49 protein-coding genes (2 of these 49 only partly in view) are annotated in these 57,671 nt (G+C 50.9%); 8 read left to right on the top strand and 41 right to left on the bottom strand.

Going from position 1 to position 57,671, the window contains the following annotated elements:
* Positions 1-6, top strand: the end of a protein-coding gene (locus tag AC0YN4_RS02605) for a VOC family protein (protein WP_475835045.1). 396 nt of this gene lie to the left of the window's left edge; the window shows 6 of its 402 coding nt (coding positions 397-402); its start codon lies beyond the left edge, outside the window; the stop codon is at positions 4-6.
* 46 nt (positions 7-52) lie between these two features.
* Here the strand turns inward: AC0YN4_RS02605 and AC0YN4_RS02600 are convergent, their stop codons facing one another.
* The 4 genes from AC0YN4_RS02600 to AC0YN4_RS02585 form a co-directional block, all read right to left on the bottom strand.
* Positions 53-3,058: an Ig-like domain-containing protein gene (locus tag AC0YN4_RS02600; RefSeq protein WP_475835044.1), complete on the bottom strand. Its 3,006-nt coding sequence runs from the start codon at positions 3,056-3,058 to the stop codon at positions 53-55.
* A gap of 435 nt (positions 3,059-3,493) precedes the next feature.
* Positions 3,494-4,795, bottom strand: a complete 1,302-nt coding sequence (locus AC0YN4_RS02595) for a stalk domain-containing protein (RefSeq protein ID WP_475835043.1) — start codon at positions 4,793-4,795, stop codon at positions 3,494-3,496.
* Between the two features lie 249 nt (positions 4,796-5,044).
* Positions 5,045-6,289 carry a serine hydrolase domain-containing protein gene (locus AC0YN4_RS02590; RefSeq protein WP_475780900.1) on the bottom strand — a complete coding sequence of 415 codons (1,245 nt, stop codon included), beginning with the start codon at positions 6,287-6,289 and terminating at the stop codon, positions 5,045-5,047.
* Between the two features lie 299 nt (positions 6,290-6,588).
* Positions 6,589-7,611, bottom strand: a complete 1,023-nt coding sequence (locus tag AC0YN4_RS02585; RefSeq protein WP_475835042.1) for a zinc-dependent alcohol dehydrogenase — start codon at positions 7,609-7,611, stop codon at positions 6,589-6,591.
* Between the two features lie 314 nt (positions 7,612-7,925).
* Between AC0YN4_RS02585 and AC0YN4_RS02580 the strand changes: the two genes are divergently transcribed.
* The 4 genes from AC0YN4_RS02580 to AC0YN4_RS02565 are packed head-to-tail and all read left to right on the top strand — an operon-like array spanning position 7,926 to position 10,206.
* Positions 7,926-8,588 carry a type 1 glutamine amidotransferase domain-containing protein gene (locus AC0YN4_RS02580; RefSeq protein WP_475780898.1) on the top strand — a complete coding sequence of 221 codons (663 nt, stop codon included), beginning with the start codon at positions 7,926-7,928 and terminating at the stop codon, positions 8,586-8,588.
* Between the two features lie 18 nt (positions 8,589-8,606).
* Positions 8,607-8,900, top strand: coding sequence for a putative quinol monooxygenase (locus tag AC0YN4_RS02575; RefSeq protein WP_475780897.1), 294 nt, complete (start codon positions 8,607-8,609; stop codon positions 8,898-8,900).
* Between the two features lie 19 nt (positions 8,901-8,919).
* Complete coding sequence (locus tag AC0YN4_RS02570; protein WP_475835041.1) at positions 8,920-9,405, top strand: DinB family protein; 486 nt, start codon at positions 8,920-8,922, stop codon at positions 9,403-9,405.
* Between the two features lie 60 nt (positions 9,406-9,465).
* Positions 9,466-10,206: an SDR family oxidoreductase gene (locus tag AC0YN4_RS02565; protein ID WP_475835040.1), complete on the top strand. Its 741-nt coding sequence runs from the start codon at positions 9,466-9,468 to the stop codon at positions 10,204-10,206.
* Positions 10,207-10,278: 72 nt separating this feature from the next.
* On the opposite strand, the gene AC0YN4_RS02560 is transcribed toward AC0YN4_RS02565, so the two are convergent.
* The 15 genes from AC0YN4_RS02560 to AC0YN4_RS02490 form a co-directional block, all read right to left on the bottom strand.
* Entirely contained in the window at positions 10,279-10,824 is a 546-nt protein-coding gene (locus tag AC0YN4_RS02560; protein ID WP_475780894.1) for a hypothetical protein, read from the bottom strand.
* A 104-nt stretch (positions 10,825-10,928) separates the two neighbouring features.
* Positions 10,929-11,690 (bottom strand): glycerophosphodiester phosphodiesterase, encoded by a 762-nt coding sequence (locus AC0YN4_RS02555; protein ID WP_475835039.1) that lies wholly within the window; start codon positions 11,688-11,690, stop codon positions 10,929-10,931.
* Positions 11,691-11,736: 46 nt separating this feature from the next.
* Positions 11,737-12,579: an ABC transporter permease gene (locus tag AC0YN4_RS02550; protein WP_475781017.1), complete on the bottom strand. Its 843-nt coding sequence runs from the start codon at positions 12,577-12,579 to the stop codon at positions 11,737-11,739.
* Positions 12,579-13,781 (bottom strand): extracellular solute-binding protein, encoded by a 1,203-nt coding sequence (locus tag AC0YN4_RS02545; RefSeq protein ID WP_475835038.1) that lies wholly within the window; start codon positions 13,779-13,781, stop codon positions 12,579-12,581. Before AC0YN4_RS02545 ends, AC0YN4_RS02550 begins: the two co-directional genes overlap by 1 nt.
* 67 nt (positions 13,782-13,848) lie before the next feature.
* The gene (locus AC0YN4_RS02540) at positions 13,849-14,928 is read right to left on the bottom strand and encodes an ABC transporter ATP-binding protein (protein ID WP_475835037.1); all 1,080 of its coding nucleotides are present in this window, start codon (positions 14,926-14,928) and stop codon (positions 13,849-13,851) included.
* Between the two features lie 33 nt (positions 14,929-14,961).
* Complete coding sequence (locus AC0YN4_RS02535) at positions 14,962-15,786, bottom strand: ABC transporter permease (protein WP_090975376.1); 825 nt, start codon at positions 15,784-15,786, stop codon at positions 14,962-14,964.
* Positions 15,787-15,821: 35 nt separating this feature from the next.
* Entirely contained in the window at positions 15,822-16,832 is a 1,011-nt protein-coding gene (locus AC0YN4_RS02530; protein WP_475835036.1) for a LacI family DNA-binding transcriptional regulator, read from the bottom strand.
* A gap of 222 nt (positions 16,833-17,054) precedes the next feature.
* Positions 17,055-18,251 carry a glycosyltransferase family 2 protein gene (locus AC0YN4_RS02525; RefSeq protein ID WP_475835035.1) on the bottom strand — a complete coding sequence of 399 codons (1,197 nt, stop codon included), beginning with the start codon at positions 18,249-18,251 and terminating at the stop codon, positions 17,055-17,057.
* Between the two features lie 143 nt (positions 18,252-18,394).
* Entirely contained in the window at positions 18,395-19,066 is a 672-nt protein-coding gene (locus tag AC0YN4_RS02520; protein WP_475780885.1) for a PspA/IM30 family protein, read from the bottom strand.
* A gap of 1 nt (position 19,067) precedes the next feature.
* On the bottom strand, positions 19,068-19,547 hold the full coding sequence (locus AC0YN4_RS02515; protein WP_475780884.1) for a hypothetical protein: 480 nt from the start codon (positions 19,545-19,547) through the stop codon (positions 19,068-19,070).
* A 137-nt stretch (positions 19,548-19,684) separates the two neighbouring features.
* Positions 19,685-20,995, bottom strand: a complete 1,311-nt coding sequence (locus AC0YN4_RS02510) for a sensor histidine kinase (RefSeq protein WP_475780883.1) — start codon at positions 20,993-20,995, stop codon at positions 19,685-19,687.
* Positions 20,979-21,659 (bottom strand): response regulator transcription factor, encoded by a 681-nt coding sequence (locus AC0YN4_RS02505; RefSeq protein WP_475780882.1) that lies wholly within the window; start codon positions 21,657-21,659, stop codon positions 20,979-20,981. The genes AC0YN4_RS02510 and AC0YN4_RS02505 overlap by 17 nt, the downstream gene beginning before the upstream one ends.
* 112 nt (positions 21,660-21,771) lie before the next feature.
* A complete protein-coding gene (locus tag AC0YN4_RS02500) occupies positions 21,772-22,764 on the bottom strand; it encodes a mannonate dehydratase (protein WP_475780881.1) in 993 nt (330 codons plus the stop codon).
* 135 nt (positions 22,765-22,899) lie between these two features.
* A complete protein-coding gene (locus AC0YN4_RS02495; RefSeq protein ID WP_475781016.1) occupies positions 22,900-23,328 on the bottom strand; it encodes an NUDIX hydrolase in 429 nt (142 codons plus the stop codon).
* A gap of 67 nt (positions 23,329-23,395) precedes the next feature.
* Positions 23,396-24,223, bottom strand: a complete 828-nt coding sequence (locus tag AC0YN4_RS02490) for a GNAT family N-acetyltransferase (RefSeq protein ID WP_475835034.1) — start codon at positions 24,221-24,223, stop codon at positions 23,396-23,398.
* Between the two features lie 223 nt (positions 24,224-24,446).
* Here AC0YN4_RS02490 and AC0YN4_RS02485 point away from each other — a divergent pair, with 223 nt between their 5' ends.
* Positions 24,447-24,641 (top strand): hypothetical protein, encoded by a 195-nt coding sequence (locus tag AC0YN4_RS02485; protein WP_475835033.1) that lies wholly within the window; start codon positions 24,447-24,449, stop codon positions 24,639-24,641.
* Positions 24,642-24,788: 147 nt separating this feature from the next.
* Here the strand turns inward: AC0YN4_RS02485 and AC0YN4_RS02480 are convergent, their stop codons facing one another.
* From AC0YN4_RS02480 to AC0YN4_RS02420, 13 genes are all read right to left on the bottom strand, one after another.
* The gene (locus AC0YN4_RS02480) at positions 24,789-26,681 is read right to left on the bottom strand and encodes a heparinase II/III domain-containing protein (protein WP_475780878.1); all 1,893 of its coding nucleotides are present in this window, start codon (positions 26,679-26,681) and stop codon (positions 24,789-24,791) included.
* 82 nt (positions 26,682-26,763) lie between these two features.
* On the bottom strand, positions 26,764-27,651 hold the full coding sequence (locus tag AC0YN4_RS02475) for a carbohydrate ABC transporter permease (RefSeq protein WP_475780877.1): 888 nt from the start codon (positions 27,649-27,651) through the stop codon (positions 26,764-26,766).
* 21 nt (positions 27,652-27,672) lie between these two features.
* Positions 27,673-28,572 carry an ABC transporter permease gene (locus tag AC0YN4_RS02470; RefSeq protein ID WP_475835032.1) on the bottom strand — a complete coding sequence of 300 codons (900 nt, stop codon included), beginning with the start codon at positions 28,570-28,572 and terminating at the stop codon, positions 27,673-27,675.
* Positions 28,573-28,644: 72 nt separating this feature from the next.
* Positions 28,645-30,423: a type 2 periplasmic-binding domain-containing protein gene (locus tag AC0YN4_RS02465; RefSeq protein WP_475835031.1), complete on the bottom strand. Its 1,779-nt coding sequence runs from the start codon at positions 30,421-30,423 to the stop codon at positions 28,645-28,647.
* Between the two features lie 111 nt (positions 30,424-30,534).
* The gene (locus AC0YN4_RS02460) at positions 30,535-32,211 is read right to left on the bottom strand and encodes a response regulator (protein ID WP_475835030.1); all 1,677 of its coding nucleotides are present in this window, start codon (positions 32,209-32,211) and stop codon (positions 30,535-30,537) included.
* A 4-nt stretch (positions 32,212-32,215) separates the two neighbouring features.
* Positions 32,216-33,988 carry a sensor histidine kinase gene (locus AC0YN4_RS02455; RefSeq protein WP_475835029.1) on the bottom strand — a complete coding sequence of 591 codons (1,773 nt, stop codon included), beginning with the start codon at positions 33,986-33,988 and terminating at the stop codon, positions 32,216-32,218.
* Between the two features lie 26 nt (positions 33,989-34,014).
* Positions 34,015-34,146: a hypothetical protein gene (locus AC0YN4_RS02450; RefSeq protein WP_475835028.1), complete on the bottom strand. Its 132-nt coding sequence runs from the start codon at positions 34,144-34,146 to the stop codon at positions 34,015-34,017.
* 116 nt (positions 34,147-34,262) lie between these two features.
* On the bottom strand, positions 34,263-36,425 hold the full coding sequence (locus tag AC0YN4_RS02445) for a hypothetical protein (protein WP_475835027.1): 2,163 nt from the start codon (positions 36,423-36,425) through the stop codon (positions 34,263-34,265).
* Positions 36,426-36,515: 90 nt separating this feature from the next.
* Positions 36,516-38,990, bottom strand: coding sequence for a glycoside hydrolase family 2 TIM barrel-domain containing protein (locus tag AC0YN4_RS02440; RefSeq protein WP_475835026.1), 2,475 nt, complete (start codon positions 38,988-38,990; stop codon positions 36,516-36,518).
* Between the two features lie 33 nt (positions 38,991-39,023).
* Entirely contained in the window at positions 39,024-40,163 is a 1,140-nt protein-coding gene (locus AC0YN4_RS02435; RefSeq protein ID WP_475835025.1) for a right-handed parallel beta-helix repeat-containing protein, read from the bottom strand.
* 67 nt (positions 40,164-40,230) lie between these two features.
* On the bottom strand, positions 40,231-41,418 hold the full coding sequence (locus AC0YN4_RS02430; RefSeq protein WP_475835024.1) for a glycoside hydrolase family 88 protein: 1,188 nt from the start codon (positions 41,416-41,418) through the stop codon (positions 40,231-40,233).
* Positions 41,419-41,753: 335 nt separating this feature from the next.
* Complete coding sequence (locus AC0YN4_RS02425) at positions 41,754-47,939, bottom strand: InlB B-repeat-containing protein (RefSeq protein WP_475835023.1); 6,186 nt, start codon at positions 47,937-47,939, stop codon at positions 41,754-41,756.
* Positions 47,940-48,861: 922 nt separating this feature from the next.
* Positions 48,862-49,857 carry a Gfo/Idh/MocA family protein gene (locus tag AC0YN4_RS02420; RefSeq protein WP_475835022.1) on the bottom strand — a complete coding sequence of 332 codons (996 nt, stop codon included), beginning with the start codon at positions 49,855-49,857 and terminating at the stop codon, positions 48,862-48,864.
* Between the two features lie 193 nt (positions 49,858-50,050).
* On the opposite strand from AC0YN4_RS02420, the gene AC0YN4_RS02415 reads away from it, so the two are divergent.
* Positions 50,051-50,707 (top strand): DUF1345 domain-containing protein, encoded by a 657-nt coding sequence (locus AC0YN4_RS02415; RefSeq protein WP_475780865.1) that lies wholly within the window; start codon positions 50,051-50,053, stop codon positions 50,705-50,707.
* Between the two features lie 178 nt (positions 50,708-50,885).
* Here AC0YN4_RS02415 and AC0YN4_RS02410 read toward each other — a convergent pair whose 3' ends face one another.
* From AC0YN4_RS02410 to AC0YN4_RS02370, 9 genes are all read right to left on the bottom strand, one after another.
* Positions 50,886-51,737 (bottom strand): alpha/beta fold hydrolase, encoded by an 852-nt coding sequence (locus AC0YN4_RS02410; RefSeq protein ID WP_475835021.1) that lies wholly within the window; start codon positions 51,735-51,737, stop codon positions 50,886-50,888.
* 152 nt (positions 51,738-51,889) lie between these two features.
* Positions 51,890-52,333, bottom strand: a complete 444-nt coding sequence (locus AC0YN4_RS02405) for a cell wall hydrolase (RefSeq protein WP_475780863.1) — start codon at positions 52,331-52,333, stop codon at positions 51,890-51,892.
* A gap of 151 nt (positions 52,334-52,484) precedes the next feature.
* The gene (locus AC0YN4_RS02400) at positions 52,485-52,799 is read right to left on the bottom strand and encodes a hypothetical protein (RefSeq protein ID WP_090975354.1); all 315 of its coding nucleotides are present in this window, start codon (positions 52,797-52,799) and stop codon (positions 52,485-52,487) included.
* Positions 52,796-53,161, bottom strand: coding sequence for a DUF6864 domain-containing function (locus AC0YN4_RS02395; protein ID WP_475780862.1), 366 nt, complete (start codon positions 53,159-53,161; stop codon positions 52,796-52,798). Before AC0YN4_RS02395 ends, AC0YN4_RS02400 begins: the two co-directional genes overlap by 4 nt.
* 150 nt (positions 53,162-53,311) lie before the next feature.
* Complete coding sequence (locus AC0YN4_RS02390; protein WP_475835020.1) at positions 53,312-53,950, bottom strand: HD domain-containing protein; 639 nt, start codon at positions 53,948-53,950, stop codon at positions 53,312-53,314.
* A 6-nt stretch (positions 53,951-53,956) separates the two neighbouring features.
* Positions 53,957-54,475: a VanZ family protein gene (locus AC0YN4_RS02385; protein ID WP_475835019.1), complete on the bottom strand. Its 519-nt coding sequence runs from the start codon at positions 54,473-54,475 to the stop codon at positions 53,957-53,959.
* Between the two features lie 87 nt (positions 54,476-54,562).
* The gene (locus tag AC0YN4_RS02380) at positions 54,563-55,132 is read right to left on the bottom strand and encodes an SF0329 family protein (protein ID WP_475780859.1); all 570 of its coding nucleotides are present in this window, start codon (positions 55,130-55,132) and stop codon (positions 54,563-54,565) included.
* A gap of 153 nt (positions 55,133-55,285) precedes the next feature.
* On the bottom strand, positions 55,286-55,867 hold the full coding sequence (locus tag AC0YN4_RS02375) for a YjgB family protein (protein ID WP_475780858.1): 582 nt from the start codon (positions 55,865-55,867) through the stop codon (positions 55,286-55,288).
* Positions 55,868-56,024: 157 nt separating this feature from the next.
* The gene (locus tag AC0YN4_RS02370) at positions 56,025-56,477 is read right to left on the bottom strand and encodes a hypothetical protein (RefSeq protein WP_475780857.1); all 453 of its coding nucleotides are present in this window, start codon (positions 56,475-56,477) and stop codon (positions 56,025-56,027) included.
* Positions 56,478-56,648: 171 nt separating this feature from the next.
* Between AC0YN4_RS02370 and spoIIP the strand changes: the two genes are divergently transcribed.
* Positions 56,649-57,671 carry the 5' portion of a stage II sporulation protein P gene (gene spoIIP, locus AC0YN4_RS02365; protein WP_475835018.1) on the top strand. The gene runs 462 nt beyond the window's last position, so only the first 1,023 of its 1,485 coding nucleotides appear in the window; it begins with the start codon at positions 56,649-56,651; the stop codon falls past the right edge of the window.

Genomic DNA, 57,671 nt, shown 5'->3' with positions numbered 1-57,671 from the left:
CGCTAAGGAATAGAACGGGCCAAGGAGATTAACTCCTTGGCCCGTTTATTATTTACTGGTACGTAATCGACAGCTTCGGCCGGTTTGCCGTTGTTGCGTCTTCTGCGGAGTATATATCCAGCGCAATGTTAGTTGGATTATCTATATACAGCAGAACGCCCTGATTGGTGGACGGTGTGGTCAGCCAGCCCTGTACGATTGTCGGATCGAGGGTAATATCGATCACCTGATCGCCGGTTGCGGTGAAGCTGGATATCGTAAATGATTTGCCGGATACATAATCGGTCCCGCTGCCTTTTGCTCCTGCCGTCGCCCATTGCGCTCCAGACTTGCGGTTCTGCCATCCGATGAGCGAATAGGTCGGATCGTAATCCGTCTGCATGTAACGACCTTCCATCGTAAAGCCGGTCGCCCATGTGTTCATCTTGAGTGTCAGCTTTGCCGATGCGACCGTTTTACCGGCCGGAATCGAGATATTATCAAAGCGCAGCAGCGAATCGATCTCATACGGCATTGTCTGGCTGGTTTGATCGAATACTTTCAACGTGCCGCTGATAATATTGCCGCCGTTGCCGCTGTATTGCGATGTGAGCGACACATCCTTCGCGCCGGTGTAACTGTTCACTCCTTGCTGGAAAGTGACCGTTCCCGTGGCGCTATTCGATATGGTAACAGGCACCGCGGACGATATCGTCGTATTACCTGCAGCATCGCGCGCTACCGCCGTAATCGAATGGGAACCGTTTGTAAGCGATGTCGTGTTGTACGAAATCGAATACGGCGAAGTCGTGTCTTCCGTGCCCACATTGGTGCCATCGACTTTAAACTGGACGCCTGCGACGCCAACATTATCCGAGGCATTTGCCGAAACCGTAATCGTGCCGGATACCGTTTGGCCGCTTGTTGGCGCTGTAATCGACACCGTAGGCGCCGTCGTATCGGCAGGCGCGCTTATCGTCACAGACACTGCGGACGATGTCGTCGTATTGCCCGCAGCATCACGTGCTGCCGCCGTAATGGAATGCGATCCAGCCGCTAAGCCCGACGTGCTGTACGAGATCGAATATGGCGAAGACGTGTCTTCCGTGCCGACATTAGTGCCATCGACCTTGAATTGCACGCCTGCCACGCCAACATTATCCGAGGCGTTTGCCGACAACGTAATCGTGCCGGATACCGTTTGACCGCTTGTCGGCGCCGTGATCGACACTGTTGGCGCCGTCGTATCGCCGGGTGCGGAACCGGACAGCAGTTGAGACGCCAGCCACGTGAAGCTGCCGGTTGTGCGGAACTCCCAGCCCCATTTGCGGTTTGGCGTAATCCGGTAAGCGGTTTTCCCCGCTGAAGGACCGGTCGGACGAATCCAGAAGTTAACGCCGATATCGTAGCCGTTGTATAGATCGGATACAGCCGATTCCCAAGTCGTATTCGGCGAACCGCCGAGCAACTGACCGAAGTAGTCGGCCCACATTATCGCGTTCCCCACCTCGAGATCATGTTCGATCGTTGTACCTCCGGTCGGATCGCTTGAGCTTCCGCGTCCGCCGTCCAGCGCATCCGTAGTCCCGTCGTATTTCACCATATAATCTGGATAACGAAGTGCGCCGACATAAGTATCGAAGCTATGGTAAGCATCCGAACGCGAAGCGTTATTCAGAAAAGTACCCATACGCTTCACAAAATTAGCGATATTCGTATCTTCCGTAAACGCATAAGCGCGGACCATGGCATCTTGTGTCAGCACGCTCATCCAGGTCGAACCGATCAAATCGCCGGGCACGCCGTCGCCATGCTGGCTGCCATAATGATAGAGTCCGCCGTCGACTCGGGTTGCCGGAATTAGCCCGCCTGCACCGTTCTGATGCCAGATGAAATCAGCCGTTTGATTGAGCACATTCGTCTTATAAGTCGTGTTGCCCGTTACTTCGTAAGCAATCAGGTTGGCTAGCAACCGGAAAGCCGTATGCCGTTCGGTCCAAGTCCCGAGGCTCGGATCCCACCGTGTCGGCTCGTCATTCGTTTCATGCGCCTGAACGATCAGCGGAATGTAGGTCAGCATATCGTTGTCACCGGTCAGCCAGTACGTATAGGCCATCGACTCGTCGTAGCTGTACATCGCGCCGTTTCCGCCTGGCCAACCGTTCGGATCAGGATTTTTGATTGTGAAAAGTCCGACGGCTCTGGAAGGCGTCGTTGTCGCCGGGTAAATTTTCGTTTTGTAATAGTCGGTATGCCGCACTGCCTCTCGCAGCGATTTCAGCGAGCCGCTCCGCATGTATAGCGTGTACATCGTTGCCGCGCGGTCATAGAGCCATGGATCGTAATTGGTTTTGTAGTCGCTCCTGTATCCGGAGCCGGAATCGCCGGTTATAACGGCAGGATCATCCTCGTTCACGAGCATGTAGAAGTTGTTCTTGAACGCATGCTCCATCTCCGTGTATCCCGGCCAATGCTCGGTTGCATCCATCGTGGTCGGATTATCTCTTGTCTCGGTTATGCTGCTGTCGAACGTGTTCATCCGCGTTCCTTTCAGCACACCTTTGGCAAGAAAGTCTTTCGGCAGCACCGCATAAACGTCAGGTTCGTATACGTTGTCTGACGCTGCGAACGTGCCCGTCGTTACTTGATGCCATGCCGACCTCGGATTCGTAAGTGTCGAAATGTTCTGGACCCGGTTGTTAAGGCCCCATTCCACCGTAATCGTCTCCGAATTCGGATAAACGGAAGTAAACGTGTTCTGAATCTGGATGCGCGCAATTCGAACGGAAGCCCCATCCAGAGAAGAATTTGTTATGCTGCGCCATGGCGTTTGCATTTCAACGAAGGCGGGAATTTCAGTACCGCCCTTCAACACGCGAATTTTCGATACATTCGCAGGCGTTATGGAGCCTCTTGGGAATGGCACGCCGAACGTAACAAGCTTCGTTTGACCTGAGGTGACATTTTCCATCGGATACAGTTTGACGGAGATGCTGCCGGATGTTTCAGATGGAGCAAAGAACGATTGGGTCGCGCCGAACGAGACGGCAGGAAATAAACCAGTAAGTAGAGCGATCAAACACATGATGGAAACTAATTTAGTAGAAAACCTTCGCATAAATCCACACCTTTCAATAGGAGTTAGTTGGATCTTCGAGTAGCAGCACGCTGTTGTCTCGGATGGGAAAGCGAGCTAATACACCATGAAAAAGTCTCTTTTAACTCCTCCTCCTCATCGATCGTTCTGTGCTCCACGATCCGATTCTTCTCAAATTATTCCAGTTGATGAAGAGTATGAGGGATGTCTTCCGTCTTTGATATATCGATTTTTTTAAAAAGTACCGATTTTTTTGAGAAGTAGTAAATAAGTGAAGAAGTGAAAAAAGAGGCAAGACACCTGACTAATTCCCAGCTGGCAACGCAAAAAAACCATCGCAAAATGTTTGCAATGGTCTTGCTTCAACTCGATTGACATTCAGCATTTACGTAGCATTTATAACCGTCAATATCATCTTCACGAATTGATCTCCTTTAACGTTATTGATAATTTAAGATCTTTCTTACTCCACGAAACATCTGCGCCTAGTTGCTCGCTGATAAATCTCAGAGGTATGTAGGACGTTCCATTCAGCAGGAAGGCTTTTGTTTGTGAACCAATCGACTTTTCATTTAAGAGGATCGCTCCGGATTTCCAATAAATTGATAAGCGTATTGGAGGGGAAGTTCCTTCTTTACTTTCAATAACGATCTTGCTTTTACTTTCATAACTGATGTTTGCATTAAGCATTACGAGTAGAGTTCGAAGCGGGATAAAGGATTGGTTGTTCCGCATGATAACCCCACTGGTCAATAATACGTCCTCACCGTTAACCTCTAACGATATTGGAACACCAACAGGTACCGGCGTTATTGCAACAGAACGATTATCACCTGCTCCAAGTTCAGCATTGGTATTTGTTCCCCATCCCCATAAGCTACCGTCATTCTTTTGCATGATGATATGACTTCCAGCTGCTTTCATATTCAGTACGTTAGTTGATAGTCGTTTAAATGTAGGAGCTTTCGACATTTTGCTTTGGGTAATAGGAGTTTCGTATAAATCTCCGCTGTGTGTCAAAACAATTAAAGAGTCACTAATGGTTACAGCGTCCTTCACTTCACCAATGGATGTAATCATTACTGGTGTTTGCTGTTTTGTAAGTTCCTCATTGGAGCTATTTATATAAGATCCACCGTACCAAAGTCTTGATTGATCGTCGAGAAACATGCTGGAGAAGAAATCCGGTAAAATTGACTTGATTTTGACTAAACCTTGTACTTGTGTAGCAGATTCATTAGGTTCACCAGTCCAATACCAAACAGTTCCGTCACTCTTTAACGCATGATTACGGTAAATATCTATAATGTCATCCAATCCTTTAACAGCAGAAACTGGGCGTGGCATAAAACCACTATACGCCCACACAGTTCCATTATCCTTCAGAAATACCCAATCCCTTCCAGGCATATAGGGTGCGCTCTTATCAAAACTCGTAAGATCCGTAATATGATCGACGTCTATCTTCTTTACAATCCGAAAATCGTAGCCAAAAATGTCGTTATCAACCCATGGAATAAAGAAGACACTACCTTGTAAATCACGAATGGCCATTCCACCAGAACCCTCTAATTGTGCATAACCGCCGTCCAATTCTTTAACTTGAACTAAATCAGCACTATTATAATTCATTGTTGGTTGTTTCCAATACCAAACGGTATAATCATTCTTCACAAAAAAATTGCCATAGCTATATTTAACGTCAGTAATGCCTTGCACATGAGTTGGAACTAGTTGGTCCCTGCCCCAAATCCAGTATGAACCGTCACTCTTAATGAATGAATTAGTATCATAATATTGAATATTTGTGGAATTAGACTCGGCCATAACCGTTGGCACACAAGAAAATGATAGAAGGAATACTAGAGATAATAGCATTAGTCGTGTTCGCAAATGAATAAACTCCCTTTCGGCTTCTAGCCGCGATTTATGCGGCTTTCAATACTTCGCCAATCCATAGGACACGTCTCAGTCTTCGATTGCCTGATAGACTGTGGTCCAGAAGTCGTGAATAAGGCGCGATGAATCCGGAGTGGACGCCCCGACCTGAGTGAGCAGGATTCCGATGAGCTGATTGTCCGGGTCGGCGTACGTCGCAGTGCCGCTTCCGCCATCCCAGCCGAACTGGCCAATTGGCGCATAGTCTCCTTGGTAGGTGCGCACCGCCATCCCGAAGCCCCAGCTGCCATGCTGCCCTTGGCCGAATGATATATGGACATTGTTTCTGGCCATGGCATCTCTGGCGGCTTGTTGATCTGAAGTCAGGCGGTTGGTCGTCATCAGCTGGACGGCGGGCCGAGACAGGATCCGTTCAGTTCCGTGCATCCCTTGATGCAGCAGCATCTGGAAGTAAACGTGGTAGTCATCGGCGGTCGAGGTAAGTCCGCCGCCGCCGCCCTGGAACACCGGTGGCTGGCTGTAGCGTCCTTCCTTGGCCTCGTCCCACACGAGGAATTCACCGGTCTGCGGGTTTGGTGCATAGAGGGTTGGCAGTCGGTCGATCTTGCCCGCGGGTACGTGAAAACCAGTGTCTTTCATGCCCAGGGGATCTAAGATACGTTCGCGCAGAAAAGTCTCAAACGACTGGCCCGTGACTCTGGAGACAAGCACGCCGAGTAGATCGTTGCTGATGTGGTACTGCCAGCGCTCTCCGGGCTGGTGCATCAGCGGAAGCGTGCCAAGACGGCGCATCCACTCATCCGGCTCGGGCATTGGCACTGGTAGATTAGGCGTAAGCCCCAGCTCGAAAATCGCGTTCATGATCGGTGTCCCCATCGTCGTCAGATCCATGCCAAGCCCGAACGTGGAGGTTAGGAGGTCTCTTACGGTGATCGGCCGCCGCGCCGGCACAGTTTCGTCGAGCGGACTGTCGATCCGCTTTAGCACTTGCCGATCGGCGAGTTCCGGCAGCCACTGCTCTACCAAGTCATCCAGCCGCAGCCTGCACTCATCGATCAGGACCATCGTTGCCGCAATCGTAACCGGCTTAGACGTCGAGGCCATTCGGAAGATCGTGTCCCTGCGCATCGGCGCGCCACCGTCATGGCGCATCGTCCCAATCGCTTCGACATGTGTCTCACCATACCGGCTGACCAGTGCAACGAGTCCAGGAATCTTCCCGGACTCCACATGCCGCTCCAGCACGTCGCGCATTCTGCGCAGCCCCGTTTCGGAGAAGCCGCTGTTACTTTGTCCTGTTACACTCTTTTTCATTTGATTTGATTTCCCTCTCTTTACTTTAATATCAGTCCGATTGTTCTACCACTCTCAGCGGCAATAATGATTATGCTAGTATGTTGGTTTTCTGTATTTGGTTAATTTACCACAATCAAACAAATGAAGTAACCTGAATGATGTCGGATCTGTTAAAGTTCTATTAAAGAAAAAGCGATTAGATAGACCAAAAGAATTAATGCTATTAAATAAAAAAATCCGCAAAATTTCGCGGATTTAATGAAACATTATTCTAGTAATTTCATTTTATCATGAACAAGCTCCTGCTAGGCGTCCCGCTATTCGTTGACCAAGACCATCTTGATCGCGGACCCGCGATCATCATGCAGCAGCTTCATCGCGTCCGGAAATTCGTCCAACGAGAACGTATGTGTAATCAAAGCATCGCCATCGATGACGCCTGACTTCAGCAGCTCGATGCATTGCGGGAAGAATAGCGCCGGCGTCGCATGTGACGCCCTCAACTGCAATTTCTTGAAATGAAACTCATTCGCATCAAAACTGATGTTTGCGCCTTCGCCGTATTCGATGCCTATGTAACCGATCACGCCGCCGGTCCTTGCCACTTTGATTGCCGATGGAATCGTCGACGGCGGCGCCGAAACGAGCACCTTGTCCACCCCGCCGCGTTCGAAGGCGAATGTCTCTAGCGGTGTCTTGTCCGTATAAATGATTTCGTCGGCTCCGAATGCGAGCGCCGTCTCGATACGTTTAACAGAATGAGATCGTGCCGCAGCATAGATTTTTCGCGCACCTCGAAGTTTCGCAAGACGAAGCGCCATCAGGCCGATTGGACCGAGACCTAATACCAGTACGTCATCACCCATGCGGATATCGATCGTCTCAATGAGATCCATTGCTACACCTAACGGTTCCACGAGCGACGCGACAGCGAAGGATATTCCCTCGAACGGTACGACAACCTCCTTGGGAGCGACGATATAATCAGCGAACCCCATTGAGAAATTCCGTCCCCAGAAACTTGGCCCCTTATTGCACAGATCATAGCGGCCATTCCGACACCATTCACACATCCGGCAAAACGTACTTGTCTCGAGCGTCACCGAAGCCCCTTCCTCAAGATGGCTGACATGCGCGCCTTTGCTAACGATGACACCCGCGATTTCATGACCGATAGCTTCCCAATCGGCCGCGGCCGATTTCACGCTAGTCATGTCCGTCCCGCATATGCCGCAGGCTTTGACTCGAATCAGGACATCGTTCTCGCCGATCTCCCCCAACTCGCCCTCGCGCAGCTCAAATTGAAATGGTGCTTTTGCGTACCACGCCTTTGTTCTCATCCCACTTATCCTCCCACCAGGTCAATCCGTATTTTTACCATTCGTCAGAACTATTATAAGACTTCACGCGAAAACGCTGCAAAGGATTATTAATAAATTTTTTTATAATGAATTCATGATTTTATTATGAGTGATAAGTGAAATCAAAGTTAACAATATGTTTTAGGCATGCAGTACTTGCTACTTACTCTCCTCATAATGTTTGGTTATTGCCTTCTAACGAAGTGGAAGTACAATCCTCAGCGGAGGAATGTTAAAGTTTAACCCACGGCCGATATGAATACATGAGTTCATGAGGAGGTAAGGTTATTTTAATGACAAAACAAATTTTAATGGTTCTTACCAATGCGGAGAAATTAAGTGAAGATGAACGAACCGGCATGTGGCTGTCAGAGTTCGGTGAGCCTTATGCTGCTTTCTCTAAACGTAACTATAAGATCACAATTGCAAGCCCGCTCGGAGGTAAAGCACCAATCGATCATCGAAGCTTGGTCGACGCTCCTCAAGAAATGCTGGACATGATCCCGCTCGTTGACAACACGCTCCCTCTTGATCAAGTAAAGGATATTGCGTCCTATGATGCGATCTTTCTTCCCGGCGGCCACGGAACGATGTTCGACCTGCCTGACAACCAATTGCTTCAGTCGATGATTATTGCTTTATATGAAGCAGGCAAACCGGTTGTTGCCGTCTGCCACGGTCCTGCAGGACTCGTTAAGGTGAAGCTGCCGGATGGCACTTCCCTGATAGCCGGAAAAACGGTAGCTGTATTCACCGATGCAGAAGAAAGAGAAACGCAGTTAGACAAATACATGCCTTTCCTCTTAGAATCTAAGTTTCGCGAATTAGGAGCTAATGTGATAGCAACACCTAATTGGACCGATAACGTCCAGATCGATGGCAATCTTATTACAGGGCAAAATCCACAATCGGCCGAAAGCGCGGCTAAGGCACTCATTGAGGTATTTGAGCGTTAGTAAGGAAGGAGTGTCACCATGAGCACCATTGCCATTGTTGCAATTCTGAAAGCTCGACAAGGCTATGAACAACAACTTCGTGAGGTTCTGCTCGCGGTTGTCCCCCCTTCTCGTGCTGAAGATGGCTGCTTAAGCTATGTATTGCATGAAAGTCCCGATAATCCCAGTCAGTATGCATTTTATGAGATATGGAAAGATGAAGCGGCCATTCAAGACCATCTGGCATCTTCTCATTATATGAATTACCGTTTGTCGGCTGAAGCATTGTTAGAGCAACGAGTATTGTATCGCCTTCATCCATTAGCTATCTAAACTTTAGGAGGAATTTATAATGACAACAATAACTACAACTTCTGCATCCCAAAAAATCATGAAAGGCTGGAAAATGCATCATAACAGCCTGGTTGAACTAGTCGCACAACTTCCCGATTCCAGCGGCAGCTGGACTCCTTGGCAAGGCGGATGGACAACGCTTGAGCTTATCCATCATCTTGCTTGGACGCCGGAGTTCTTCTTCGCTCAAATCGATAAACGCGACATGAATATTCCACCTGTTCCTGCGACAATTGTGGAAGCGCGCGAGCTCGTTAAACAATTGACTGAGGTGACAGCGCACAAACTAGCCTCCTATACCGAAGAGGATCTTCAACAAATCGCCACGATCAACATTAACGGAGTAGATATTACGGAGCCGGTCGAAGAAATGTTCCATCGCCTGGTCGCACACGAGGCTCATCATAAAGGCCAACTATTCATCTATGCCCGCGAGCTCGGCGTGACCAATGTGCCGTTCTATGTTGACCTCAGCGTGAAGTAATAACAAGTCTAAGCAAATTCCCAGGGCATGGCCCTAATACATTCATAGAGGAGAATTATGATGAGCGAAGGTATTGAGAACAAGGTAGTACTAATCACAGGTGGAGGCACGGGTCTGGGAGCGGAAACTGCACGACTTCTTGCATCCAAAGGAGCGATCGTGGCCGTGGCAGCGCGCCGGAAAGACAAGCTCGACGAGGTCGTTGCACAGATTACGGAGGCTGACGGGAAAGCCGGCGCCTATCCGCTCGATGTGACCGACAAGGTGCAGTTCAAGGCTGTTGTCGATGCGGTCATCGCTGATTACGGCAAATTGGACGTGCTTGTCAACAACGCCGGCCTTATGCCGATTCGTCCTATGGCCGAAGTGAACACCGATGAGTGGGATGCGATGATTGACATCAACCTCAAGGGGGTTTTGTACGGCATCGCCTCTACTCTCCCGGGATTCCTTGCCCAGAATGACGGTCACATCATTAATATCAGCTCAGTTGCTGGGATTAAGGTCTTCTCGCCGGGCGGCACCGTCTACTCGGGTACGAAATTCGCGGTACGTGCGATATCCGAAGGGCTGCGTCACGAAGTCGGAGATAAGGTCCGAGTGACGTCCATCGAACCGGGGGCGGTAGACAGCGACCTGAAGTTTAACACCACAGGCACGGCACAATCCACTGTATTGGATTTCTACAAAACCGCGATTCCGGCAAGCGCCGTGGCGCGGGCCATCGCCTTTGCCATCGAACAGCCGAAGGAAGTCGATATCAACGAGATCGTTCTGCGTCCTACCTCCCAGGACTTCTGATACCTCCAAACTCATATGGAAACGCCGGTCACCTGCTTAAGGTCACCGGCGTTTTTTCTCACATACGAGAATTTATTTCGCATCTCTTACAAACACGATTTCGTTCGTCAGGTATTCATAAGGTGCTACCCACTCGTTCGAGATTAAGATTTCACTTAACGACACGTCGCTTATGAACCCATTCCGATTCATGTTAATTAATTGGTGCAAAGCTAACTTATCCCATCCGATACAATCCCTTGTCACGATACCAATCCGGTTGCACCGAATCTTCTTCATTTCCTCTTCTTCGGGAGCGTTTGTCGCATGGACGTCTTGGTGACTGAGAAAATGCATGAATAACTCATCCAGGAGATCCATGCTGCTCTCGCTTAAGGGTCGATCCTTCAATTCTAGGATTTTAGCCGATATATCCAAAACAGCCTTATCGTGTTCGCTTAACCTGCTGGGGATAAAAGGTTTTACCGAGGAAGCGGGAATCCCCCACCTGCTTCTTCTTCCCTTGGTCCTGCGCTTTCCTTGCAAAGTGCCCGTTGCCAACCACTGGTAAATGATGCGATTATCTTTATTTAGCATAATAGCGACTTCTTCCACCGTAAACACAGGCTCATGGGTCACTTCAACCGCCTCCTAATACTACGAAACTACCAATTGTTTCATAGATATGTTTCCATAGTCGAATGTATGACTACTAGGTAGGAAGGGTCGTTGAACTTGAGTGGTTAGACAGACGGCTGTTCAAGCTGGAATACCTGCTTCACACGTACTAACGCCGCAACATTGCGTGTCGTGATGGAATGTACGCCCCACTCCGCGTATTGTCGCATTTGCATTTCATCCTCCACGGTCCACGCATATACGGGCAATCCAAGACCTGAGGCATATTCCACGAATTCTTGCCTCAGGAGTCCATGATAAATATTCACGCCAAAGCATGCGGCTTCACGGGCATCCGCACATGTTTGAATCATTGCCTCCCGATAAGGCAAGGTCTTGAACAGCTCGACGTTGGTGTTAAGGAGTTTATGCATTTCCGGCTGTAGAATCTTCGCCATCAGTGCCCGTTGGAACTCGCAGCCCGAGAAGAAAGCATGCTGTGACAGGTCGAATTTGCGGACCAGCGCCGCTGCAGGCTCAATTGCCGCATCAACCTTCAAGTCCAAATTCACGATTTTGCCGGAAGCTTTCACGAGCGGCAAAATCTCTTCCAGCTTAAGGAGCCTTGGTGCACTTCCATGCTCAGACTCTAATTGCATTTCGTTTAATTCCGCATAAGTCATTCCCGCTATATTCACATTCAACCGTTGGCCGGTAAGCCATTCATCGTCATGTGCCAGCACAGGAATTCCGTCCTTGGTCACCCGAATATCCTCTTCCACCACATCGGCACCAAGCTCGAGTCCGGTTTGAACCGAATGAAGTGTATGTGCCTCTGTATTCATACTGCCTGCGTGAGCCGTAATCAGCGGAAAGTTACGTTTCATTCTTGTCACACTCCTCACTACCGTCTTGAAATCATCCTAACATTCATCACGAACGCGCTGCCTCTTCTTTTACCATGCTGCGAATGTAGAAGTAGCCCATGAACGAGCATAACAAGAAGGTGAAGAATGCGAGCGCAGAAGCCTTCTCCTTCTCTTGAAAGACACCGAATATTTGCTCCATCGAGACGCCAAGCATTTGCGGTGCATTCGGACCAAGCAGGAACGGCGCGGTGAACGAGCCGATAACGCCCATGAAGACGAAGGTGACCGCCACAAGCAGCGTTTTGTAGGTGAGTGGTACGATAAAGCGAGTGAACAGACGTAGTCTCCCCGCTCCTACATCCTTTGCGCTTTCCATCACCGAATCCGGGATACCTGCCAAGGCTGAACCAAGCAGCATGGTAGTAAATGGAATGTTGAACCATAGATTCGCGATAATAATGCCTTTCATATCGAAAATAATACGTGGAAAACCGCTGCCGCCAAGCAGAAGCACAAAGCGCGATACCCAGCCATGGTTACCTAACAGCTGAATCAAACCGTACGTCGCGATGACCGTAGGAATAAACATCGGGATCATATACATATTCCGAATCCACCCGACTAATTTGCCTTTGTTGAATCGCATATAAGCAGCCAGCGCATAACTGACGATCAGTACGATCACAACCGATATAACCGTCACTTCCAGCGAAAAAATAATATTGGAGCGCATCAGCTTGTCGGTGAACAAAAACTTGTAATTCGACAGGTCGATGCCGCCCTCCTTATTGGTCAGGCTCTCCTTAAACGAAACCGCGATTGGGATGACGACCGTGACGAACAGCAACAGAAAAGAGGGGATGACCAGAAGCAATCCCAGTATCCCCATTTTCACTTGTTTCTTCATCATTGCGCCGCTACATCGCTTTGCCAGCGTTTGTTGATTTCACTGCCCAGATCGCCGATGTTGAATGTACGGAAGCCTTCAGCCACGCCTTTGAAGGAATCTTGGATATCCTGGGGCATGTTCGACAGCTGGATACCCGGGAAACCGTGCATGGTGGTCACGACAACCGCTTGCGCTTCCGGCGACAGCACGAAGTTCAGGAATTCATTAACCGCATCCTTCTTCTCGGACAGCTTCGGCACCATTAGGTACGTCGGACCGCCGTTGAAGCCCGGAGTGATTTGCGAAATTTTGGTTGTAGCCGGCAGTTGACCGTTACCGATTTGTTCGAGCGCCATGTCCGACCAAGCCGGGATCATGTCCACCTCGCCGCTGATGAGCAGATCCAGCGTGCCTTGGTTTTTCTTCGGATAAATGCCTTTACCGTACACAAATTTGCCGAGATCCTTCAGCGTATCGAAACCAGTGTTCCACTGCGTCTGAATGGCCGGATCGGAGTTATGAATGGCATCTTCAGGGAGCTTGTCGTACAACGTCGTTGTGACAAACGAGCTGCCGGCACCACCCGTAGACGGGTCATTGTAAGCAAAACGTTCCGGATTCGCTTTAATCCATGTGAACAGCTCATCCAGTGATTTCGGAGGCGTCTGCACCTTCTCGCTGTTGTAAGCAAGTACGACGGCGGATGAACGATACGGCACTGCCAGGTTGGATACGTCCGTCATCGTACTGGCGTCAACGGAAGCGAGGTTGCCGATTTTGGCCGAATCAAGCGTTTCCCACAGATCGTCCTTCTGCCCTTGCGTTACGTTGCTCAGCCCATCCTCATACAGATCGATGTCGCCGGAGCCTTTGCCTGCTTGCTTCGCTGCCAGAATGCGGTCGTAAGTAGGCTGTGCGCCGGTACCGGACGGAATATAGACCTCTTTAACCTTAATATCCGGATGGTCTTTCTCAAACATAGGCACAAGCGTGTCCCAAAGATTCTTAACGTTCTCGGAGCCCGTGAAGTAGAAGCTGAATTCAACGGGTTCAGCCGAAGTATCCGTCGAAGCAGAAGTACTGTTCGCATTCGTCGGCTTCGTATTTGCTGCACCTGCGTTGGCATTCTCCGAGTTATTCGTATTTCCACATCCGGCGAGAAGACCTGCGGTAACGGTTGTTAAAGTCAGTAAAGCAAGGGCGGATTTCTTGTTTAACATGATTATTTGCCTCCTTGGCATTGGGTTTTTGGGGTCTAGCTTGAGACTCGCTTGAAACTCGATTCGATTAGACTTCCGGATACGTAATGACTTTCTTGAAGCCGACGGAAATCCAGTCACCGGAATGTAGCTCCTTCACGGCATCCCGCGGTTGAAAGGCCCGAATAACACCATATTCCTGTAATTGAATCGATACTTCGGCATAGTGGCCTAGAACCATAATCTGTTTAACGATGCCGGGTAAACCCTCTTGTTCTTGACTCGACATGATGACATCTTCAGGCCGGATTGCCAGCCATCCCCCGCCGGACAACGATTTCGAATTTGGAAATCTCAACTTCCCTACCATGACTTGGCCTTCCGAAATCACCCCTTTCAAAAAGTTCATCTTGCCGATAAATTGGGCGACATACAGCGAGCTAGGCTGATCGTATATCTCTTGCGGGGAAGCGATTTGTTCGATCTTGCCGTGATTCATGACGACGATGCGGTCGGATATCGACAACGCTTCTTCCTGGTCATGCGTGACGAATACCATCGTGAGGCCGGTCTCTGCCTGAATCTCACGCAGTTCCTCCCGCATCTCATGCCGAAGCTTAGCATCCAGCGCAGAGAACGGCTCATCTAGTAGAAGAACGGCTGGCTTCAAGAGCAAGGACCTGGCAAGCGCGATTCGCTGCTGCTGTCCCCCCGATAGCTGACCGGGATATTTGTTCTCGGCGTCCGGCAAGCGAACAAGGTTCAGAACGTCTTGGACCGCCTTACGGATGTCGGCCTTCTTCATCTTGCGTATTTTAAGACCGAATGCCAGGTTATCGAACACCGTCATATGCGGCCATAGATTGTAGCTCTGAAACACCATCGAAGTCGGACGTTTCTCCGGCGGGGACTTGAGCACGCTCACGCCTTCGATGAGAATATCGCCGGAGTCCGGTTCGAGAAACCCTCCGATGCTGCGCAGCACCGTTGTTTTACCGCAGCCGGAAGGACCAAGCAGCGTTACGAGCTCCCCCTTACGCACATCAAGCGAGATTGAAGTTACACCTTCTCCGGTGCGGTAACGTTTCGACAACTGTTGAACGGAGAGCTGGATTTCTCGGTTTTCCGGAGCTTGCTTAACGTCTTGAATGCTCTGAACCATACTCATAACGGCCTCCTAAGTCACGCGATACTTGATTTGTTATTTCAACGTAAACCCGCTGGACATGACGTCCGCGCTTACGAATCGTTTGGCGGCGAGCAGCAGAATAATCGTCGGTGCGGTCAGTATGATGGAAAACACCGCGCCGGCGTATGCCGGATAATCGCTGATAATGGAATACATGACAATCGGCATCGTTTTGTAATTCGGAATACCAACCAGGAACGTTCCCTGTGCTTCATCGAGCGAGTTTAGGAATGTGAAGATCGAGGCGACGATGATGCCGGGCAATGCCATTGGCAAGGTGATTTTGACAAATACCCGAATCGGTCCGGCTCCCACGTCTCTCGCTGATTCTTCCTGCGCTTGATGTACATTCCGGAAGGCGGCGGTCGGAATCCAAGTCATGAACATGAGCACGTTAATCATATGGATCAGGACAACGCCAAGCAGCGTATTCATCAAGCCGAGCTTGTAGAAAAGCACCGCGATTGAGACGTACAGCCCCATCTTCGGAAATGCATGGGTCAGCAGAAACGAGAATAAGAAGAACCGACTGAACGGGAACCGAATGCGTGCGAATGCATAAGCTGCCGGGATACATAGCACGATGGACAGTCCGGTTACAATTGACGCGATCAGGAAGGATAAGCCGATGGATTGCGGGATGTCCTCTTGTTTGAAGACGAAAGCCCACCATTTCATGGACCATTGATGCGGAATAACGTCCGGATAGTTCCATTTTCCGGTGAAGGCGAGAATTGCCAAGTTCAGCAGCGGTCCAAGAAAGAAGATAACGAAGATGACAAGCACAATGAATTCAATGATTTTTCGTGTTCCAAGTGCCTTGAAATACCAACGCATGAAGGGTTATCGCTCCTTTCAGAATGGATAGCTGGTTATTTGGTTGACTGTCTGATAATCAGCCGCGGGGTCAACTGCTTGGGTTGTTCAATGTGTAGTTCTTGCCGAATCAGTTGGTCTAAGAGCCGGACAGCCTGGGTGCCCATCTCCCCCGTATCTACCTTGACTGTCGTCAAGGATGGCGAGAACATTGTCGCGAAATCCACGTCATCGAACCCAATCACAGACACTTGCTCCGGAATTCGCACTGACTGCTCCAGCAGAAATTTCATCGCGCCCATAGCGAGCATGTCATTAGTGGCGAAGAGCGCCGTATATCCGTCTTCCCGAAATTGACCCCATTGTCGGCTCATGATCTCGTATCCTTCTCCGAATGTCGAAGTTGCCGCGGATTGAATCGCCGCATCTGTTTCTTGAATACCGGACTGCCTAATAGAAGTCATGAACCCCTTCAAGCGTAAATGATGACTTCGATGACTCTGAGGACCGGCAATTACGAATATTCGTTCATGACCGGTTTGCGTCAAGTGCTCGGCGACCATCCTGCCGCCTTCTTCGTCTTGATTCACGATATGGATGACACCATCAACATCTGTCGAGCCGTTCACCATGACAAATGGGATGCCGAAGTTCGTGATATGATCAATGACATTCTGCTGCAGCCGGCTTATCAGAATGAGCCCATCCACCCGTTTCTCGATCATGAAGTCGGCCGAACGATACGACATATCGTGGTCCGTTGTAACGAAGATCGAATAGTTCAACCGTGCTGATTCCAATAAGACGGCATCGACGATTTTGCCATAGAAGGGATGCGAAGCAATCGGATGATCTCGTCTATACAAGAGTAACCCAATGTTATGCGTCCTTTGCGACACCATAGCCCGTGCGACTGCATTCGGTTTATATTGCAATTCCTCGATCAGCCCAAGCACCTTATCTCGCGCTTCCGGACTGGAATATCCCTTCCCGGAAATAATCCTCGAAACGGTAGATTTGGACACCCCGGCTCGCCGGGCGATTTCTTTGATGGTCGGATTATCCACGATGCACTCCCCTTCACAGCTGTGAGACCGTTCCCACATGGGAACGTTCCCATGTGTATAGATTAATGAGCAGATGTTTCTACTGCGTTAAATCAAGCCTAAGGATTTGTAAACCTACGGCTATAAATGTCTAAGAAAATGTAAAAACCACCGAAATCTATCCTGATTTCGGTGGTTTTGTGTAAAATGTAAATTTACTGACTACTAATTTCTGCACTCCTCTTATAACGATGCTTGTATAAACGCCTGCATCCTCGAACGAACGGTCATCGTCTGATACAAATACGTAATCGTTCTCGATGAAGTGATATCCCCGTTATAGTTGATGACGGATGACGTCAATTGCGCATCCATAAGCTTAGATTCTTTCAGAGTACGAATAAATGTAACATCTGCCGGTGCATGCTCGCTGTCGAAAATAATGCACCACTCCGCCTTTGCTTTCCCAAGTGCCTTGTGCAAGGCGTAGTTAATCGAATGATTGACATAATAAAAGATTCGAATGCGAGAATCATCAAACAACTCTATGATTTCTTCAATTTCTCTTTGTGTCGTTAGACTGACGATGATCAGCTCGAAGTTAGTTTCGTACTGGTCGATGATGTTTCCAAGCGCCGAATGCGCACGAGCTACTTCGCCAGGTTTCACTATGAACAATGCGCTAAACAATAGCGGTTTGCTTCGTCTCTGGCGCGTTTCATAATGGGCCTTGTGAACCTCGTTCCAGCATAAGCGGTGCTTTGAAATATCGTTTGCGATGTGGGTAGACAAGCTGAACGGAGAATTAATCCGATAATCCATCAGCTCTATAGGTACGTACTTAATCTCGCAGTAATCAGTCATTCGCAGCCAATAATCGTAGTCTTGAATATATTTAAACCGATATCCGTCTACGAGTCGGCAATACTCCGCACGGTGAATAAACGAAGGCCCGATAATACAGCCATCGAGCAGTGCCTCCTTGGGACGATTCTGCCAGCTGCGCAGCGTACGGAGAAAATCCGGGGTATGAGCGGGGTCGCCGTTTTCGAAAATTTGATTGAAGCTGCTGTACACGATGCCCACATTGGGATCCGCCCGATCTAATTCGTTTACTAATGTACCTAAGAATTGCCGGTAATAGATGTTATCCGTCGATACCCAAGTCAAGTAATCGTAACCTTGGTCCATTAAGATTTCAAAGCCGTAATTCAGTGCAAATGCGACGCCTTGATTGAACGGATAGGAAACGATTGTTACCCGGGGATCCCCCACGGTGCATTCTTGAATAAGCGGCAGCAGCTCTGGCGCCCCATCGATAACAATCAGGAAGGTAAAGCTTCGGTATTGTTGATTACGTATGGTTTGAATCGCCTTTCGGATGTGAGCTTCGTTCTGATAATAAACCGGCATCACAACGCCGACTTTCGGCATGCTCATGCACCTCTTCCCTTTATAGTAATCTATGAAAGAATCACCATGTCCGAGATAGTCAGAGCGCACATTTATTCGAAAAACCTTCTAAGCTTAAATCGAGATACAAAGAAAAAGCAATGAACCGCGGCTCACTGCTTCCTTAAACGCTATTGTTCTGCTGCCGGTTGTTGCTTCAACTCGGCTAGTGATGATTCGATCTCCGCCGTTAACGTCGGATCGAGATACTGAGGCGCGGACCGTTTAGCCGGCGTGTTGAAATGATTCATGGCCGCAAGCTCCGCCTCGATCATCAGCACCTTCTCCTCCGCCCGGGCGAATCCTCTGCCAATGCCGTCCGTCTGAAACGATACAACACTTTGGTTCAGCTCCTTCAGGGAGCTTGCCACATTAACCCGGGATTCGAGCAGTAGGCGGCGATGATTGTACTCCTCCGATTGCACCAGCAGCTGGGCAATACGCTCTTCCAGCACTTTGGTCTGATCCTGGATCGTTGCGTACTGCTCGCGGTAGACGGCCAGCTTCTTCTCCTGCAGCAGCTTCTCCTGCAGCGCCAGCTTCGCGATCTGATCCTCGCCTTGGTCCACCGCAAGTCTCGCTTGGCGGCTCCGTTTCTCAACTGCCGTCTCGGCATTCGCAATCAGCACCGCTTGCCGCTTCTCAATAAACAGCTGGTGAGCAAGTGCTCGCTGCCCCTTCTCAAGCTCGACACTAAATTCCCGCATATATTGATTCACCATATGGAGCGGCTTCTCGCACTTATCGATCAGACCGTTCGTTTCGGCTAGAAACACATCTTTAATACGTTTGAAGATCCCCATCTTATTTCGACTCCTTTGTTTGGTTTTGCTGCATTTCCCATTGGTCCAGGAAGTCCGATGCCGTCGGTATGTTTGCAAGCACATTCGCCCCATCTGCGACTCTGGGCTTCTTGCCTCTCCTGCTCATCCAGAACAATAAAAGTCCGACGATCAGAATGATTCCGCCTACCGCTACGCCGGGGCTAATACCATTCTCATGATCCCGATCGATGTGTATGCCGCCCTCTCGGAACACCGGCACCGGCGGCGCTGGCACAGTCATAGCTTCACCGCGTAATGCCGGCATAGCCCCGACCTCGCCACCTCTTATCTCAACCTTCATGTCGTCTCCAGGTCTGCCATGAAACTCCTGACTCACCCTTACAACTTTCAATGCATCACGCCCGTGTTCACCGGCCACTACACTTAAACCGGCTCCGACAGCTACGATGATGACGGATACCAACAGCGCTTTCTTCACCCAAGGTCTCACGCGTCTCACGCTTAATCATCCTTTCCCTACAGTGATCTTGTCTCTACAGTACCAACTATATAGGGCAATGGTAAAAGTACGGTAAAAAAATAATTCCCTTCCTCTTCATCGTCCTAAGAGAAAGGGATGCTCGCCTTCATCGTATGCTAGACAGGAAACTCTACCGAGAATGTGCTTCCTTTTCCCGGCGAACTCTCGAGAACAACCGAACCACGGTGGGCAATAACGATTTGCTTCGCAATCGCGAGGCCAAGCCCCGCGCTGCCTTCTTCACGAGAGCGATGCTTCTCGACCCGGTAAAACCGGTCGAAGATGCGAGGCTGATCCGCTGCGGCAATGCCGATACCGCTGTCCCGGACAATGATCCGCCACTGCCTTGGGTTGGGGTCAAGACCAACGTCGACCTTCCCATCTTCAGGCGTGTATTTGATCGCATTATCCAGCAAGATATAGACCAGCTGCTTCAATCGCTCCGGATCGCCCTTCACGGTCAGCGTTTCCGGCAGCATCGTCCGCAGTTTAATCCTTTTCTTCTGAGCAACACCTTCGAAAGCAAGCACCCATTGGCGGAGCTTAGGCACAATGTCGAAAGCGCTCATTTCGAACTCTACTGAGCCGACATCGGACCTTGCGAGCATCAGCAAATGCTGCACCATACGGCTCATTCGGCCAATCTCTTCCTTCATATCCGAAACGACTTCCTTCGAATACGGCGTAATGGTATCTTCGTTCTCCAGTTCAATCACATCGAGTGACGTGTTCATAATGCTAAGCGGAGTCCGGAGTTCATGAGAAGCATCCGCCAGAAACTGCTGCTGCTGCTTGAACGTTTGCTGAATCGGAATCATAGCTTTACTGGACATGGATGAACTGAGTTTGACGGCTGCAATGATGAAAATAATTAGAATAACGATGAACACGATGAGCAGATTCCGGAGGATATCCCAATAAAAGGTGACATCCTTCGCTGCAAAGATCGTCGCCGGTCCATTCGTCGTCATAATCGGATGCGCGCCAACGAAGAGCAGCCGATCATCCGTTCGAATCAGAAGATCCCCGTAGCGTCGCTGCAGTTCGGGCAGCCAGCGTAACCGGAACGTATCCCCTTCGGGCTGCCACTCTTCAATTTCCGCCAAATTGCGGTCCTTAAGCTCCGGAATAGCATCGCTCTGAGCAAGCACTTGACCACGATTATCCAGCACATAGAAGAAAAACAAATCATCGCCGCGGCTGTTCTCCAAATCCGGAACGACAACGCGGCCGTCCTCGGTCGCAAACATGGTCTTGCGAAGCGAATTGCTCTGCTCTTGGTAAGCCATGATCATGAAGAAGAGCGATACGATGATCGAGAATAACACCAGAAACAGAATAATGAGCCACGTATAAGTAACCGTGAGCTTCCTTTGTGTGTATTGGAATAAGTCTCGCTTCTTTCCCTTCTTAAGCGTCCATTTCAAACCGGTAGCCTACCCCCCTGATGCTGTGAATGACCGGCTCCTTACCGGAATCGTCCAGTTTGTCCCGGAGCATCTTCACGGTAACATCGACATTTTTGTAGGAAACATCACTGCCGAGCCCCCAGATGCGATTGAGAATCGCCTCTCTCGTCAGCACATTGCCGGTGTTCTGCAAGAAGAAATCAAGCAGCTGATACTCCCTCGGGCTAAGCAGAATCTCCTCGCCGTCTCGCGATAGCTGATGTGAGGTACGATTAAGCGTAAAATGCCTGAACGTCACAATATCCAGCTTCCTCGGGGCAAAATTCCGCCTTGCCAGCACACGGAGACGAGCGAGCAGCTCATCCATCTCGAAAGGCTTCGTCAGATAGTCATCGGCTCCTGCATCGAGGCCGAAGATTTTATCTTGCAGTGAATCCTTAGCCGTCAGGAGGACGATGGCTTGTCCGTAATTGTCGCCTCGCAGTCGTTTGCATACGTCCACACCATCCATGAGCGGCATCATCCAGTCCAGGATGAGCACATCATAAGCCGATCCACGGGCATAATCGAGCGCATCCTCCCCGTTCTCCACCCAATCAACGTGATAGCCGCCTTTCTTCTCTAACATATATTTGACAAGCTTGCCGAGCTTCTTATCATCTTCCGCCAATAGAATATTCACATTTACGCTCCCCGCCGCTACATCCGAGATAATAGGTTAGTATACCAAACAAACGGTTAAAATACGGTAAAAAAATAACCCTATCCGCTAGATTGGCGAATAGGGTCGTGAATTACCGTTCAAGAAGCTCCAAAGCATTCAGCAGCCCTTGCATATAGCCGACGGCATGCGCACGCGCGCGATGTCCCCATGCTGAATCATTAATGACATGTGGCACGTGATCATCCATTATGAATCCAGTGAATCCCGATTGTTTCAGTTCCCGCAAAACTTCAGCCGGATGATAATTTCCTTCTCCCAGGAAGCACTCCTGAAACTTCGGCATAGTGCCCTGTACGTCGCGAAAATGCACGTAAAAGATTCTATTTCTCGGGCCGAAATACCGTATCATCTCCATGACATTAGCGGCTCCGTAGACCATCTCCGAACAGCAGCCAAGGCATAAATTAAGCCCCCATGCGTCGCTATTAGCGATTGACTCGGCTTTCTTGAAATTCTCCACTTTATAGAAAATTCTAGCCGTTCCGTCAAGCATGGCAACCGGCGGATCGTCAGGGTGTAACGCAAGCCGCACACCTGATTGTTCGGCTACAGGAAGCACAGCCTTCAAGAAATAAGCATAATGCTCCCACATGACCGATTCGTCCGGGATTCTCACTTCACGGTTGGAAGCATATTTCACCTGGTTGACGCCGTTTGCTGCAACCGCGAGATCGAAAGCCGTACACATGGCTCCGCCCCTGCCCGGCTCCGAGGATGTCCGCCAAACAAAGTTCGGCATAAAGTGGTGGCCCAGTATCGGGATGCCGGCATGCCCCATATGACGGATAATGCTGCAATAATTCTCAATTTGCTCATCCCTGCCAGGCAAACCAAGCATGATTTTATCGTAGAAGCGGATGGGGACATTCTCGATGGATTCCAGAAACAATCCATTATCATCGCAAGTTTTCTTTAATGCAACCAAATCCTCCAAATCCCAGCTGCGTTCACCAGGAAGATTCGGTGTGTTGAGCTGAACGCTCGTTACACCTAATTGCTTGGCAAACGTCATGGTTTCTTGCGTCAGCTCTTGCATTTGGCCTAAGGCAATCCGCATATTCATCGTTATCCCTCCGCGGCGATTTATCATCGAACAAGCTCAATAGTACAGTGTACGAGCAGGTGAGAGAGTTCATGTCTATCGACATTATCTAATCTATTATCACAAGAAGCTTTTTCGGCAATTCATATATCAATCTCATACTCTCCCATGGAAATGATAGGGGACTGATACTTTATTTTCTCCATTTCTTACTTTTAATTGTTCGGGTAAGTAAGTCATGAATTTATTTGCAGATTCAAGATCCAACCACTTAACTTCTATTACTTCGTCATCCGGGTCTGAGATTTTCATTTCGCCACCCACGATTTTTGCCAAAAATGTAAATAGTAATGCATGGTGCCCCCTTTCTGTAAATAACGCTTCCCTGACTGAGTAAAGTCCGGTAATTTCTATTTCATAACCCGACTCTTCTTTAGTTTCGCGTTTTACAGCTTGTTCCAATGTTTCATCTGCTTCAACGGCACCCCCTGGAAAACTCCAGTACGAAGAGTCCTCTTTTTTATTCAAAACCAATAATATTTGTTTATTTGAATCATCGTAAATTAATGCGGAAGCTACATTCACTCTTATCAAAAGAAAACACTCCTCAAATCCATAATAGTTGGGATCAATAGCAAGTAAGATTGACTGATCAAGACGCTCCGATCTGTGAACATCTCTCAATGGAATAAAGATTGTATTCCTCCGTCTTATGAAAACCCAGTTTCTCAGCAAGTCTCCCGGAAGCTTCGTTTCCAGACGAACAGTCCCAATACGGAGACAGCTTCCTGTTTCTTAGTTCCCGAATGCATGCTTGTGCAGTCCAGTAAGCCAGCCCCTGCTGCCGGAAAGGCTCCAATGTTTTAACGCCGAGTGTATGCGTTTGTCCGGCCACAAATCCAGAGTAGCAAAGGCTTGCAATCCTGTTCTCCTGCAGTGCACAATAGGCAACGCCATGCTCTATGAACTGATCAAGACTCCCCCAGAAACCGAGCAGTTCCGACTTCACGAAATCAAGGTTATTCATCCGGCTAGAACCTAGCCAATCGCTAGTCAAACGTTCCACTTGAACGAACGGCTGCGGAAATTCAATGAGGGTTTTTCGATTCTCGCTCTGCTCATGCCATTTATAGATCAGTTGGGTTGATTTCTTTAAGTTCCTGCGGGCAAATTGCCGCTCAATTACGCCATTCCATCCGTCATGCATGCCTGCCACTTCAAATCTGCTGTCCACAAGCTGGAAATCAATATAGTGGTCCAACGCATGTAGAAATGGCACATTGGTTTCATCGCCAAGCAGAAAAAACCCTCCAAGCCCTTCCGCCCATAGCAAAGCTGAAGCCGGATGATTCGGATCGTCAGTCACGATCCATCCACTATTGATGGTATCAACAACCGCTTCAACTTCCGGAAATTGAAATCCAGCTGCGAGCATAGGCCGTAAGCGGGAGTAGTCCTTTTTCTCCAATACGTGCAGCATTTAATAATCACCTCGTCATCTTTTAACTATCATTCCCCGTCGTGACTGCTCAGGAAATGAATAAACAGTGCAGCCTTATAAACGAAGTCTAAAATGACTGTATGCACCTAATATACAACAACAACTAACGTCGTTGTACTAGTGTTCTCCGTTACAACCATCTTGTTGTAGCTGTCTTGTCCTGTATGGTATGATCAAATAAAAATGGAAGAAGGGATTATCTATGAACGCCAAAACACACCTTCGCCACGAACGTTTCAATACGGCTCATAACAACCATAATCAACGAGTTGCAGAGTTTCATAAACGACACGCTGCTCAAATTGCAAGCGGCGATAATGGTACCGGCTTACTAGCCAGATGGGAAAGATTCGTTTATAACAAAGCACTGGAAATAATAAAAACAATCAAAAAGTAACGATTTAGAGACTGCTCACTTGGGCAGTCTCTTATTAATCAATTTGCTGGTTAAATTACGCTGCAAATTATACTCCCATTAACACAGCAAGGCTGCCAGTCATTAATCCTGGCAGCCTCGCTGTCGTTTATCGTCAATAATTCTTCCTCAGCCGCGACCCAGCGTAACGGTGATCGTTCTCTCGCCGGCAGCGACCGGCTGCCGTTCCTCCAGCAAGATGCGATACATGTGGTCGCCCCAGTTTCTTCTCAGTCGGCTATCCATGTAATCGATTTTCTCGATTCGCACACGAAGATGCTCGGCGTCGTAACGGATGACCGCCTGCTTGCCGGGCGCGTAAGTCAGCAGAATCCTGTCGTTGCCCTCGCCCCCGATTATAGGCTCGCTCGGAGTAATCAACGAATGGAACATTTCCGACGGAGCGCCGTCCTTCATGGTAAATACATCACCGACTGTCACAGCGGGGACGCCGTCTCGATCCAGTCGAACCGTACGCTCCCAAGCCGCAATGCCTGCTTCCTCCGGATACGCGCCTGCGATGTCCATTCGAAGCTCGGAGCGGCCGCCTTGCTGCGAATATTCCGCATAGTGGGCCTTGTACCGCCCGCCGTCTTGCTGCAGAACCCCGCGCACCGTTGGCAGGTTATGGTACTGCGATTGCAGATACCATAGTTCATAGCGCCGATCGCTGAACGTCTGCGCCTTGTATTCCTCAGTGCCTAGATCTACGAGCAGCGGATAGCCATCGGCGAACACGAGGAAACCGCCGACGTCATTATGGTTATGCGCTTCCACATTGTTGCCGCCTTTGGCCGCGACGTACAAGCCTTGCTCGGTGCCTTCATGCTCCCTTGCGGTCATTACTTGGGTAACGCTGAACCAGGCGTCCCGCAAATAAGGCGCCTTCGATTCTTGCGCGAGCCTCTCTTTCTCGATGAACAAATCCCGTGCATAGCCGTATAAGTTAAACCAAATTCGCGTGCTTGCATCGCCGCTCGGCGGCAAGCTGGCGCCCAGACGGACGAGCGACTCATCCCCCGCGCTAACGCCGTAGCGATATACACCACCGCCTGCCGGATTCGCCTTTGCATCGCAATCGGCGAAAGCGACGTAATATTCGCCATGAATGTGTACTTTGGGCATATAAGCGCCAATATCCTTCACGATCTGTTCCCCGAATATATCGAAACGTCCTTGTGACGCCAGAGACAGCATTTCCAAACATTCATATAAACCGCCCCCCGACGCACTCCAATAAGACGGTCCTTCGTCACAGCAGCCGTCTGCCGGATAAGTCGCAATGAACGCGTCGAGGCTTCTCATCACTTTGGCAATTCCCGCGCTTCTGACCTTCGGGTCTTCCTCGATGAGCAGGAATCCAGCCAGCACCGGGCCGTTGCACCACGGATTCCAGTTGTTGATCCGCTCGCCGGGAGTGAACCCCTGCCACCAGTAATCGTCGTGCTCAAGGTAAGGAATCAGCACACGCTCCTTCGTCTCCCGGACGATGCGCTCGTTAATTCGCGGGCTGATTGCGTCGAACTTGCTTCCAAGCAAATAGCGGGTCCATAGGAGCAGCCGTGCCGTTTCCGCAGATGACAGCTCGACTCCGTATTCTTTACTGCCAGGGATGCTCTCTTGCTTATCGAATTCCTTCCAGTGGCTGCGATGGCCCGGGGGCACCCAAGTCGTCTCCTCGCAGATGGCGAAGATCCCGTTTAAAATTTGATCAACGTATTTGCCTTCACCTTCCATGCATTCAGCGATGACGAGAATGCCGAGCACGCTTCTCCGTTCAAAATAGGCGAGACTTAGGCGCGACAAGTCGCCGCTCGTCCAATAGGCGCGATAGTCCGATACCTTAAGTGCCGGCCACCCATAATCCGCATAACGGTCCGCATGCCGCAGCCAACTCTCTCTTTTCTCAGCAGAGATCGATCCCCAGGATTCGCGGTCCTCCGCCTTCGGGAACGGCGCGTAAGGCCCTTCTCCGAAGCCAAGCTCCTCAAGCCGCGCCGAACCATATCGTTCATATAACATCGTTTGATCTCCTCCCAGTTCTAATAAGAATCAAAGAAAACCGCCCTACTCCGAAGAAAAGGACGGCTTAGCGGGCAATGCCTTACTCCTTGACGCTTCCAAGCGTGATGCCGCTCATGAAGTACCGCTGCAGGAACGGATAGACGCACAGTACCGGCACCATGCCGAGAAAAATTTGGGCCGCGCGCACCGAGCGATCGTTCAACTGCGATAATAATAGAATCATCGAGGGGTCAGATATGGAGGACATATCCATCCGGACGACAATGGTCTGTAAGTAGCTGGCAAGTGGATAGTGGATCGGATCGTTCATATAGATGAGCCCATTGAACCATTCGTTCCAGTGCATGACGATCGCGAACAATGTTACCGTTGCAATAGACGGCATCGAGAGCGGCACGATAATGCGCCAGAGCGTCTGCCAATGTCCGGCGCCGTCGATGTACGCAGACTCCGACAGCTCCTTCGGTAAACCTCTGAAGAAGTTGAGCATTAGAATGACATTGAATACCGGAAGCGCCCCAGGGAGCACAAGTGCCCAGACACTGTCCAGCAGATGCAGATTACGGACAACCATATAAGATGGAATTAATCCGCCGGAGAATAACATCGTGAAGACGAAGAACCAGGCGTATCCCGTCCGAAACTTCAAGTTCGCCGCTTCCTTGGACAGCGGATAGGCCGTAAGCAACGTTAACAGCATGTTAATGGAGACGCCAAGTGCCACGCGCTTTGTCGATATCCCCATCGAGATCAGAAACTCATGCTTCTTCGCAACAAACTCGTACGCCTTCGTAGTGAAATCGACCGGCCATAAGGTAACTTTGCCCGCTTCGATCGCTGCGGCCGAGCTTAAGGAAACGGAGAAGACGTTAATCAAAGGCAGAAGACATATTAGAGACAAAACCGCAAGCATCGTATAGTTGAAACCTACGAACACCTTGCGACTCCATGAGTAGGGTTGAATCATAACAATCCTCCTTGCGACTTATCAGAAGATACGATAATTTGCGAAACGGTAGGCCGCGAGATAAGACAACGAAATGAGGATGAGCGAGATTACCGACTTGAACAGTCCGATGGCGGTCGCCACTCCATATTGGGCACTGGCCAGTCCGATCCGGTAAACGTAAGTGTCGAGAATGTCGCCGGTTGAATAGACGGATGGGCTGTACAGGTTGAAGACTTGGTCAAAGCCGGCGTTCAGAACGTTGCCGAGCGCGAGTGTTGTAAGCAATATCGTGATCGGAATGATCGCGGGAATCGTTACGTTAAGCGTTTGTTTCCAGCGGTTAGCCCCATCCAGGACGGCGGCTTCGTACAGCGACGGATTTACTGCGGTAATGGCAGCCAAGTAGACAATCGTTCCGAAACCGAATTCCTTCAATACGTCGGTTCCCGCCAGCACGTAAGGGAACCATTTATCGTTACCGAGGAAGAACACTTTATCGAATCCCAGCCACGAAATGAATTGATTCACGATCCCGGATGTCGGGGAGAGCACATCCAGCAAGATGCCCGCCATAATGACCCAAGATAGGAAGTGCGGCATGTAGACGATCGTTTGGACGGTGCGCTTGAAGTACTTGATCCTGATTTCGTTCAGTAGAAGCGCGGTGATGAGCGGCGCGAACAAGCCTCCGACGATTTTCATGAATGCGATGAATACCGTATTCCTTAGAACATCCCTTGTTTCGGACAAGTGATAGATATACTTGAAATGTTCGAATCCGACCCACTCAGAGTGAAAAATCCCTTTAACCGGTATAAAATTCTCGAATGCGATGACGAGGCCGACCATCGGGCCATAGCTGAATATCAGCGCAATAATCAGACCCGGAACCAGCATCAGATGCAGCGGCCATTCCAATCCCCAATTTCTGCGGCTCAATCGATTCCCCTCCTGCCATGATACAAAGAAGGGATAGCGGCTAGCGGTTAGCCCCTACCCCCCTCATAAGTCTTATCGAACCTGACCGCTTGCGTTGACTTCGTCGAGAATCTCCTGACCGCCTGATTTCAGCCAGTTTGCCGCCCACTCGTCGAAGTAATCAAGCGGCTTGGAGCCCATGATGATTGAGGTGATCATCTTAACTTCTTCGTCGCGAAGCGAAGGACCTTTGGCGATCATCGTCGTTGTCGGATTGCCTACATACGCCGATTGGAAGACCAGGTTATTGTCGCTATACTTGCCCAGGAGGCTGAAAACCCCGTCAGTTGTCCAAAGTTTATTCGCAGCCCACATGTCCTTGTCGCCGGCTTCGAATTTGGCCACCTGATCGTAATATTGCTTCTGTTCGTCGTTCAATGCCGACGTGTCGCCGGATTGCTTAGCAGCTTGAACCGCGATAGCTGCCTTCGGATTGTTGCCCGGTGAGCCTCCGCGGACCGGTGAAAGACCGAAGACGCCATAGTTTTTGTCGCCTACCGTAACCGTGTGGTAATTTTTGTCGAAATGTCCGTAGAGCTTTTCAATATACGTATTCAACATCAAGATCGGAGCTTCCGGATGCTCGGCCTTCTTGCTTACGACATAGAAGTGCGAAGGTAATCCGGTCATGCTCTGCGAGAGCGCAGGCTTATCGTCGGACGATACGAGCGGATAGATGCCCCAATCCGCGCCAAGATCTTTGTACATATTATTGATCGGCCATGTCGGCACCCAGAACGCGCCGAACGACATGCCGACTTTGCCGGATGTGACGAGTTCTGCGGACTTCATGCCGTCGATGACGCTAAATTCCGGATAGATCGCTCCTTGCTTGAAGAGGTCGGCCAGCTTACCGAGAGCGGTCTTCACTTCCGGTTGCGTGTCGGCCCACTGTGCCTTGCCGTCCGCGCCTACCATAAAGTTCAGATTCGTAGCCGATCCCTTGGTCGGATTAAACGGATACGCATGGTAACCGTTGAAGAAGCCGTCAAGACCGGACCAACCATTGAATAAGTTTAAGTCGAGGCTTAATCCGTACGTATCGTTCTTGCCGTTCTTGTCCGGATCGTTCTTCGTGAACGCCAAGGCGATATTAATGACATCTTCCATCGTCTTCGGCGCTTCAAGCCCCACATTGGCCAGCCAGTCTTTGCGAATATAGATGAGTTGGGTATCCGTGATATCTCCGCCGTCAGACGGAATACCCATGAGTTTGCCGTCCTTCGTTGTTGCCGCCTTGAGCCTCACGCTGTTGTTTGCTTCCATCGAGCCCTTCGTCAGATCGGAAGCGTATGTGTTAAAGGCATCGGTCAAATCTGCAATAGTGCCGGCTTCTACGAGAATCTGGAACTGCTGTGCGTCGACTTCCATAAAGTCCGGCATATCGCCGGATGCCATCGTTACGGCAATCTTGTTCTGATACTGCGCATCATTTACTTTCCAGACGTTCTTCAGATTAATGCCAAGATCTTCTTGGAACGTCTTGATCCAAATGTTGGAGTCGAGCGAATCGCCTGGCGGCAATTCCGCGGCCGAATTGACTGCGCGGACCGTCGTGACTTCGATCGGCGGATTGTATTTGCCGGTCGGGCCGTCCGGTGTGGTTGCTGCTTGGCTTGCGTCTGCATTTCCACTTGCATTCTCGCTTGCATTTTTACTTGCATTAGTACTTGTACTTGTGTTAGTCGAACTGTTGGCATTAGAAGCTGTGTTGTCTTTGTTGTTGTCGCTACATGCTGTTACGGCAGTCATGATAAGCAGTAATGAAATTATTGCCGAGCCTTTTACTTTCGCTTTCGTATTTGTCGACATCAGCTGCTTTCCTCCCCTATATCCTGCATCAATATGTGGTACGCTTTTATTATGCAGTCAGCAAGACGCCAAGAATATAATAAAGCGATTACATTCCTTATCCTTTTATATCTACTTCAGCGAATCGCGGTATTCCTGAGGGGTCAGCAACGTTGCTTTTTTGAAAAAACGGGTGAAATAGGATGCCGAATCGTACCCGATCCGCATGCCGACCTCATGAATCTTAAGCGTGCTCTCGCCGAGCAGCCGCTTCGCTTTATCGATTCTCGTCCTCGCGGTGTAGTCGCTGATGTTATGGCCAGTCTTCTGTTTATACAATCTGGAGAGGTAAAAGGGCGTCAAGAAGACGTGCTCGGCCAGACGGTTCAGCGTCAGATCCCCTTCGATGTTCTTCTCCACGTACCGATGAATCTGCTCAACGACCTCGCTCGTCTCTTGCTCGTTTCCGCCATCCATGCGTTCAAACAACAAATCTGCCAGCTCGCGGAAAAAGTCGGAAGCTTCTCCCCATGATCGATGCTCTCGGATCGAGAACAACTTGCCCGAGATAGCCTGTCCTTCGACTGCGCCCAGCGCCTCGAACCGATTCAAATGCGGGATGAAGATCGCCGCGAGCTCGTAGAAAACCTCGAGCGGCAAACCTGACTCCAGCGTCTCCGACTCGCTTACGGCTTCCGAAATCCCGTCGAACAGCTGCTCGAATTTCGCCCGTTCCTTCTGCATCAAGTATTGGTCCAGCAGCCGGATTCGCTTGACCTTGCTTCGCGCTTCCTCATCTCCGCTTGACTTCGCCCGGTCGTCCGACAGCAACATCTGGCTGCCGAGTCCTAGCCCGCGGCCGAACAATTGCGACAGCCGCTCGTATTTGGAGGCGAGCGCGTCCCATTCGAACGGTTCGCTGGAGACAACGAACGAGCAAGCGAGCTTCAAGTAATTACTGCAAGCCGTTTGCACGGATTCGAGCATCCCAAGCAAGTAAGCGTGTAGGGCAGCTTCCGGATTGGAATCCGCGACGGAGCCTGCGTGCAGCTGGGGTTCACCGACAATCGCCTGACGATACCCCGACTCCGCCTTCGGCTGCAACAGCCAGATCAGTCGTTCGTGATCGCCTCTAAAGTACGTCAATTCGAATTCATGCGCGAAAAATTCATCGAAGATGTTATTGATCGAATAGGCGAACAGCACTTTATCGCCCCCCGTCGCATCCTCGCGCCATCGGTCGATCCGGCCAACGGCCATGACGACCGGTAATTCCGGGTCGAGCGGCACTTCGAACTGCGCGAAACGCTCTTTCCGTACGCCGAACGACGAGGCTTCCCCTTCAAGCAAACCGGTCAAATACTCCTTGCGCAGCGCCGGCAGGGCCAGCTTAAGCGACGAACGAGCGCTCTCGATCAGCCCTTCGTAGGTTACTTCCTCGGCAATGACGCGAATGGCCTTCTCGACCGAGGAGATGATTGGATCGTCTCCTTCCGTCTTCAGGACGTAATCGATCGCTCCCCCGCGAATCGATGACTGGATGTAGTCGAACTCGTTATAGCCGGTCAGAAAAATCGACTTGCAGCGCGGCCAGAGACGCAGCACCTCCTTCTGCAGCTCGATGCCGTTCATCTCCGGCATTTCGATATCCGTCAGAAGAATGTCGATGCGCAGCTTCCTCGCGATTGCAATCGCTTCCATGCCATCGAAAGCCTGATAGACCTCCAAAGGATACTCAGACTGCAAGATTAACTCACTTAAACCTTCGACGATGATCGGTTCATCGTCTACGATCAACAGACGGTACATGCTGTCACTCTCCTCTCTCGTCATTGGTTTCTAAGGGTTCCGTGGCTTTGCCCAAGGATTGGGGCATCGGCAGCCTCAGCGTCGCTTTCATGCCGCCCATTTCGCCGCGGGCGACGGAAACGCCGTACTCGCTGCCGAACCGTATGATCAAGCGTCGGTGAACGTTCAGCATGCCGGTGTACTCCATATCCGTTCCCTGATTTACTAGATTCGCTTCGATCGACTGTAGGTCGGCGTTCGTCAGCTTCTCTCCGTTATCCTCGACCGACATGAGTAATTTACCATCTTGTTCGATCATCGTCACGGCGATTCTGCCGTCCCTGCGCTTGGTTTCGAGCCCGTATTGGTACGCATTCTCGATGAATGGCTGCAGGATGAGCCGCGGTACGCGCATGTCGCCGCAACCTGCGGGCAGTTCACCGAATTCAACGGCAATGCGGCTCTTGGCGAAGCGAATATTCTGTATTTCCACATAGGTGCGAGAGTGTTTAATTTCCGCTTCGAGCGGCACATCATCGGAGCCGTTGCGAGTAATATACTGAAAGTATTCGCCGAGGTGCTGGCTGAACTGGATGACGCTGTCATTATCGTTCATCTTCGCCAAACGGTATAGAATAAAATAAGTGTTGTACAAGAAGTGCGGATTGATCTGCGACTGCAATTGCTTCAGCTCCGAAGTCTGGGCGCGCAGCTTCTGCTCGTACACTTCATGTATCAGCACCTTCAAGTTGTCCGTCATCATATTGAACCTTTGGAACAAGTAGAGGAACTCATCGCGTGTCTTCGGCAGCGGGATCGGCTCCAACATCCCCGCCTCCACCTTACGGAATCCGGTGATCATTCGATGCAGAGGCTTGCGAATGAGCTGATACAACCAGTAAGAGTAAGCGACGATAAAGACTAATGAGACGAACGACAGCAGCAATAGCAGCATTCGGTATTTGTCGATCGGTCCGAGCATTTCGGCCGACGGCACGTAGGCGATCAAGTAGTAGCCGAACGTAGTCGAACGCTTATAGGCGACAAAATAAGAACTGTTTCCCGCCGAGATTTGCTTATAGTCTTCTTCGACGCTGCCCTCGGGACGGTTTTTCAAATAATCCGAAAGTTCTTTCGTAAGCCCTTCGTCAGTTTGGTTGCCCAGGATCCAACCGTTCTCTGGATTGACCAGCATCGCTCCCGCATTCTTGTAGTCGGAGAAGTTCTGCAGTGACTGCTTCATCATCTCCTGGTTAATCTCGATCGAGAGCGCGAATGTTTCTTTCATATTCGGCAGATCGGAGCCGGGATAGGCGATCGCCATGAACAGCCTGTCTTTCCAGAAGTAATTCCCGACGCCTCGGAGTTTGGATACGGTAGCGACAGCCTCATATTCGGGATTAATCGTGTCGCTGATCGTTTCGTCGCTCGATATCGTTCGCTTCAGCGTCAGAATGTGAGCGCTCACGTTCTTGATATGAGGGCTTGAGTTCTTGATCAGCTGCAGCTTCTCCTGGATGCGCTGCACCGTTTCCGTCCATACTCCGATCGTCATCGTATTGCTGATAAATGTGGCGTGCTGGATATCTTTGTCAATCGCGTATTGCTGCAGCAGCCCCTTCATCAGTTCATTCTCGACCTCGAGCGAGTTAAGGTAGAAATCGACCTTCGACTTGAGCGATTTCGACAGTTCCTCGCGGACGCTCTTCTCGCCCAGCTGGTTCATTCCAAGACCGATGCCGTAGATCGGAGCGACCACTAGCAGGAAAGCAATGATCAACTTGGGAAATATCGTCATTCTTAATTGTCGTTTCCTGAAAATCTTCATTTCGAGCCGACCTTTGCGAATGTCAGCTTGTCCTCGCCGCACGAAGCGTCCTTATCCGACCAACTCCATTTGGCTTGCCACTTGCGATTCTCATCCATCACCGGTTTCTCCTCTCCGAAGTCGAGCAATCGTAATCCTACCTCCTAATTATAAAGCGCTTTCGACAGGAATACGACCCATAAATCTCCATTTTCTTACATGACAAAGGGGCTGCCCATTGGTCAGCCCCTACCGTTTATGACATTTATTTTCTTGTTAACAGAAATCCGATGATCTCATTCAGGTCATCATCGCTTATGCATAGAATCACTTTTCCGATAGGATCGGAAGTCAAAACCTTTGTCGTTTCTCCCTCATCGCCCTTATCGGTATGACGAAATTCAATAACAGCTTCAAAAGGTCCCTCAATGGTAAGCGTACCAGGCGCAAATGGGATACAGGCCAGCTTAGAGCCATGCAAGATATCCTCATCGTCTTGAGCGATAAGCGCCCAGTCTCCCGTGAATCGGATTCCAGACACTTGCGGAAAAGTCTTGTCGTCTCCTGACTGATGTTGCAACGCGAGAGCAGTTATCCTATCTTGCCCCGTATGCGACTCCACCCGTCCCCATGACCTGATGACCGGCTCGCGGCTCACATCTCCGAAATCGGCGTCTAGCCATAATGGCGTCCATCCGCTTCCGCGCCTGCGCCACTTGTCGAGCGCACGCCAGCGAAGCCGCTGCGAGGCGGTCATCGCCTTGCCGGTACGATCGGTAGCTCCGAGCGTCAAACCGTTAGTGCCGACTACGGCTGTGTTGAGCAAAATCCCCTCCAACGTGTCCCAATAATAGCCTGTCGACGTATTAATCAACATACCGCGGCGCGCCGCAAGTGCCGACCACATGCAGCGCTGATTGTGCCCGAGAGCCTCGTATTCAGCGCTGTCTCCGGCATCTCCCAGATCATCGATATTGATCACGTCGAAATAATCGTGAAGCAGCGGATGCAGTCCATAATAAATAATCGTGATATCCGGCTTTGCTTCCTTAGCCGCGTCCGTGATGATCTTGAGCAGTTCCGTGCAAAGTCGTTCTCCCCGGAATTCCGGTCGACGCGGTACGCTTACGTCCGGTCCCGGCAAGCCATAGCCGAAGTCCAACTTCAACGCTACGGGATTCAACCGGCTCACGATCGACCTGGTCCGTTCCGTTAGAAACGACCTGGTCCGCTCCGAACTGGGATCCAAGCAATAATGATAAGACTGGCCGTATATCGGATCGCCCGACCAGCGCCAGAGCCTCGGCTTCCCGTCCGCTCCGCAGAGCAAATCCCTATCGGTCAGACCGAATGCCTCAGGCTGGTCAATCCAGCCGATAGACTGCCATACCGCAATTTCGAAGCCTTCTTCCTGCATGTACGCTATATCTCGGTCAAACTCCGGAAACCGGGTATAGTCCGGAATTCCGCTGCTGTCGCAAGTCTCCCAAAATTCGTCGAGTACGATCATATCGGCAGGAGCCGACCCAGAAATTCGTTCTGTAATGGCCCTCAGATTAAACTGCCCTTCCTTAAAATCTCCCCATGTACATACAAACGATTTGGCATGAACAGGCGATTTAGGACCGTTGACCGGAAAGGTTTGATATAGCCGGTCGTAGGCATCGAATCCATTCACACCCCAGGTAAGTCTGAGCGGTTCGCTCCATTTTCGATTGTGCAGGTCAGGCGTTTCCCACAAATCCTCTCTGTATAAATACTGCATACATGCGGTGGCGGACTTTAACTGTAACGATAGCGCCGCATCAGGGATCTCTCCGGGTCCGAACGACATCCACCCGTCACCGCCTCCCATTGCCGCGGCATATAGCGGCCTCGGGTAAGCAGCCGCATAAGACGTACCCATCGCATCGCCAAAGCTGCCCAGAGGCAGCAGGGCATCGCCCATATCAAAAAAACGCCAATAGCTCCGCGTCGGATTCGTACCTGCGCAAGGCAGACAGTACCCTTCCGCCTTCCAGTTCGGCCAGAATGGCTTAGTCAACGATGGCGCGGCCCTGCGTTGCAAGTCCGTCATTCGTTTAGTTCCAAAATAGAGTGCTACGATAGAGGTCGGCTGATGCCATGCCACTTCAAGACCGGCAAAACGGAATCCCCATGCTTCGGCAATGACCTGAAGGGAGCCTCTTCCGAACTCTCCGAATTCAAGTGCGATCTCAAAGCGAGAATCCGAAAGCGCAGACACATTCGAGGCAATCGCATCCGTATAAGAGGTTAGCCCGTTTGCATCCGTCAACTCAAAAGAAGGAAGCAGACTTCCTTGCCACACAATGCGACCGTCCCGTTCAAGTACGGCCTGGTCCTTATCGGTTTTCCAACAAAACAACATCTGCTCTGCAGCGATTTGAACATCCGGTAATGGTTTCACCTTATCCTCCCATTTCATATCGCGTATTGGAGAAAGGCACCCGAGTGGGTGCCTCTCTCCTTGCTATGCGGTTCTCGGCATGCACGCAGTCTAATCTGGTTTGACGCAAGGCAACGTCCAGCTCGCGGCAGAGAGCCCCGGCGCCGATGCCTCAATGACAATCGCTCCCGGATCCCGCCCCGCCTGCACGACGGCGGCGGCGATTCCGCGGTAGGCAAGGCAGCTCGCGGAACGGTAGCTCTCGCTGCTCGTCGCGTCCGCCGAGTAAATGCCGAGCAGGCTGCCGCTGCCTTGTACCGTGACGGAAATCGAATGCGCGGCGTCAGGCACTAGGTGCCCTTCCTTATCGACGACTTGGATACGCAGCTCCGCGAAGTCCTTTCCGTCCGCGGTCATTCGTTCGGCGTCGCAACTCAGTTCCAGTGATACCGCGCCTCCTGCGGTGACCAGTTGGTCCTCGCATACGCGCTTCCCATCGCTTAGGCCGACTGCAACGAGCGTTCCGGGAACATAATCGACGTCCAGCTCAATCGCGCGGTAACTTTCCTTATCCTTCGCCAATACCCCGAGCGAGCGTCCGTTCAGGAACAGTTCCGCCTCGTCGCAGGTGGTGAAGACATATACCGTCTTGCGCTCGCCTTCGTGCCAGTTCCAATGGAACTGCGCATTCATGTAGGCTAACGCTTCACCGGCTGCGGGAACGGGTTGCTTGACGGCAAGCCGAACGAACGGCTCATCGCTCCAAATGCTTCGGCGGTAATGGTACTCTCCTCGCGCCGTGCCAACCGAATCGATGAGCCCGAACGCCCAGCCGCGGCGACCTCCTGCGAGTGCCGAGATATCGAACGTATTGCCCAAAGCGGAGTCTTCGCCGAGCACGTCGGCGCCTTCTCCCAAATAATCGATGCCGACCCACAAGAACTGACCGATGACGTAGCGATGCTGCATAATGCGCTTCCAGTGCTCCGGCTCGAATTCAGTCTCTGAACCGAGCAGCGCCAGGTCCGGACGCTCGGCGTGAAGGCGTTCGTAGTAAGCATCTCCTTCACGGCTGGCGACATAGTTATATCCCGGTACGTCCACCAAATCCATGATCCCTTCTCGCAAGCTCAGCAGATGATTGCCTTCCGCGCATACGGTAACGGGCCGGGTGTCGTCCTCCTCCTTGCAAATCTCGACCAATCTGCGCAAGATGGGGATTCCTTCGTCGAAATAGAGATCCGGAATCTCGTTGCCCACGCTCCACATGATGACGCTCGGATGGTTGCGGTCTCGCTTAACCATCGCCCGAAGGTCGGTCTCGTACCATTGTTCGAAGTAGAGTGAATACCCGTACGTGTTCTTGCCGTACGGCGAGTCCGAATAGCCGCGGTCCCAGCCTAACCGCCATTCGTCGAACGCTTCATCCATGACCATCATTCCGAGGAAATCGCATGTATGATAAAATTCCGCCGGGAACGGGTGATGCGACGTACGGACTGCGTTACATCCGGATTCCTTCAGCATGGACAGCCTGCTCGCCCAAGTACGCGTCTGAACCGCGCCGCCGAAAATCGCTGCATCCTGGTGCAAGCAGACGCCTTTGATTATCGTCTCCATTCCGTTCAGTTCGAAGCCCTCGGCGGAAAACGATAACGTACGAATGCCGAGCGGGGTTATCACGTCGTCCGCCGGCTCGTCCTCGACGAACAGCACGGAGCGGACCCGGTACAGGTTCGGCTGGTCCGGACTCCAAAGTTCGGGTTTGGGCACGCGCAGCCGCTGCTCGAACCGATGTTTGCCGAACTGCGGCACGTTCGTCTCCGCCTCGGCTACGGCCACCTCGCGACCTTCCGGATCAAGGATCGCCGTTCGCAGTCGGCCGTTTTTGCTGATTTCGTTATTGTCCTTCATTCCCTTCCCTTGCCAGACGAACGCGTTCCACTTCGTCTCGGGATAACGCCCTACGGAGATGTTCGTTGCGACTGAGATTGAGGCGCCTTCTGAGTCGATGGATTCCGTTCTAGCGACCACGCCCCATACGTCAATGTGCAAAGGCGCAGTGACGATTAACTGCACGCGGCGGAACAGCCCGTTTCCTAGATAGGATCTGCCGAACGGCTGCAGAGAAGCATCCAGTTTGACCGCAAGGACATTCTGCTCCCCCGCGGGACGAAGATAAGGCGTAAGATCATGCCAGAATGGCGTAAATGCATAGGGATGGGTTCCGAGGCAGTGACCGTTCACCCACACCTCGGCGTTCATCGCAGCTCCGTCGAACATCAGGTAACGTTTTCCGCCGGCATGCTGTTGCGGAGAAGCAAACGGCAATCGGTACCACAAGACGCCCGAGCGAACGTACCCGTTCGCCGGATAAGCGGCGTCGAAATCCGATTCCGCCGAATCATCGTGCGGAAGCTGCACCATTCGCCAAGCCGAGTCGTCATAGCCGGCTGCTTGCGCGCCCGGAACGTCTCCCGCGTGGAAGCGCCAATTTTCATCCAAAGATGCAATGCTGCGGTAATCGGTGCCTTCAAGCATCCGCTCCACATACGAGATGGTAGATTCGATTCTTCTATTTGCCATGTTCCAATGACTCCTTCGCACGGTCTCTCAAGCCTATTCTCGATACGCCAGGAAGCGATCTGCGCCATCCGCCAGCCAAACGTCCCCCGCCTGCCGGCCTGTTCCCGTATCGCGGATAAGATTATCCTTCAGTTCATTGTCGACGGAACCGGCATTCACGAGAAATCCGAATCCGTCGTTGTCCTCGATCACGTTGCGGAGCCACTTGTTGCGGTTCGCCCCGTTGGACGCGTTCTCCGGGCGAAAATAGACGCCGCCATTCCCGTTGCCGCGAATGACGTTGTCGGCGAACCGGTTGTCGGAGTCCTTATGTCCGATAGAGATGCCCGACACGGCGTTATGTTCCAGCACGTTGCGCTCGAACTCGCCGAACTGGACGCGCCAGCAGATGAACAGCCCCGCCGTGCCGTTGTCCATGCAAGTATTATCCTTGACGCGCGAGGAATGCGAGCCGGCGCCGGGATGCAGCCCCGATCCTGTGCAGCCGCGTACGTCGCAGTGCAGCACCGAGATATTCTCGGTAATCTGCCAACTAATGCCATCGCCATTGAAATCGCTCACGAAGACGCGCTCGATCATGCAGTCGCGCGCCTTCTTCAGATAGATCCCGCCTGCTCGGCAGCCACCGATCGGCTCGTTGGCCGTCTTGTTGCCATCGATCGCAAGGTCACGCACGCGGACCTGCTCGACGTCCACCGCTTCGATGATCGAGCAGGCGTTTGTCGCCATGCCACCGTCGTCCGCACGGTAATCGCGCTCAAGATGCCGATCGAAGCGCAGCACATTACCTTCCACTGCTGTAATGATTGCCGTGCTCTCGTCCCAGCCCCATTTCTGCGACTCGTCGAAAATTTGTAGTCCCATTCCGGCGCGGAAGCCGCTGGCGTCCGACACTTCCACGCGCAACTCCCCATAGTCGGCGTCGACGACGAAAGGGCTCTTGAAACCGTCCGTCTTACGCAGAATCGTCTCTGGACCGGCCCCGGCCAGCGTGACCCGATCCGTCAGGCGAATAGGTCCGTACACGTCATAAACGCCTTGATCCAACCGCACGATGCCTCCGCCCTGGCTGGTCGCTTCATCTACAGCCAACTGAATGGCCATCGACGTAAAGCCAGGATAGTCGCTTAGTGAACCTCCCGCACTCACTTCGATCGTGCAATTACGCAGCATTGGATCTCTCAGCCCCATCTCTCTCATCCTCTCGGTTTCTTCCTTGCGCACTCTCCCATATCGTCGCTTACCAGAATAACTCCTTATGTCCCCGCAGCTTCGCAAGCGCTTCTACGAAGAAATAATCGCCATAGATTAGAGATTCATCGACATAAACACCTCGCGAGTAGTAACCGGTTGCATGCCTCAGTAGGCCTTCATGCTCGTCGCCCCATTCCGCATAGCGGTTGCACAGCGACTGGACGATCCGCTCGGCTGATGTCTGGCACCAATCGGCGTCTTCGATTCCCATTCCTCCGTCCGCTTTCAGCAGCTCGGCCAGTTCCAACAGACCGGACGCCGCGATCGCCGCCGCGGATGAATCTCTCGGCATCGACTCCTGACCTGCTTCCGGCAGGAAGAAGTCCCAGTACGGGACGGCGTCTTCCGGCAACCGTGAGACAAAGAACCGAGCAACCCGCAGCGCGGCCTCACGATACCGGGCTTCGCCCGTGTACCGATAGCTGAGCGCGAAGCCGTATAGCGCCCAGGAAGCTCCGCGCGCCCAAGCGGAATCCGCCGCGTAGCCTTGCCCGGCCAGCGACTCGATCGGCGCCCCGGTCTCCGGATCGTAGCGGACAATATGGCAGACCGAATCGTCTGAACGAATAAAGTCGCGCAGAACGGAATCGGCATGCCGGATCGCGATGTGCTTGTACCGCGGATCCTTGATCTCGCCTCCGGCCCAGTGCAGCAGCGGCAAATTCATCAGACAATCAATGATCGCCCAGCCGGTATGATCCTCTTCGTCCCAATTCGGCCAGGCGCGGATGAACTCGCCCTGCGGATTGTACCGTCCGGCAAGAAGGTTAGCCGCGATGAGCGCATGCCGCTTGGCGTCCTCATCTCCCCCGCGTCCTGACGCTTCGGCCATTTTATGCTGGGCAACGCTGCTCAAGCTGAACATGAAGCCGACGTCATGATGCAGCAAGTCGTAGGTCTGCAGCGTCTCCGCGAGCTGCCGCTCGCACAGTTCGGCGACGCGTCGCAGCTCCTCATCTCCGTTCTCGCGGTACATAAGCCACAGCAACCCCGGCCAGAAGCCGGCGACCCAGTCGTGCACCGGCCCCCTGACGTAACGTCCGTGTGTCGTCCCGTTCGGAAAGGCGGCTCCAATCGTTCGGGCACTCCGGCCGATTTTTGCTTCCGCCTGGCTCCAAGCCTCATCCGCCCAACTTAAATCTCGCTCCAAGCCGTGGTGCAACTGATGCTCCATCTTGCTTCTACCTCCCGGCTAACCTATTGTTTCAATAACATGGCATTCCAGCCTTCCTTCCCTAACTGCAAGTTACACTGGCTTTGCCGTATGTAACTATTATAAAACCACTGAACAACCGAACCTTATAGTAATATTTATAGAATCGCTGTCTTTTCATAACCTCTTTACGGGTACTAGATGGTTCGACATCGAGAATGAACGCGATGCAACCGAATGAAACGTAACACGGGCTTGCGTATTCGCGGGACGAAACCTCCCGATGAACGCAAGCCCGCATTATTTATTCAGGTGAATGTTAACCTTTACGGTCTTGTCTGACTTGAAGTTTCGCCTTAGTAGAACACGATGTTGTCAAAGTACCCTTTGCCGCCGGCGGCAGTCGCGCCGACCTTTAACATCAGCTGTACACTTCCGGTAACATACGCATCGCAGAGACCGGAAGCTACAGAGACGTTGTCCAGATAGAGCGTAAAGTTCCATTTCGTGCCGTTGTGGGTAAACTCCACTTTGAAATGATGCCACGCATCTTTGGTATAGTACTTATTGCCCCAAGTGTTCCACGAACGCAGATTCAAATCACTGCCCTGCGCCGGGCCGTCGCTGTCATAGAACCTCGCGCTCCAACCGAGATAGAGAGCGTTTCCGGTGGTTACGCCGCTGCCCATAAAGTCATATTCCAGGGTGTAGCTAACATTCGGTTCCAGCGTAATCGCGGGGAATTGATACATACTATTGGCGTCAGTTTGAGTAATCTCAAGCGCTTTGCCGCCCACTCCGCCCGGAGCAGGGACAATCGCGCTGCCGGTGCCGGCCCATCCGGCAACCTCGCCAGGAGCGCTGTACGCGTCAAAATTTTCCACAAGCAGAGCAGTGTTAGCACTCTCAAAAGCAGCTGTTACGGTTACATTTCCGGCTGGCATTAATAATGTGAATTTGTTGCTGCCTGCAGGCGGTAACGCGACTTCCATGCCATATCCGCCTTGCGTGGCTGTAAGTGTTTTAAGTCTGAAGCCAGCCTCCGGCGCTATGGTCAGCGTGACGGTATCGCCCTCGGCCGAGGTTTCCTTGTCCGCAGTGACCGAGCCTCCGGTAATCACACCGGGTACCGTGACCGTGTACTCGACACCCGACTTATGACCTTGGTAGAGCTCGACGTTGTCAAAGTAGTTTTTACCGCCGGCCCCGCCGACTTTCAACATCAGCTGCTGATTGAGAGAAACCGCGCCGTTTACCTCGTTATCGTCTACGAGCACGCCATCCAGGAAGAGTTTTACTCTCCACTTCGCGCCGTTGTGCTTGAACTCCGCTTTGAAATGGTGCCACGCGTCTTTCGTATACGACTTTGCGATCCAGCTCTGCCACATGCGCAGTTGCAACTTGCTTAAATCGCTGCCGCCGTCGCTGTCATAGAATCTCTCGCTCCATCCGAGATAGAGAGCGTTCCCGGTGCTCGTGCCGCTGCCCATAAAGTCATATTCCAAGGTGTAATCGATCCCGGGCTCAAACGTGATCGCGGGAAATTGATACAAGCTGTTGCCGTCGGTTTGAGTGATCTCTAGCGCCTTGCCCCCCGCCCCGCCCGGAGCGGCGACAATCGCGCTGCCTGTGCCGGCCCATCCGACAACCTCACCAGGGGCGTTACGCGAATCATAGTTTTCTTCATACAGGATTGCGTATTGAACTTCAAGCTCCTCGAACGCGGCCGTTACGACGACGTCTTCATCGGGCATGAGGAGTACGTGGCTGCCGCTGGCTATCGTCTGCTCCACGCCGTTAATCTTGAGCCAAGACAGCGTATAGCCGTCGTCCGGGGCGATGGTCATGGTGAACGTTTCGCCTTCGGTAGCCGTTGCCTTGCCCGCGGTGACCGAACCTCCGGCGATCTCACCTGGTACCGTGATGCTGTGCGGCGTCTTCACGACCTCTTCTTGACCCCGGTAGAGGAAGAAGTTGTCATAGTACGCTTTACCGCCTTCATCGCTAAGGTAGCCGTTCTTCAATTTCACCGTTTGGCTCCCGGTAGCGGTAGCACTAGCGACGGGTCCGTTAGCCATAAGGATATTGTCGATGTAGAGCGTGAACGACCATTTCACGCCGTCATGTCTGAACTGCAATTTGAAATGGTGCCACTCGTTCTGGGTATAAGTCTTCGCGCTCCAGGTGCTAGCCGAACGTACATTCATCATGCCGTCCACCGGGGCATCGCCGTCGAATAGCCTTTGGCTGTCGTTCAAATAAAAACTGGTTCCGTCGATTCCGCCGTCACCTCTAAAGTCATACTCAAGGGTATAGTTGACGCCAGATTCAAAAGAGATCCCGGGGAGTTGATACAGGTTATTGCCGGCGCCCTGCGTAATTTCAACCGCCTTGTCGCCTTCGTCACCTAGTGGACGGACGACAATCGCTGCTCTGTCGCCGGCCCATGCTCCTCCGCCGACATTGACTCTGGCGTCGAAGTTCTCGTCATACAAGACAGCGTATTCATCGTTGGCCTCTATCTCGACGAACGAAACCGTCACGGTGACGTCCTCGCCTGGCATGGCGAACAGGTAATTATTATTGCCGAGACTGGTCAGGCCAGCTGCACTGCCGTTGACCTTGAGCGAGCCAAGCTGCAGCTGGTATTCGGGGTTCGGAGCAACAGTGAGGGTGACCAGCTCGCCCTCTATCGCCTGAGCTTTGTTAGATGTGATGTTTCCGTTTGCCATCTGACCGATCGAAACGTTGTGCGCCGAAGGCTCCGGATTATCACCCGTGTTCACCATGACGAACACCGGCTTTTCGGTGACTCTTACGGTCAACTTTCCGTCAGATAGCTGAGACTTGATGGAAGTAGTGGAACCAGTCTCACTATTGCGCACCAGCTCGACCAGCGTAACGTCCTCGATATCCGCTAGAGGTATTTCGGACAGATCAAGCTCATAATCGACATAGTTGCCGTCAACATCCCCCTTGGAAGTGCCCAGCCAGAGCGCGTAGCCCTTGCTGTTATTCATGTCTTCCTCGTCTTTCCCGGCGTTCTCGTCCTCGAAGCCGAACTGAAGGACGTTCAACGCGTTTTCGGGCGTCGTATTGTTATTGGTGAAGGCATTGCCCGCTGTATCCCACGCTTCTACTTTCTTTGTATAGGCGGGGGTCTCCACTTCCTTCTCGAAGCGCATATCACCTAACCAGTTACGCATGGCCGTTACATAGTACCATGCGGGTTTCTTGGCGTTCGGACCCTCGCCCAGCACGTCTTGAGTATCCAGATACCCGCTGGTATTGAATTTACCGGCGGTACCCGTTCCTGAACCGCGCAGCATGAACTGCTGGGCACGATCCACGCCCCAAGACGACAGGAGCAGGAATTCCCTAACCATCCAGCGGCCTTGAATCTCAAAACCGCCGACTACGTTTTGCAAGGTTTCCGGATTGTTCCTGCCTGGGAAGCTCGGATAAAGATCCGGATTCAATTCGAGTTCGGCATTGACGCCGGGATAATAAGATTGATTCGCTTTGGCGGTGGTCGCCGTTCCTTGAGCGCTGTCCCAGCCCAGCTCGGAAAGCCACACCTCGGCGTTAGGATAATACAAAGCACGAAGATTCATGACCCATTTCATGCCGTACTCAAGAGGAACGTCTTGGTTCCACGTCTGGTTGGTCCACTGGTCTTCCTCCGGCGCCACACCGCCGATCGCCCTGCCGTTCGCGACGTCTTTGGAGTCAGGGGTGTAGTGGTGGACGTTTAGTACGTCTACCGGGAACTGCTCGAACCTGTATAGGAAGTTTGCCGGTTCCTCGGGATTTTCCTCTCCCAACAGGGCTTGCTCTCTGGTGTAGGCTTTATTCTTCTCGGTATCGTGTTTCCTGAAGTACGAACTCCCCTCGGAGAAATAGTTGATATCCAGGTAATCGTCCGCGGTTCTGTAGGTCAGGAACCACTCTGTCATCTCTTCCAAGAACTTGAGGTCGAGGCCGCCTACGCCTGCTATGGACAGCTTGGCGTTCGGGTCGGCATTCTTGATGCCCACGCCGGAGTAAGGCTTGCCGGTGGCTTCCTCAGTGTAGATGTAATTCCCGCTCCGGGATTTAACATCAATATCCGTATCGTGTATCCACGCCTTCATAGAGTTCATGTGGCCGTCGTAGTCCGCGCTGGTCATGGCCGCGAACTCATAGCCGCTCACGCCCTTAAGGTTTAATTCATTGCCGTTCTCATAAGTCTCGATCAGGTTTAACCCGATTTCCTTGGAGGTGCCGGGGGCGACGTGCACCAGATCCGGATCGATGGTGCCACCTTCCTCCGTGCTCTTAGCACTTCCATATCTAGCCACATGCTGCCATAAGCTCATGGCGTGGCCCAGATAGGAATTGGGATTTTCTACGTCCCCATCGCCCTGATAATTGGGCATGTTGTACGCGGGATCCGTTCTATCGGCGTCTCCCACATGCAGATTCTGCAGGCACAGATATACCAAAGCGCCGGCGGCCTTCATGTTTCTGTAGAAAGCGTCAAAAGCTCCCCAGGTGTTGACAAACGCCACCAGCGGCTTCTCCGGATCGTCGATCAAACGCGGATCGTTGTCGCCGGCGCCTAAGTCGTTTCCGACCATGTATTCCGTCCAAGCCCAAGTGTGGTATTCTCTTGTCGTTCCGCTGACCGGGACGACGTTGCCACCAAGGTCGGGGTCATTAAAGAAGCTGTTGGTGCCGACAGACGTACCGAAGTCAATATTAAAATCGGGCACTGTCTGAGGTTCTTTTTCCCAGTCTACTGGGACTATTTCCCTCTTCCCGGTATCCGCGATCAGCGGCTCAAGCGGCAGGCCGAGAATAACGAACTCGGAAAGGTTGACGTCGCGGTCGACCGTAATGATAACGTCCGCGAAGTTAACGTATTTGTACGTACCGCCGCTCAGCTTTTCGATTTTGAGTTTCGTGGCGTTCTTTATCTCATTGTAGTTGTAGCCGCCGCCGAAGCTGGCGGGGTTGGCGAGGTCCATTCGGACCCAGCTGTCGTCGTTGTTCATCGCGTAGGTGAATAGCTCCACATAATGGTCATCCACATAGGCGGACACCTTGACAGAACCCCCGGCGACCTGCCACTCGCTCGGCTGGTCCGCTATGGCGTCTGATGTGGCGCCGTACTCCGCGCCGTCAAAGAACCACATCTCCTGAAGCGTATGCTTCTGATTGAGTGTGATCTCTAGCTTGTTGCTGCCGCCCTCGCCCGTTCTCCATACGCTGTCGTTAGTTGGAAGCGCTTTCTCTTCGTCGCTGAGCACGGGCTTGTAGCCAGCTGGACTCGCTGCGCTGATCTGCTCAAATGTCGTGAAGTCCTTGTATTTCTCGTATCCGTCGAACAGCAGGTAAGGTGATCCGTCGCCCTCAGCCTTGCCGTCGTTGCCCAGCCAAGACCTCTGCACCGCCGCCACCTTGCTGCGGGTGATTGGCTTGCCGACCATGACAAAGCTCGAAAGATTCACGTCGGTGTCGAAGTTTCTGTATACGTCAGCGCCTTCCCACCAGTGGTATTTATCCTCGCTCACCTTTTCGATTTTGATTTTCGAGACTCTCTTAATTTCCTCGTAGGTTAGGTTGGTATGGTTGGCGAAATTGCTGAGATCGCTGAGGTCTACCTGCACCCAGCTGTCATCGTTGTTCATATCATAGGAGAACAGGAGCTCGTACCTCTCCGCGTCTTCCAGATAACCGTACACATTGATAGACCCGCCGATGACCTCCCACTTGCTGCCCACGCCTTGAGGATCGTTCGGGACGTCGGGAACAGGGTTGTCCGGATCCGTAAAGTTCCAATAAGCCGAGGGGCGGTACTCTCCGCCGTCAAAGAACCATATCTCCTCGAGATCATGTCGCTGTTTAAGCTCAATCTCAAGGACTCTGTTCGTGTCCCATGCTCCTCCTGCTCCCGATCTCCAGACCTTGTCGGTATTGCCGTTCGGGATCAGCTTGTCCGCTTGGCTAAGTATGGGCCAGAAACCGGACGGACTCGCTGCGCTGATCTGCTCAAACGTCGTGAAGTCCTTATAAGAGTCGTAACCGCGGAACAGCAGATACGGGTTGCCGGGTGTTGTATCCTCACCTTTTGTGCCCAGCCAGGATTTTTCCACGCCGACGACCTCCGTGTCGCCTATGGTGATCCATCCGTCGTCAGTGACTGCATTCGCCACTATAATGGTCAGTGGTCCGGACTGGGAGATCAGGCCGCCTTTTTTGTCCTTCGCTTTGCCTATAAGCGTGTATTCTCCCGGCTCGTTATAGGTGGCAATAAAAGTAAAGGTTTGATACTTGTCTTTCTTGATCTGTTTGATGTCCCAGGTATGCTCTCCCGCGACAATGCTTATATTGTTGTAGGTACCTTTGCTGCCGTTATTGGAGGCGGTGACCGTATAGGTTACCGTATCGCCCGGTTCCACGGTTGATTTATCCGCAGTCACGGACACGTCGATCCCTGCCGCAGTGCCCGCATTAGCCGAGATTGGGATGCTCGTCAACAGCATGATTGCAATAATCATAATTGCCACTAGCCTTCGTTTCATCAATTTTCCCCCTTATACAAATGGTGGTCCCAAGTGTTGTCGGGCAAAGCGCCCTTCTTTCGTTGACTCTGCGTAAATAGACCGGGCTAACTATTCTGGGATAAGTGGTTACATACTCAGCGATCTTGAAAACAACGTACTTGTTCCAAGTTCATGTACTGTAGATCCCGGCCGGAAATCTTCGAATATCCCTCCTTCCTGTTTGTAATGGGGCTTACTGCGATAATTAATGCTGGCCACGCTCACTTTCGCTGACGAGCCCGGTGCGTATAAGGTAACACATTCTATTGGTGGTATATATTGTATTTCACTGCCTTTCGTTTACTTTTAATAGCTTTACGAGAATTAGAGATACACATCTGCGGTCTGATTTTATATAAAGGCTATATTATTTCCTAATGTTGATCATTGAATATTCCAAGCAAATTCGGTTATCCAGATCCAGTGGTGTATATAGAAGTTTTAATCAACTTCCTCCTTGAGTTGTACAAACTACACGACAAACCGAAGCCTTACGAGAAAAAGATAGATTTACGTGTATAAAATGCATTTGAAATACGGATAACCTGCTATATTCACTCTAAAGAAACGTATGAATTGTACGAAGTACACGTCATATGCCATTTGAGACTAGAAAGTAGCGAATGTGTTGTACTCCTTACACGTCATTATTTGGGCAGATAGAGAGCAATGTCTCAAAAACAAAAAAATCGAATCGCTAAGATCGCTTGAAAACCTAAGTTCTTCAGTCGCCACTTTTACTAAGGTGGTTTTCTTTTGGTTCATTATCAACATTAGAATTTAACATAGTCATAAAAAAAAGAAGCCGGCGTTTGCCGACTTCTCCATGATAATGCCATTACAGTTCTGAAATTCCTATCTGATCTTTGCCCTTGAATCACGCTTCGCTCGGATACTTAAGTCCCCATGGCTCACGGATCCGGTCAAGCGTCTCCATAATGCGCACAGTCTCGTCGACAGTCAAGGCTTCGCTCTCCTTGCGGCCCTCGCGCAGGCACTCCATCGCCTCGATCGCTTGATAGAAGTGGCCGGACGGTTCGAGCTCTTGCTTGAAGACGACCGGCTCCTCGCCGTTCACATGCAGCGTCGCGGCCTTGGCAAATAGGAATCTCGGAATTTCAATCCGCCCCTTCGTGCCATAGATGACAGCCTCGTTGGTCATGGAGAGTCGTACCGAGCTGTGCAGGCTGGCGGTGCGGCCGCCGCCGTATTCGAACAGCAGCGAGAACTGCTCATCCACGCCTGTCTCGCCAATCAGGACGGAGCTCGAGATCTTGGAAGGTTGCTCTCCGCCGTACACCATCGACGCGAACGAAACCGGATAAATTCCGGCGTCGAGCAGTGTGCCGCCGCCCTTTTCCTTGTTCAGCAGCCGCCCTTCGGGATTCCAGCCTGCGTCAAAGCCGAACTCGGCCTTCACGATGCGCACGTCGCCGATTGCGCCGCTGTCCAGCCACTCCCGCACCTTGACGATCGTAGGTAGATACCGCGTCCACATCGCTTCCATTAGGAATAGACCCTTCTGCTGCGCCAGGTTCGCAATCTCCCTAGCCTCGGCAGCGTTGATCGTGAACGGCTTCTCGCAGAGCACGGACTTGCCTCCGCGCAGCAGCGTCAGTGCATTCTCTTTGTGGATCGGATGAAGCGTGCCAACGTAGACGATCTCGACGTCTGGATCAGCCGCGAGCTCCTCGCAGCTGCCATAAGCGCGCTGGATGCCGAATTTCTCGGCGAATGCTTGCGCCTTGTCGAGCGAGCGTCCCGCGACGGCGACGAGCTCTGCGCCTGGTGCGTGCGGTAACTCCGTAGCGAAGTTGTCCGAGATGCCTCCCGGACCCATAATGCCCCATTTCACAATCCGTTGTTCTGCCATGAGTAAAGTCCCCTTTTCCTCTCAGATAACTCCACCTTAACCGATTCGATGACGATTGCAAAGCGTTTCGGTCAAGTTAACGCACATATTCATTGTTGATATCCTTGAACAGTTGTGTCCCGATAGTTGAACTCAGCTATATGCTATTATATAAATAATCAGATTTAGACGAATTCGAAACGAGGTGAATCCCTTGCCGAAGAAGCAAACCCGCTCATCGGAACAGCACCACCATATTCGCATACCCCGTTCCGCTTCTTCCGTGGCGGTGGTTATCATCGGGCTACTGCTTAGTCTCATCTCCGAGAAATTAAACGTAATCCCGAGTTGGATCGTGATTCTTATCCTCTCTATGCTGCTTGTACCGATGACCGTCAGTGTCCTGAGAGGTCATCATGCGTGGACACGGATACTTGGGCTAGGTTTAGCTGGCATGATTACATTGGGACTGGTTACCAGTTTGGTGTTTCTGCTATATGCTTTGTTTAATCATAGTACTACCGCGGCTGATCTGATCGGCAGCGCCGCTTTGCTATGGATATGCAACATTGGCGTATTCGCCGTCTGGTATTGGGAAATCGACCGTGGCGGTCCGGTGAAGAGGCACAGTGGAAATAGCGAACGTCCTGATTTTTTATTCCCGCAGATGACCTTTGAAATCACAGGATGGACGGCATGGATCCCCATGTTTCTGGACTACTTATATCTCGCTTTTAACACGAACACCGCATTCAGTCCGACGGATACGATGGTTTTGTCGAGTAGAGCCAAACTCCTAATGATGGTCCAATCCTGCATTTCATTAGTAATTGTCGCTGTATTGGCAGCGCGGGCGATTAACATCGCATAAGCCGTGCAGATTGATGCACAACGGTCCGTAAAAGTAACGAAGCCGCCTTCGTGCTGGCAGCTTCGTCATAGGTCATATTCTGTTCGCTTGTTGCAAAAAAAGTTTGTAGGATTTCAAAAAAAACAACTCGTTTTGGCGAGTTCACATGGTTGCTAAATTATCACCGACAAATTCTTCATTAAGCTCTGTTCAAAAACAAATGAATATGTTCGGCAAATAAATCTGCGTATTGGAACAAAAACCCATGACCTGAATCCGGATAAATAATCAATTGTGCATTCGGGATGCGTTGGGAAACAAGATAAGAATTGATAGTCGGAATCATGATGTCATGACTTCCATTAGCTACAAGCACGGGCTGCTTAATCTCCCCGAGTCTGTCAAAAGTCGAATCCTTCCCCCATGCCACAGATGATTTTATCTGCGCTTGAACCGACTCAGCCTTAACTAGTGGCGCACGGTCGTCTTGTCTTCGATTAGCGAGCCGGTCTAGGTACTGTAATCCTGACGCTCTGCTTGTTTCCGTAGGTTCGAAGAACAAGTAAAGGAAATCTTCCGGCTCGTTCACCGGCTTAAAAGCAACTTTGAATACTTCAGGCTTGCCAGATTGCGTACCTTCCCCGGTCCCGCCGCCTGTACCTGCCAAGATTAAACGACGGATCAAATCAGGGTGAGCCACTGTCACTACCTGCGCAATGTAACCCCCCATAGAGAAACCGATGAGATCCACTTGTTTAAGACCCAGCGCTTCAATAAAAGTGATTGCATATTCCCCTGTTTCAAAGAATGATTCTGCAACTTCTCCCGATGTCAATCCGATCCCCGCACTATCAAAGAGGATGACCGTACGTTCTTCCGCCAAAGCATTTACGAGGGCCGGGTCCCAGTCATCCATCGTACCTCTAAAACGTTGGCAGAACACGAGCGGCACTTCGGATGGTTTGCCGAATGTCCGGTATGCGAATCGAATTCCTTTCGCATCAATAAACGATGTTTCCACTGTTTCTGCTGATACTTCTATGGCATTCATGGTATCTTCTCCACTCTAGGTTTTGATCAAATGATGCCCTCTTAACCTATTACCTATACGAATGTTGTTTCAGGTATTTCAAAAATACAACCCAAAATGGCAGCCGCTATATACCGGCTGCCATTTTGGGCTGCATTAACTTTATACTGCCGTTAAAAAGTATTGTATATATTCTCACACTCTTGCCCGGTCGGTTCATAAAAACAGTGCTTCTTCCATCGTCCTGCGAACGGCTGATTATACCAAGTTGGCGGACAGGGTCCTGGATTGTCGAACGAACCTGGACGGAAATACCACAGTGAGAATTTGCCCGGCCAATTTCGTTCCCCATTCACAGCCCGTTGTGCCAGACGACGTTCCCTCTCTCTTGCGCCTTGATAGTACAAACCATGCTGCAGCGCCTCGAAGGCATGCGCTTGGTTGATCATTTGGGGAATTGTTCGGAGATCTTTAAAATCGGAGCAATTCGCTCGTATACGGTTAATGCCAACATTTCCAACAAGGAGCATGCCCATCTCGCCTTCGGTCTCAGCTTCAGCTCGAAGCAACCTTGCCAGCATATCAATGTCCTGCTTCCTGGCTTTTACGACTCCCATCGGCTCACCTCTTTAGATTTCTAGACTCATCATATTGTAGGTGAAGCGGATGTGTTACAGTCTACAAGAAAGGACCATCCTGAACGGGATGGCCCTTTCTATCCATACGTGCTGCCGTACGGAGTTTAATTAACAGGTATGATGAACGAACCTAACCTCCGGTTTCCTTCGTCCTCGATCCGATCAAATAACCGATAATCGTCGATTCGACCGGAAGTACCACTAGCGTCCACATTTCCTTCAAGCCGAAGTCGGGCGAACGATATTGGTCAGGGATTAGCGTATAAACCAGGGCGATGAGAAGTACACCGAGCGTGATCGTACCGACGATATACAGGCGCACATTTTCGCCTGAACCGAAGAATTTCCCAAGGAATCCAAGCTCCGCCTTGCGCTTATCATTCTCCGCGTTCGCCGCGATGATCTTACTGGCTACCCGCGGATCTTGAATTTCGAGTTTGTTCATGCCGGCCCAACCCCCTCGCCCGAGAAGAACGTGAAGGCCAGTGCCCAGGACGTCGTATCGTAATTAATGGTCACTTCGTAACGCAACGATAGCTTCCGGTTGTTCAACACGCCGAGCTGGATCATATCTTGATTGCCGATCGGCTTCCCCCTCGGAAAATTCACGCAGGCAATGCGAACTTCATTGTAACGGACCAGCCTGATATCCGTCATGAAGTCATCTCGTTCCGATTCCGTTTCAATGCAGAACACGAAGGTCAGCGGATCATTCTCTTCCGACAACACAATTTCGATCGGATTCATATCGTAAGCGAGTACTCGGCCATAATACACGGCTTCGAATCCGCCGGACGTTATTCTCATCGTTATCCCTCCGCAGCGATTAGTCATCGTACAAGCTTATTATTACAGTGTACGAGCATGCGCGAGAGTTCATGACTATCCATCCATGATCAATTCCCCTCCATGCCAAAAAAGCTTGATTTCTCAAGCTTTAATCGATGAATGGAAGTTCTACTCTTCCCATCTGGAATGTAGGACACTATGGCAGAAATTAGGTCGCTTATATCCCGGAAGAAGCATTTCGCAAACGTCGGCATTAATGGTGCCATACGTCGTTTCCGGCTTGTGTTTGAAGCCCTCAATAAAGGCATGCAATATCTGGTGCTTGAAATTGTTCCGTGGAAAAGCATCAACGACTTGCTGCCGCATTTCGGTTGAAATTAGATCGAAGTTCTTCCCCACCACATCATATCCGACGCCAAAATTCATAAGGGCCGCTTCCGCTTCCTTATATTCCACGATTCCAATGGTAGTATGAAGAGCAACCGCATCCCACACCAGTCGAATGTAATCTTCCGGCAAACCGCGACTTCTAAGGAAATCACGGGCTGCATTTGCCCCATCAACCTCAAACCGCTTGTCATCGCTTCGAAATGCGGGGGTGAGACCAATATCATGGAATAGTGAACTGATATATAACAATTCAGGATCGTATTTAATCTGTTTCTGGTTCCCATTCATCGCTGCAAACAGAAATACTCGGTTCGAATGATTCCACAGGAGATCATCGCCATGCTCACGCAATAATTCTGCTGCTTCAACGGCCAGCTTACTATCGGGTATCTTAATGTCTGCGATATAATTCGACATCTGCAATTACTCCTTTAATTCTATTTCGCGTCGTATCGGAATTGCTCCCATGAACCATACGAATAATTGCAAGGCTACGTAGCCAAGCAAGCCGCCGCTTGCATTTAGAATGAGATCATCGACATCAAACCGTCCGATTGCGAACAAGATCTGTGCGCTCTCCAAGCATAAGCTTAAACCGAATGATTTCAAGATAGCGCCGGAGACTGTTGAGCCTTTGCTTAGGGACATCAAACCGATAAAAAACCCGAATGGAATGAAGATCACGATATTCCCATACAAGTTCATAAGACTATGACTCGATTGTACATGAATTGCTGTGGCGATTTCCTTAAAGGGAATCAAATTCCCGCTCTTCAAACGATCGCTTAAATGGGCAGGGTTTGTTAAACTCTCTTTCAGCTGCGTCCCAAGCCATGTCACGTCGATTGAGCCGAACTTAAACAAAATGATTTTGATTAAAGCATACATATATAAAACAAACAGCCCGTGAATGATCAAATTAGTCCCGATCTTTTTATCCATTTCCCATCCTCCTTATCATTCACTAATGATAAGGAAAAGTTATTAAATAGGAGCGAGGGTAATCATAAAATTATTCTTAAAACACCTTTATAGCGTACTAAGGCGGAGTTCATAAAAATATTGCACGCTTGGATGCTTTAACTTTATTGTCTCGCTCATGTTTAGTATCCGCTTCTTTCCGACTCGTCTATCCACCAGAGCCAGAATATTTAATAAGATATCATTGCTCTCCATGCTTTCCTCTATAGATCGGGCTAGGAACTTAGTAGCTTCTACGGTAAAGTTTGATTTGCTTAAAGTTGACTGAGCTGACAGAAGCTCTTTGGCAAGCTCGGATATTCTTCTGCCTCTTGCAATTACTTGCAGACGCTCTTCCGGTACCAGACCCTTGGTATCGTTCCTGACCGCTTCAATTTCTTCTTTATGAATCGGAATTTGAATAGCGGAATCATTCTTAATTTCCTGCTCTGTCTGATACCACTTAATTAATGTAGTTAAATCATTCATGTTGAGCACATTCTTCTTATCTACCGCAATATAACAATGACCTGCTTTATCAGGTGTATAACGGTAGCTTGTTGCACGGTATTCGACCCTGCCTATTAATGCAGGACAAAGAAAACTCTCCAGTTGTTGTTTCAATTTACTCCAAGACATAGTATCCTCCGATGTTCTGTGAGACAGCAGTACAAGTCTATGCTACAGTCACGATGATGGGCTGGTTTCATTTTACCACAGGTTCAAGAAGAATCTTAAGCACAAAAAACCGCCTCGTATGGAGGCGGTTCATCGATCGTTGTTCGGACCTCATTAACGTTTAAGCAGGTTAATGTGATCGAGATTCGTGCCGGAATTGAATATAAACGCCAGTTTATAGGGTCCGCGGTTGTAAGTGATCTTCTGTTGCACCAAGGAGCCATTGCGAATCTTGACCGATGCGGAAGGTGCACCCCAAGCTGCGAAGAGCATACGTTTCGTTATCCCGCCGATATTTGTCTCTCGTTCGACATTGGTCCCGAAGTACCGGATTTCTCGAACTTTATTCAGTTTATAAGCGACGGCATATCCGGGGTGCCCCATCTCGGCAGAATACATGTCGAACCCGTCCGCATCCGTTCGCGTTTTGTCTGGCTGGCCGATGATGCCAAGCACGTTCTTTCTGGTACTTACCCCGACTTTCACCCCGTTCACCGAGCCGGGAAACCTGCCATTCAGCGCAGGCTTATAGAAGCTGTTCAGTACCTTCTTCGCCATTGCCGCGTCTGACGCGCTCATTTGGCGCATCGGCTTTGCAGCTTCATTGGCGTTGGCCTGAGCAGCTTCGGTAAGTCCGGTCATCAGTAATAGGCTGGCTAGCAATACGGCTTGCGTATTTCGTAATATTCGATTCATGATTAAGTAACCTCCTGCGTAGCGTGGTCGAGCCGGAAATGCAGCTCCTCCCTGATAAGTTACCCCTGCGCAGAAATGATTATAACGGACAACTATAACATGCAGAGAATGGCACCTTTGTGGGTGCCATTCTCAATGTTTCACCAGTTCGCTAACCTTAAACCTTAAACATTTTCATAATCGGCATAATGGATTTGATCATCCCGTAGCCCATCTTCATCATTGGGAATGTTTTGCCCATATTCCCCATCAAGCCCATCATACTTTCAAAGCTTCCAAAGTTACCAAAGCCTCCGCCTAATCCGCTTGCAATGCTTCCTCCGCCGAAGCCCCCTGCACCGGAAAAGATACCCCCGCCAAACATCGAACCGCCCCCAACTAAGGATCCCATCAGTCCGGGAATAAAACTGGAAACCGTTGCTTTACTTCCACGTTTGGTCGTGATCAGCTTTGTTTTCCGAGGACTTCTCTGGCCGGACAAAATCAGTTGTCCACTCTTTGCATCTGTGACCATACCCCAATAAGAGCTGCCGTCCACTAATTCGATATACACCGGTTGACCTATCCATTGCTTAGCGCTGTTCTTGGTCATCTTTGATTTTACAGCCATCAATCATCACCTCTTTTCTATAGGTATTACAATCTATTCAAGCACTTGCAAGCCGTCTGTACACTTATTACCAAAATTATAGCATTGAGAAAATGGCGAAAGTTTCTTATTTTTAAGAGGCTATCGTTTTTTTAAGGCTGCTAGAATTGACAACTAGATTAGAGGTGTAAGATGAAAAGATCGATTATTGCATTGTTTTCGCTTTTGTTACCGCTCTCTTTTACTCCTATGGCTTCTCATGCGGCACCTGCAACGATTAAATTGTTTCTTGAAGGACACCAGCTAAGTTCGGCCGTTGCTCCACGTATGGTCAATCAGACCACGATGGTACCGATTCGCGTCATTGCGGATGGTTTAGGTGTAAACGTTACATGGAATAAGAAGAGCCAGATTGCAACTCTTGAAGGCGATAAGACGACAATCGTACTACCGATTAACGGTACCTATGCGATTCAGGATGGAAAAATGCTGCGTCTGGAGCAGCCGCCAATTGTCATTAATGGCGTAACGCTGCTTCCGATTCGTTTCGTCGCCGAGAACCTGGGTCTTCTCGTGAAGTGGGACGCGTCAGCTTACGCTGTTCGTTTATGGAGAACGAATAGCGATGTATCCGGCAGCGATCCTGCCACCGATCCGAACGTACCTGCAATCCCTCCGGATCAATATCCTTCACTTGAATCCATTCAATTTGCCAATCATCGTTTAACGATCGGAACTAGCGGGAACTTCTCTCCTATCGTCTCCACGTCAACTGACCCGGATCGTATGGTCATCGATCTGCCGGGTGTAACGTTTAATGGGACAATAAGCGAGCCAGCCGAGAATGCGTGGGGTGAAGTGTCGAACATTTCTCCGAGCGACCCTTATGTTTCAGCTATTCATTATCGAATGAAGGAAGCGGATACATCGACCATTCAAGTCGTAGCGGATTTAAAACAACATGCGAACGTTCAAATTGAAAACTCAGGCGACCCGTCTAAGCTGGTCATTCGTTATGAAGCGAAGACAACGACAAACCCGGGGTTGAAGTCGGCCATTTATATTTATCAATCGCATAATCGGGAATCGTGGATCCCTGAATTGCCCGGCGTAACGAACCCCGATTTCGCATACAATGCGACAACCAATGTCGCTATGTTAGGGGCACGACTGACCGGCGTGCTGCAAGCGCTTGGCGCTGAGGTTTATCATACT

Source organism: Paenibacillus sp. J22R3 (assembly GCF_056269305.1).
This window is presented reverse-complemented; position numbering and strand designations above follow the sequence as displayed.

What these genes read in the sequence shown, in the direction of transcription:
- AC0YN4_RS02565 (WP_475835040.1), top strand. Translation starts at nt 9,466, where the DNA reads ATGAGCGAAGGTATTGAGAACAAGGTAGTACTAATCACAGGTGGAGGC.
- AC0YN4_RS02500 (WP_475780881.1), bottom strand. Translation starts at nt 22,764, where the DNA reads ATGAATATGCGGATTGCCTTAGGCCAAATGCAAGAGCTGACGCAAGAA.
- AC0YN4_RS02525 (WP_475835035.1), bottom strand. Translation starts at nt 18,251, where the DNA reads ATGAGCATGCCGAAAGTCGGCGTTGTGATGCCGGTTTATTATCAGAAC.
- AC0YN4_RS02420 (WP_475835022.1), bottom strand. Translation starts at nt 49,857, where the DNA reads ATGGCAGAACAACGGATTGTGAAATGGGGCATTATGGGTCCGGGAGGC.
- AC0YN4_RS02435 (WP_475835025.1), bottom strand. Translation starts at nt 40,163, where the DNA reads ATGCTGCGTAATTGCACGATCGAAGTGAGTGCGGGAGGTTCACTAAGC.
- AC0YN4_RS02375 (WP_475780858.1), bottom strand. Translation starts at nt 55,867, where the DNA reads ATGAATCGAATATTACGAAATACGCAAGCCGTATTGCTAGCCAGCCTA.
- AC0YN4_RS02590 (WP_475780900.1), bottom strand. Translation starts at nt 6,289, where the DNA reads ATGAAAAAGAGTGTAACAGGACAAAGTAACAGCGGCTTCTCCGAAACG.
- AC0YN4_RS02540 (WP_475835037.1), bottom strand. Translation starts at nt 14,928, where the DNA reads ATGAGTATGGTTCAGAGCATTCAAGACGTTAAGCAAGCTCCGGAAAAC.
- AC0YN4_RS02405 (WP_475780863.1), bottom strand. Translation starts at nt 52,333, where the DNA reads ATGGGAGTCGTAAAAGCCAGGAAGCAGGACATTGATATGCTGGCAAGG.
- AC0YN4_RS02465 (WP_475835031.1), bottom strand. Translation starts at nt 30,423, where the DNA reads ATGTCGACAAATACGAAAGCGAAAGTAAAAGGCTCGGCAATAATTTCA.
- AC0YN4_RS02555 (WP_475835039.1), bottom strand. Translation starts at nt 11,690, where the DNA reads ATGAAACGTAACTTTCCGCTGATTACGGCTCACGCAGGCAGTATGAAT.
- AC0YN4_RS02490 (WP_475835034.1), bottom strand. Translation starts at nt 24,223, where the DNA reads ATGCTGCACGTATTGGAGAAAAAGGACTACTCCCGCTTACGGCCTATG.
- AC0YN4_RS02485 (WP_475835033.1), top strand. Translation starts at nt 24,447, where the DNA reads ATGAACGCCAAAACACACCTTCGCCACGAACGTTTCAATACGGCTCAT.
- AC0YN4_RS02410 (WP_475835021.1), bottom strand. Translation starts at nt 51,737, where the DNA reads ATGAATGCCATAGAAGTATCAGCAGAAACAGTGGAAACATCGTTTATT.
- AC0YN4_RS02570 (WP_475835041.1), top strand. Translation starts at nt 8,920, where the DNA reads ATGACAACAATAACTACAACTTCTGCATCCCAAAAAATCATGAAAGGC.
- AC0YN4_RS02395 (WP_475780862.1), bottom strand. Translation starts at nt 53,161, where the DNA reads ATGAGAATAACGTCCGGCGGATTCGAAGCCGTGTATTATGGCCGAGTA.
- AC0YN4_RS02480 (WP_475780878.1), bottom strand. Translation starts at nt 26,681, where the DNA reads ATGTTATATGAACGATATGGTTCGGCGCGGCTTGAGGAGCTTGGCTTC.
- AC0YN4_RS02380 (WP_475780859.1), bottom strand. Translation starts at nt 55,132, where the DNA reads ATGTCTTGGAGTAAATTGAAACAACAACTGGAGAGTTTTCTTTGTCCT.
- AC0YN4_RS02550 (WP_475781017.1), bottom strand. Translation starts at nt 12,579, where the DNA reads ATGAAGAAACAAGTGAAAATGGGGATACTGGGATTGCTTCTGGTCATC.
- AC0YN4_RS02475 (WP_475780877.1), bottom strand. Translation starts at nt 27,651, where the DNA reads ATGATTCAACCCTACTCATGGAGTCGCAAGGTGTTCGTAGGTTTCAAC.
- AC0YN4_RS02455 (WP_475835029.1), bottom strand. Translation starts at nt 33,988, where the DNA reads ATGACGATATTTCCCAAGTTGATCATTGCTTTCCTGCTAGTGGTCGCT.
- AC0YN4_RS02400 (WP_090975354.1), bottom strand. Translation starts at nt 52,799, where the DNA reads ATGAACAAACTCGAAATTCAAGATCCGCGGGTAGCCAGTAAGATCATC.
- AC0YN4_RS02440 (WP_475835026.1), bottom strand. Translation starts at nt 38,990, where the DNA reads ATGGCAAATAGAAGAATCGAATCTACCATCTCGTATGTGGAGCGGATG.
- AC0YN4_RS02460 (WP_475835030.1), bottom strand. Translation starts at nt 32,211, where the DNA reads ATGTACCGTCTGTTGATCGTAGACGATGAACCGATCATCGTCGAAGGT.
- AC0YN4_RS02520 (WP_475780885.1), bottom strand. Translation starts at nt 19,066, where the DNA reads ATGGGGATCTTCAAACGTATTAAAGATGTGTTTCTAGCCGAAACGAAC.
- AC0YN4_RS02575 (WP_475780897.1), top strand. Translation starts at nt 8,607, where the DNA reads ATGAGCACCATTGCCATTGTTGCAATTCTGAAAGCTCGACAAGGCTAT.
- AC0YN4_RS02545 (WP_475835038.1), bottom strand. Translation starts at nt 13,781, where the DNA reads ATGTTAAACAAGAAATCCGCCCTTGCTTTACTGACTTTAACAACCGTT.
- AC0YN4_RS02370 (WP_475780857.1), bottom strand. Translation starts at nt 56,477, where the DNA reads ATGGCTGTAAAATCAAAGATGACCAAGAACAGCGCTAAGCAATGGATA.
- AC0YN4_RS02535 (WP_090975376.1), bottom strand. Translation starts at nt 15,786, where the DNA reads ATGCGTTGGTATTTCAAGGCACTTGGAACACGAAAAATCATTGAATTC.
- AC0YN4_RS02425 (WP_475835023.1), bottom strand. Translation starts at nt 47,939, where the DNA reads ATGATTATTGCAATCATGCTGTTGACGAGCATCCCAATCTCGGCTAAT.
- AC0YN4_RS02580 (WP_475780898.1), top strand. Translation starts at nt 7,926, where the DNA reads ATGACAAAACAAATTTTAATGGTTCTTACCAATGCGGAGAAATTAAGT.
- AC0YN4_RS02385 (WP_475835019.1), bottom strand. Translation starts at nt 54,475, where the DNA reads ATGGATAAAAAGATCGGGACTAATTTGATCATTCACGGGCTGTTTGTT.
- AC0YN4_RS02430 (WP_475835024.1), bottom strand. Translation starts at nt 41,418, where the DNA reads ATGGAGCATCAGTTGCACCACGGCTTGGAGCGAGATTTAAGTTGGGCG.
- AC0YN4_RS02585 (WP_475835042.1), bottom strand. Translation starts at nt 7,611, where the DNA reads ATGAGAACAAAGGCGTGGTACGCAAAAGCACCATTTCAATTTGAGCTG.
- AC0YN4_RS02390 (WP_475835020.1), bottom strand. Translation starts at nt 53,950, where the DNA reads ATGTCGAATTATATCGCAGACATTAAGATACCCGATAGTAAGCTGGCC.